This is a genomic window from Pseudomonas sp. HP_01 (assembly GCF_055284355.1).
The window spans coordinates 173,015-230,685 of record NZ_JBTOPV010000034.1 but is presented as its reverse complement, the minus strand read 5'-3'; the positions used below and the strand labels follow the sequence as shown (position 1 = coordinate 230,685).

Sequence of the window (57,671 nt, the reverse complement as noted above, 5' to 3'; positions counted from 1 at the left end):
ATACCGGACTGGGCTGGACAGCTTTCTTGAGCATGCGCATGGTAATCCAGCACTAGCGGGAGCGGTAGGGACGGTGCGGGAAGCAATCGCATTCATACCTTCTGTGGCCAACAGCCCTGCAAAGCCCAAGGACAGCCTCGGGCAAATCACGGATCAGGAAGAAAAAGACGAACACAAACTAGTACGCTCGACAATCCATTACTGCTGCCAATTTCTGAAGCAGATGAATGAACAGCGTCTTGAGCTACTGAGCGACCCCGAGGTCATGAGGGAACTGCAGGCACGCCTAGACGCTTGCGGCAGCAATTATAAAGAACTGAAATACACCACAACCGACTATCAGTTGGGAATCGGCTACAAATTTATTGCAGCATCAATTCTGGAAAGCTGCAACATGCAGTTGAAGGAGCGCCTGCTGCACAATGACATAGATTTCAGTTACTCAGGCATTGAAAATGGCACCTCAATGTCCATAGAGGGAGCAAATTCGCGAATCAAGGAAGGCTTGAGGCCAACCGGCAACATAGACGTCCAACCGGAAGCTGGCAATGCCAGGCTTTACTTTCACAACATCGACTACCTTTTCCTAATCAAGCATACCCCCTCGGAGGAGACAGCGTTTGCATGGCTACTGGCTACTGACCGAGTTCAGGCTAGCGGCGCTGCACGTATGAGGCTTGAGGATCTCAGGATCACCGCCACAACTGCGTCAGCCATATATATCAAGGGGAGAAGCACAGAGCCTACACGCGAAGTCCCCCTGCATTATAAGAAAACTATGCAATACCAAGCATATGCCGACTTCAAAAGCTTGAAAGAAAGCTTCTATGAACGTTTTCCAGAAACGGGCGACGCTCTTTTCAAGCTGCCGAGTATCGCTAATTTCCAAGCCATTGATGGAACAGTCTACCGTCCACTATTGATGGCAGCCTACAAACATACCGCACAGTACCAGGCTCAACTCGAACACGCGCCCGACTCGGAGCTCTTTGCGGACATTTTGCGCCGTGTTGCCGCAAATAACAGGCAGGTGTTGCCGGCAAGCCATACCAAAGACCGGCCTGCCTTTGTCCACACAGGCGATGGCCCGTCCCCCAAACGCCAGACGATCTCCATTACCGCAATCGCCCAATCTCGGGCCATCCTCGATGCCGATGGCGATTCCCATGATAACGAGGCGTTCGAGAAGTACTCACAGGAAATCGTGGGTGCCGATGCAACGGCTCACTCACCTGGCGTCAAAGAAGTCATCTACAAGCATGCCAGCCAAACCAAATATCGTTTGGAAAAGCGCGCCGCGTTTGCGACCAGTGTAGGCCAGTTGATGGTGGAAGATGCCCGGAAAGTCCAAGCGGCGATTCGCGAGGAAGAGGTCATAGAAATCAGCGCACTGAAGGCGATGCTGGGCTGGTCAGAGGCCCAGACCGACATGTCTGAAATGGAGGAGTTTGATCAACTGCTCTTCTCTGCCCAGCAAGCCGGCTTCACTGTATCGCCATTTGGTGAGCTGGAAAAAGACGGTGTGAGTTACCTCATCAACAACCCGGTTTCTGCCGCTCTGCTGATGAGCTACAGGAAAGAGTGCGTCAAGCAGATTGAGCGGTTGTCAGCTGAGGATGAACTGAAAGCCTTCGCCATTGCTATGCAGGCTGCTCACATCGACCAGGCGCTGGAAAGATTTGACCGCAAGACAGTCTCCGAGGGGTTAGAGATTTTCAAGAAGGCAAACTTCCCCCCTCCTGTGATCCGCTAGCGCCATCCAAATCAAGACCCACAAAGAACAAAAACGAAAACAAAAACAAAGACAAAAAAAGTCAAAATATTAAGGCGATCAGGTAATTACAATGGCCAGACACTCATCAAACCCGTTAGTTATTGCCATGAAGGAGATGAATTCCAAAATTGCCAACCAACTGGGCGATGAAATCTTTCAATTCCAGGATCCCATCACAGGCTTGTTCTACTCGGCAAACTTTGCATGGAAATGCTCGGTCGCCAAGCGGCTGTACGCTCAAACTCTCTTTCTGGCTAGCGACGTTACGCGAGGGTATGCTGACGACAAAAACCGAATCGTGGTCACCAGCCTCTCTAGTGCGCGGCAGGAATTGGCCTACCTTCGGGACATTTGCGAGTACTGGGAAACTCAGTTCCCTGATCGACCTCTCAGATCCTTGTCCCGGCTCGAACTACAGCTGATGGTTCGTAGCTTCATGGTCAAAAAAGAGAACAACGAGGGCGGCGAGGCGATCCTAGGCGCCTCTACTCTGACGATGATTTGCAAGCTGTTGGAGCGTACTTATGTGTTTTCGCATTCCGGCAAGTTGGTTGACGGCGTAGTCCACCGTATGACCAAGCCATTCAAGAAAGCAGCGATGGCTCCGTTACTAGGCACTGATGTCGACTTCGAAACATGGAACAGAGGCGGCAGCTACGGTTCAATCCCCATGGCATGTGCTTCACTCATGCTTGCGGAAGCCATCACCATAATTGAATCAGACGAAGCCGCCGTTGCCGTCGCTTTTTTCGCACAGTGGCGGAAATTCAAAAACAACGCTCAGCATTGGTTTGGTAAGCGCGACAGATTGGCGCTTTTCAGGCGACTTGAGTCGCCTAGCTATACCCCCTCGCGATGGGAAAGAGACTGGGCTCCATCTGCAATGGCCGTCGGTACGGCTGTGGATGCTGTCACAAAATCTCGATTTGAGCGGTTGCCTTGGAATTCTCCGGGCGAGTTATCAGACTTCTGTAAAGAGCTAACGACAGCAGTGGTTGTCATCATTGCACTGCTCAGCGGGTTCCGGATTAGCGAAATTGAGAGCATGAATATCAATGATTACTATCAGGAGCCTGACGGTTCTTGGTGGTTCATATCTGAAAACCCTAAAACGGAAGCTGGATTCGCTCATCCAAGGTCTTTGCATGGGCTTGCTGCAGACGCCGCTAACCTGATGAAGAAACTTACGCCGATCAACGTTGATGAAGTCAATCTGCCGTTGATACACCGTAGCTGGAGGATTGAAGGTTTCACTATGGCGCGTGGCTGGTTCTCTAAAGACACCCTCGAAGGCTGGCTTGCCGACGTCGGCTACGACCGCAATACGATGAGGACATGGTTCAAGAAATTTTATAAAGAAAAAGTAGTTGAGAAGTACCCTGAGGCTGCTGAGCTGTTGGATGACGCTACCCCGCACCAAGCGCGCCACACATTCGCAGAGTTCGCCTTGCGACGATTTGACGGCAACGTCCTTGAGAAAATCCGAGAGCATTTCCGGCATGCCCAGGGGTCATCTCATACGCAGGCCTACACTCGAGACAAGCTTAGCGAGTCGGTGCGCATGAGCATGGAAAAGGATTATGCCAGGGAGGTCGTGGGTCGTATTGCGCTTGGCCAACTAGACGATCGCTTCTACGGCCCGGCTGCCAAGCGCATCGAAAAGGAGATGTCTTCGATTTCCGTGCTGACTGGCGACGAGTTCGATGAGCAAGTGACGGCCATTGCTGACAGCATCTTGCGCTTTACAGCGTTCGAGTGGGGCTATTGCGTGCTGCGTTTCGGCGAACAGCACATGGCCAAGTGTCACGATCCAAAGACCGGCACGCCTAATGTTGATCAACGTAGCAGCCCAGGTGTCTGTGTCGGTTGTCCACACGGTATGAACAATCCGCTACAAGGTGAAGAGCTGTTACGCATTGGTATCGCGCACCAGTTCATTGCGACTTCTCACCCCTTGAAGACGATCGGGAAGATGAGTGATGACGTCGCGACCCAAATCAAGCGTCGACTTGTGGGGCAGGACTGACTGACATGTTCGAACTCGATAATTTTTTGACTAGCCCCCAAGCACCCGAAGCACCTGAATGGGCGAATTCAGAGACCAAGCGTGCGCTCTACAGGCATGTCTGCGCTGAGTTTGAGCGCATCAAGAGTCGCATTGAGTCTGGGGAAAACCTCGCCATCAAAGAACGCAAGATCGTCGCGCGCACAATTGCGAGGGAAAGCGGCGTTCACGACAGCTTGCTCAACAAGCGCCGTCAGCCTGATATCCATGAGCTCATCACTCAGAACAATAAAGAGCTGGATAAGCTCTGGAATCACCTGGAGGCGACGAAGTACAAGACCAGTAAGAAGCCGAGTAAAGCGAAGATTGAGGACGAGCTGCGCGAGGCGAGAGCCGAGATCGAGCGCCTGACCAATCTCCGCTTGTCCGAAGCGTTGACTTCAGCGATAGAGCTTCAGATGACGGATAGCCAGAGAGCTCTGGTTGCAACAGTCGAGCATCTGAAGGCAGAGGTCGAAAGGCTTCAGGTGCGCAACGGAGAGCTGAGCAAACAGCTGCGCAACATGATGATGGCGGTAGACAACATCAAGAGCAAATAGCCAAGGAGAGATGACTGAAGCCACGGGCGGTTTCCAGCCTCTACCCTTATGGGCGTGCCCTTTGGGCCGGCTGTCGTAAACCAGGCCACTCGGCTGTCGCCGGCGTCCTGGCCCTGCGGGCGTCCATCCTCACGCCTGCGCGCTCCGCTTGCCTGGACTCCGCGGGACTTTCCAGAGGCCCTGCGCCATCGTAGCAGTGGTGCGACTGGGATTCAGCGCAAAGCCGTGGTACCGGGAGTCACCGTTCGCATGCAAAGGCGCCTCAGCGGCGCCTGCCCTCCTCTTTCCGCCAAGAAAACTGCTCCCATCACACACATCAAAATGAGTCAGCAACGTCATACCCTAACGCAGTCACCTCAAACACCTGACCCTCCACTCCGCGCGCCACCAAGAGCTTTAGCCCTACTAACTGAGTGACAGCCTGTTCCCAAACCGCGATTTCTCTTCTCTCGTTCGAGACGACCATATTTTTCCCATTGGTTTGGATGTCGGTGCCGTTAATGTGCCGTACGACGAGAACGGCTCCATGACTATCTCTTACGGCTTCAGCAAGCAGAGCTCTGGCCTCGTTAGAGAGCTGTTGACTCGGCAATGCCTGAGCCTTTTGCACGGGCGCGGACGATACTCCAATCAGCTCATTCATATGCATGGCAAGATGACGATTGAAGTCCTCTGCGAACTGATCGGGATTGTCAAAGCTGTGGTACTGACCTCTCTCCCGGCAGGACTTCTTGAATGAGGTAAGTCGCTCATACTCGTCTCGGTCAACGGAATCCAGCGCGACAGGCTCGCCAGAAAAATATAAAAGCGTCGGTCTCCCGGCCTCGATATGCCGTTCGATTTCTTCGACTGTACCGCTGTCATATTCCGCAGTCGGAGTGCCCAGTCTCGTCCAGAACACCCCCACGAGGAGATCCGCATCAGAGAGGAGCTTCTCATTTATCAGCTCTTGAGCGGGCTTGCCCATGTTCGGAGCTGAGCTGGTTTCCCACCCCACCGGCAACAGCACGGAAGAGCTGTGCTTAGCGTGGATCTCGTTCCATGCATGAACAGTCTGGCGAATCTGAGCGCGGGCCCAAGCAACATCGCTGGGTGATGCGATAAAGATGTTATACAGCGTCACTGCCTGACTCATATTCATTCCCTGTTGATAGTAAAGTTCTCGGGTGCAACCGGCGGAGTCACTGCGTTTGTACTGAGAGCGCTGCGTGCGGGTAATACAGCGTTCTGGTGCGACAGTCCCACGCGGCATTTACAGATTCAGACCAAGACCAAAGCACCTCTCGACCGAGGCGGTCGCGATACTCCCCCACCAGATAGTAGCCCCAGCACCTACAAATTCGAAGATAAAGTCTGAGCTTGCCGCGACTGCTGCTCCACAGGCACCATAAACATAAATAACAATAAAAAGGCATTACTATGAACAAGCCCTACGTGAAAATCGATTCAAGCAAAACGGGAGCGGTACAGTCCGTGTCCGCTAGGATTCATTTCGACAAAGAAGACAGCCAATCCCAATCCCTTTTTCAAACCTTCGGCAAGGCTTACCTGATGCTGGACGCGCTAACCGCATTTAGGCCAGACCGTCCGGATATCGCACAGACCTATTTTCTCAACGCGCTAATCCAAAACGGCTGGGATTTAGACATCGTGCAGTCGATGCTAGTGCATGTCGATTGGACAGACCGCATGTGTAGCGCTTGGTACTGGCTCGATGAAACGGAGCGCACGCACGCAGCGACTCTGGATTACGATGTTTACCAAAATTTCTGGCCGAGTTTTGAGTTCTGCGCCCCTGGCTTCGACGCTAAAGCCCGATACTGGGTATGTTTGCTGTCAAAATTGGAGACAGCTCCGGATGGCGTCCCTGAGGGTATGAGCGTCCACTGATGCAGAGCACGTGCAGCCGACTCAATTCACTTATTGCACTATATAGCGCGACTTCAGGGGGCGCTGGCTTGAAGCCGACTACACGGCTGTCGTTGGCATCGTGAGCTCTGTAGTAGATCGAGCTCACGCCATCGGCAGTTTCGACCTGCGTGATCAGTTCTTCTGCTTACTGCTCTGTGCATCGCCCCGCCTGACTGCTATCACAGCGCAGCTAACGCGTAGCTGCGGTAAGCGCCTCACTATGTCAAAACGGCGAATCGCTACTGGAAAGATCTTTGCCCCATCAAGCCCATCCAGCCCCTATGCAAGCGAAAGGCAAGTCGCCAATCGACACCCCACAGGACGTGCCCTTCGGGTGGATCGTCATAAACCAGGCCGCTGGGCTGCGGCCGGCGTGGGCTCCTATGCTCACGTCTTCGGCCATCCCTTAATTCTCGCTACGCCCCTGATCCGTCCCCCCTGACTTTTGTGTTCATCCAGCGGGCGCAGGCGCGTGCAAAAAAGCACAAATTGCTCGGCTAGGTCGTCGCATTTCCCGAACCGGAGCCTTTTCGATCAATGTTCTAGACCCGCGAGCGCCGCTGCGCTAGATCGACCAAAAAGGGGGCATAGCCCCCTTTTCAGTGTGTCGATTGACTCAATTATTGAACTTATAGGCTTACCGCAAGTTTGGTTACTGCCATACGTCCATGGGGAACTTCAACTTGGAAGTCGACAAGATTAAGGGCATATCAAATCATACACCACTGGAAAATGATCGAAAGTCTTCTGCAGAAACGGCAAGCCATTGGCATCAGTTAAGCTAGACGTCAAACCGGCTAGAGAGTCGACAGGCGTCGCAAGTACCGTTTTATTCGCGTTTAGGAGAGCATAGTCTAACAGCCCCCCCGATTTCGCGTACATACTAACCCCTACTGGAGCGCCATCCTGTGAATACGGGGTGACGCTCCACTGAGAATATGTCAGCTTACCCACGATCGGAGGCACGATGGTCAGATTCTTAGGCGCTTTCGGGCTTGAATTATTAAAGTCCCCGATAACTACATCATTGTTATGAACGCTAACCCATTGAGCAACTAAATCCACGGCAGTCTTCCCGCCAAAGGTACTAGCGTTCGCGTGGAGAAACCATACTCCCACCTGCCGGGTCGTGGCCCGATCGGTGTACATCACACGTATAAGATTACGCTTTGACCTATCAGTATCCCATTCTTTAGCCGGGATCACATCGTCGGTCACTGCTACCTTCACCCCTGCCTTGCAAAATACGACAGTATTCAGATGCGTACCAGGGTTCGGCACAACACCGCAAGCTATATAACCTTGCGCACCGGCGCCAGCGCCAAGCAAATATTTATCCGCCCATGCTTGGGCGGCGGCTGGATTGCCTATGTTACTTGAGACCTCATCAAGACATAAAATGTCTGGATTTAAATACTTGACACGAGCAACTGCGAACTTGATTTTCTCATCAGCGAATTTTTCGCCGCCTGCTGGTATAGTTGAATTCCAATACATTACTTTCATATTGATTTCCAGTAATAAGGCCAAGATACTTAAGGTAAGTTCTCAAAGCTACTAGCGGCAAAACGATGCTCACTTTTAGCAGCACGTGGAAAAGGCTTTCCGGTAATGCGAGCTTTAACTTCCCTGACCGGCACCACCACCAGCTACGTCGCCACCGGTAGAGTCATCAACCGATATTGCGAGGTATTTATTAGGATAGTACTTCGCCATCCAGCCTTGGGCCAATTGCGAGGCGGTAATACGTTTAAGATAGTACGTTATTGGCGCTCCAATATTCCCAGCCAAGCATTTCTGGATGTAATCGTCTAAAGCGTCCATCATCGAGTTTGTGTCGATGAGCTTATTTGCACCATCATCAATATTAGACAACGCTGAAAGTGCGCTCTCCATTTGATTCGACTTCATGGCCATAAACTCTTTACCAGTACGCGCCTGATCTGCCGCAGACGATACTGACTCCTGGTCGGATTGAGTGACACCCTGCAGCTTCAATAGCGCAGCCATTGATGAGGAACCATCAAAGTCGGCAAACTGCTTGACGCCCATTTTGACTTGATTGGATTTAATCGACGGGATAGACCCTATCGTTGTAAGTGTGCAATGGGAGGTAACATTTTGCGTTGAGAGCAGCGCCTTGGCGTCATCACTGAACGATCTGTTTACACCGAAGCCACCCGAGACGCTCTCGAACCAGCCTGCCACTTTGAACTGCGTTTGCAGGGAGGAAGCAACGCTCTCCATGTTCTCACTACTACGGGTATCGGTGGTGTTGAGTATGTGCACCATCCCGATGAAGCAAGACCCCATAGTGGCTCCTGACAGCAGCGTAAGAGCCTTTTCGTCCTTAGAGTTTGCCTGCTTCGAGACCTGCTCCATAGACGCAATGGAGTCTGTTTTGATCATGCTATCGGGGAAATAGGCGTTGAAAGCGCGAATGCCTTTGTCGACATCAAGGATGAACGGGGCAAGGAGAACTGCATCTTTATGAGTACATGTGACGCTTATGACCAACGTGCCGGAGATGCTGTGGTTCTGCACCTGGCTGTTGACCTGGCTGGCAGCTGATCCGGCGGCCTGCGAAGAAAATTCATCACCAAAGATGCCGACTTGGCCGCTGATGAAAGAAGCGATCTTTGCGGCGTGGGTTCCAGAAGCTTGGGTATTTTGGTCGAGAGTGAAAAACTGCACGTTCATACGCAAGCTGTCTGCCGACAGGGGCATCTGCTTTATCTGCGTCCGATTGTAGTCAACTGGACTTTCGACCGAGTCGGCGATACCAGACATTTTCGCTTTGAGGGGCTGGGCCAGCTTTATCGCCGCGACCTTTGCCTTAGCGAAGTCCAATGCTGCTGCCGAAACCTCTTTTCCTAGACCAGCAGACTCTCCGTCAACATCAGAAGTATCAATACCCATCCCGGCAAGTTCCTGGGACGTCATGTCGAGTGAGCGCTTTGCAGCAATGAGTGAATTGAGAGTGTCTTCAGCAGCGTCTGCAGGTGCCTGCGCAGCAGAAATCTGCTCCAAGATGTCAAGGCGATCAAGGCTAACCAAGTTGCCCAATGCGAGTGCTGGATCGTAGGGTATGGTTGAAGGCATATTACTTTGCTCCTGCGGGTGGGGGTTTCCAATTTATTGAGGTTGCAATTGCAAGCAGCCGGCTGAGCAGCCTGCTGAATCCGCCCAAGGGCGGTATGCTTTTAACTGTCTACGGGACACACCAAACGTTGCGTGTAAAGCTTCTGGACTCCATTCACGGCCTAGTGCCAAGCGGATGGCCGCCCGGCGCAACGCAAGAAATAAGCCCCAAATACTGGGTATGTCGATCTGACCATTGACGTCGGCCAGGCTTCGCCACTTGCCGTAGATCCCCTCAGGAACAAGAAGCCCGGTCTGGACGAAGAAGCGCTGAGCGCGGGTAGGCAGATAAAGCCGACGCCCTCCGTGAGCTGTCACCAAATCAAGCACCAGGGTGAAATCCCTGACGTCGGCTATTTGCATCAATGATCCCGGCAAACAGGAGGTCACTAGGTCGCGGTTTTGCCGGCAGAAGTCGAGGCACATCTGACGAGAGTTGCCCGCCAGCAAAGCAGCTCCGCCGAGCAGGTAGAGAAAACAATCCGTCGCAGGTGAAACGTCGTCATACCATTGTCCAGCCGCATCACGATCCATAGCACTGCTCCCCGGAAATTCCGTGTGATCCGTTGGGTTGAAGCTATCGAAAAGCAGCTGGGTAAAATAGGGGAACAAACCCCCCTGACACACTTGACCGATGAAAATCGTACGGAGGGGTGTGATCAACCGTGGATCAATGCCCCCCTACTTTTATCTTGGACACTCAGCCACCCTTTAGACCCGCACGCTGATTTCAACGGTCGCAGAGCTTTTGCGCACCTCCAGAATGCGAGTCGCTGTAAAAAGCATTCGCGACCTTCAACACCCATCAAACTAGCGCAAGAGGTTAAGAAACTTATGGCGACGGTAATTAGCAGCAACCCATCAGACGCAGAGCTTCAGCTCCAGCTCCAGCTCCAGCAGATACCAATGGTTATCGATTTAAGTCATGGCGATGGGGTGGAGAGTTTCGAACAGGCAAAGAGTGCGGGACTAATCGGAGTCATTCATAAGGCAACCACAGGAGCAACCGGTAGAGATGATCAGTATGCACCGCGCCGAACTCAAGCACATGACGCAGGATTACTTTGGGGCGCTTACCATTGGGGGACGAGTGCGCCCGCTGAGGAACAGGTCGAAAACTTTATATCTTGGGCAGCCCCAGACGCAAATACGCTTGTTGCTCTAGATTTAGAAGCGACCCTTGGTAATCAGATGACGCTTGACCTTGCTAAGCAATTTTGCCAGATGCTCTTCGAGCGTTTAGGTCGACGACCGGTTATCTATAGTGGCAGCACCCTTAAAGATGACTTGGGCGTATCCGCAGACCCATTTCTAGCGCAGCATCGACTTTGGCTAGCCCAATACGGTGCTCCACCCAAAGTTCAAAAAAGCTGGGAAGACTTTTGGCTGTGGCAATATACGGATGGCGAAAGTGGGCCGGCAATGTGTCGTACAATACCAGGAATTCTGGGAGACACCCAGCACCGCATTGACTGCAATTACTTTCCGGGGGATGCTTCGACTCTAACGTCACAATGGGCTTCTTAAATAGGAGTACCCACCGGAAAACATTGAAATAACTAAGCATCGGGGACACCAATATTAATGCTCTGTTCTGAAAATTACCCAAATGCAGCGATGCTGTCCCTTTTCTTGCTAACTCAGGTATTGAGGAGGGTGAGGCGTCTGTTAAGTCCTGAGATTCAAAATCGGCTGGATAGTTGGCCCAGGTCGCAGCATCGATAAGATGGTAAAATGCGGTTTATCAGCGCTGCGGCGACTAACCGCTCTTCTCTACGACGCCTACTCCGGGTAGCTACTGCGCGCTCCGGTTGCGGATAGATGCAGTCCGACGTCAGCTATCGTGGCTTCGCCTTGAAGAAGCCCACCTTGCAGTGTCGGAAAGGCTGATCGAGCCTATTCGACACTGTTTGTTCAGCTCACGACGGCCTGGAAGGCGTACGACTAGCCGCGAATCCGATGTTCTGTGAAGGAATAGTCTTCTTGGCAATCCCCTGAAGGATCTGATTCGACACTTGTGTAATGGACGGTGTCGGCATCGAGGAACTTGTAGCTGTAGACGTCTGGCGAGGACACGCCAACTGTCTTCATCGCATTCTTCCCGTTAGCGGCTCTCCATGTCCCGTGCTCCACTTGGATACGCTGGGACTGCTGAGCGTCTCGGTAGAACGTGACGGTGAATTTCCCGTCTTGCTGGAAGCTGGTACTCCATGACAAGAACTGACACTTACCGTTTGCTTCTCGCAGGCCCTTCCAAGAGCCCACCAAAGCAGGATCATTTGCAGGCTTGTTAGCTGCGCAGCCGCCAAGCACTGCTGCGAGGGCGATGATGCCAACAGTGATACTCCGTTTCACTTTATCTTCCTTCTTCAAAATAACTGGTAACGCGGCACCGAAATGCCCACCAAATTGGTATCGACAGTCGGGTGGAAATCTTTTGCTAGGTCGGTTCATTTTTTGTGGAATCGGAGTTCTCTCCCACCTTTTCGCAGCTTTGGCAGTGATGAATGAGGCTACCTCTGGAGTTGATAATGAGCGTCTTTTGACTGGCATGCCGCCCCTTGAATCTCGCTTTTCCTCACACTCGATTCACGTGGAGCGAGGAAACGGCCGCTCGCCGAACGGCGCCGTATACACGCTGGAAGACCATCGGGTTTTCTCCAGATTCACCTTGGTGGCACTCGCTTCAGGGCGGATAATAGTGAGTAGTTTCGATGACGAAGGACGCTGCAGGCATGAGGCAAAAGGTTCTGAGACTTTCGCAAAATCACCTTGGCCGTGACTTTGTCGTAAGTGACATCCACTTCAAAACCATCGACTTGTACAAAGGCCTGCGCAAACTAGGCTTTGACAGCAAAACCGACCGAGTCATCGGAGTGGGAGACCTCATCGATCGCGGCCCGGGCGCGCTCGATGGGCTTAAGCTTCTGGGCGAGCCTTGGTTTTTCACAGCAATGGATAACCATGAACAGATGCTGATTCAGGCTTACCGTGAAAACCCGGACGCTCGTTATGTTTCTCATGGGGCTGGTTGGTGGGCAACCGTAACCGAACTGACGAAAGCACGCTAAGGCTAAGGGTTGCTTACCGCAGTGGTACCCTTGCTAAGCTTCGACCCGCTCTGCGGTGGGCGGCCCGGTAATGGAGGACTTATGGTAAGCAAGGAAAGAGCATTTTCAATCCGAGACCTTATTGTCGCGCTCATGCGTGATCAAGGTATCCACTCAGGTTTTTGGGGGTTAACCGTTCATTTCGATGCTTCGGGCACATCCATCGCAAAGCCGGGCCAGCCTGAGCTAAATTTTCCAGGCTTGGCAGTGGGCGTAACTGGGGTGACTTTGATACCCGCTACAGCTAATGCGCCAGGCAGCCTCGACGCATCGGTACATAACCCGGCGCCCAAGAAGCGAAAGTCGCCGAGGCCAAGGGCGTCGAACGACGGCCTTTGACGGGCTTATCTGATCATCAAATGGCCAGTGACTTACAAACAGTCGGGGCAGGCCTGCCTACATCTTTAAAAAACCCAATCAGTAGCCCTCAGCTGAAGACGCGTGCATCGGTTATCACGTGGTGATACCCCACATCCAGTCTTAGACGTGAATGCTCTACTTCACCGTCAATGAACGCCATGAACGCTACCAGGACTGACCACGACGAGGTAAGGGAGTGCCGGACTTGATAAGCGACACCTCAGATCTGATTTGAGCAATGAACTCCGAAATTGCACGGCTGTTATCTAAAGTCTCAGCTGGCACGCCTCCCATTACCACGACAGAGCCGCATATGGGGTCAAACACCTCTATTGTGAGCTCCCTCTGGCCATTGCTGCTGCACCTGCAATGCAGGGGCAAGAATGCAGTCTCAACAATGTGCCGTAATTCGAGCGGCGAGATCGCCATGTTCAAGCTCCGCTTGTCGCGACTAGTCGGCATTCTGAATCCCATATTTTGCCAGCGGAACGCCTACGAGCCACGCTCATCCGGTGCTCCTACGGCGCCTACTTTCAAAGGCAGCAGCTGCGTCCATGCGGCGTGAGCAGACGATCCGCATGGCAGGTGCCTCCTAACGTTTGAAATGACAAAACGCAGGATCGCTGCTCGTAAAGCTGCTAATTGTCACCTAGGGTGGCATTCCCCCATCGACTACGACCACTGTATATGCAAACAGCATTTGAGTCATCTTATGGACGTCTTACCGGAAGCCGAATGGCCCGATGAATTCACTCGGGAGGAGATGCTTGAGCAGCAGTCGCACCTGCTGATCGAGGAATGCCATCTGCTTCAGAAGGAGCTGAGCCGGTACCGAAAAAATATGGCTAGGCTGATCCAGATGCATGCCGAAGCCAACTGCGAGCGGGACAACCTGCGTATGCAACTGAGAAGAGCCCAGATTCAGCTGTCCGATTGCCGCCGTGAGAACTCTGCGTTAGGCAACCGGGTTGCCGGACTCGAAAGCTGCCGAGATCGGCTAGAAGCTATTCACATAGCCCAGCGCATCTCGCTCGATTACAGCGGAACGACTTTCGACGAGCACCATGGTACTGAGCGCCTATCATCCGCGATCCCTCCGGGCGGCAAGGCATAGGCACTACTCCAAAGATCTGTCGGCATGACATAACGATCTTCTAGCCATGCAGCTGCGAAGCAAGCCACGAGCAGGAGTTGCAACTATATTCCGGTTTTGCTGCATTCCTACATAATCGACAATCCATTACCACCTCACGGACGTCACATGAGTTCAGAATTAACGGAAGAAGAGATGCGCCACGCGCTTTTCGGGGATGCAGATACCTCTACGCCGGCAGCTGCGCATGTTCCGATAGAATCAATTGCAGCCCCTGCAGTGGTGACCCCCGCCACTTCACCGGTGAAAAAGCGGATAGCCAAAGCCTTTACCCCTAGGCTCAGAGTGGTTTTGCGAGTGGGGAATGAGTTTGAAGGTGAGACGTTCGAGATGACCTATGAGGCCGATACCATGAGCACTCTGCTGGCAGAGCAGGAAGCGACGAAAGCGGCCAGGAAGAAATTTCGATATGTGGAAGTAGTCTCGGTCAAGCCGATATGATCGCGCTTATCTGAGATTCGCCACACAGATCCAGGCTGTTCTTATTCGGCCTTACGCTGGTGCATGAGGTTTCATGAAGGCTGTTTCACAGCTTGATTTCAATACGCTGAACCACGACGTCTGCCGCCTTGCCTGCTTTCTTGCCTCCGCTGCCCGCGCGCTTACACCCGACGGCAGTCGAGAAATGGCTGGCACAGCCTTTCAAGCTAAAGGTGCGACCATCACATCGGTCTGGCCATTCTCATTCAAAACAGCACGCACGAAACCTTCAGCCTTCTTACGCTCAACAAAATCACGGATAAAGGCAGCACCCGCTTGGCGAGATTGAGGAACGGCCATGGCTTGGCGTATGGATGTAAATGCGCCATCAAGAACACGATAAGAGTGATCGTCGGCTGCGACCTTTTCCAGCGGTTGTCTTACACCTGCAGCTGCATCAAGAGACCGCTCGATGTACAGCTCCACGGCACCGGCAGAAGTTGCCGCACGTTCAAGCTGCGCATTCTTCAACGTGCGGGAAAGAAACAGGTCATAGGCAGCCCCTTTGCCCACCGCGATTTTGAGCCCCACCTTATCAAGATCCTCTACGTCCTGATAAGTCGAAGTAGCAGCCACCAAATAGGTACCCTCGATGATGACGTAGGGTTCGCTGAAGGTGATTTGTTCTTCGCGGACTGGCTCAATGGCCAGAAACGCCACATGCCAAGCGCTCTCTTCAAGCGCTGCAAACACTTTCCCAGCGGCATCAAAGGTGACCATTTCCAAATGCACGCCAAGCTCTCTAGCCAAAGCCTTGGCCAATTCCACTGAGATCCCTTGAGGAGAGCCATCCCCCCCCTGTTGCGCCAGGACAGGATTGCCGAAATTAATCGCGGCGCGCAGGACACCTTCCGGAGCCAAATCTTGAAGCACGGTACGGTTGAGAAAAGTCATTGTTTGCTCCGGGTTTAAGTTCAGTCGTCCTTACGCTTTTACGAGCCCTCAGCACCCTAGCAACTGCAAAGCACGGAAGGGTTATCAGCGAGCGAATTAGCTTCGTACACAGGTTGGCTGTGGAAGACGGCTGTTGCGCTATCTAGAATATCCGTAATGGCAGCACCGATACGGGTGCTGCCGGTTATGTTCGGCTCAGTGAGCCTCGCGTGTCACTGGATTGCCGATTTGCGGTTCATCTTTGTTGCTCACACGCATCAGGATGGTCATAAGAAAACCGGCGACCAGCAACGCACTCAAGAACAACAGGCCGGTGGCTGCACTTTGGCTATTGCCTTTGACCATGCCAATCAACGATGGCCCAGCGAAGCCGCCCAAGTTGCCGATGGAGTTGATAACGGCAATGGAGACCGCAGCAGTGGTACGGTCGAGGAAAAGCGTCGGCAGTGCCCAGAACGGAGATTTGAAGCTGTAAAGTCCAGACAGCGCGACACAGATCATCACCGTCGCCATGTAGGGGTTTTCCAGCAAGCCTGCACCTACCATGCCGAGCGCCGCGATGAGCAGCGGTATAGCAGAGTGCAGCTTGCGCTCGTTGCGTTTATCGGAGCTACGCGACCAAGCTATCATTGCTGCAGTTGCAACGATGTAAGGCAGCATGGCAATCAGGCCAATCTGGGTGTGTGTCAGGGACGCCGAAAAGCTTTTGATGATCTGCGGCATCCAGTAACCAATACCCAGGCTTCCGCATTGGTACACGAAGTAGATGAAGCTCAGATACAACACCTTGGGGTTGGTCATCGTCTTAAACACACTGAGGCGCTTCACGTTCTTGCGACCTTGACGATCACGCTCCAGCTCTTCGATCAGCCAGGCTTTTTCATCAGCCTTGAGCCATTTGGCCTGTTCAGGCTTGTCGGTGAGAAAGAAGTAGCAGGCAACCCCCAGAAAGACGGCAGGAATGCCTTCCAGAAAAAGCATCCAGCGCCAGCCGCTCCAATTGAGCCAGCTGATGTTATCCATGATCCAGGTGCTCATCGGAGCGCCGATTATATAGCTCACCGGGATCGCAGCAGTGAACAGTGCAACCGTGGTGGCTAACTCTTTAGAGCGAAACCAGAAAGTCAGATACACGATGATGCCTGGAAAAAAACCTGCTTCGGCAACGCCCAGAAAGAAGCGAAGGACGTATAGCTGATTAGCCGTCTGCGCGAAGGCAGTCATTGCCGCAATGATGCCCCAGGTCACAAGGATCCGAGCAATCCAGACACGCGCACCGAACTTGTTCAGCATCACATTACTGGGCACTTCAAACAGGAAATAGCCGATGAAGAAGATGCCGGATACGAACCCGAAAGCTTCACTCGAAAGGGCTAGCTCCTTATTCATCTGCAAGGCGGCGTAGCCGATATTTGCACGGTCAAGATAGGACACGATGTAGAGCAGGAAAACGAACGGGATGATGCGCAGAGTAACCTTGCGAACGATGGCGGCTTCATCTGGCTTATTGTTATTCATGGCGGCCTCATCGGAACAGGCCAAGGCCTGTTCCATTCATTATTGAACGAGTCGACCGGTCAGGCCGAGAAAATCATGCAGACCGGGCTCCCGGTAGAAACCGTGAACCCGGTCTTACTCAACGCACCGGTCTTGGCGTCCGTTGCCATTGAAATAATGGTGTCGCTGTCTTCATTGAGCGCGAACAGAAAGCGCTCGTTGGGTGTGAGGGTGAAAAAGCGCGGAGTCTTGCCATCGGTGGGCATGAACTCCACCGGGGTCAGCATGCCGCTGCTCTGATCGATGGCGAACACCGCCACGCTGTCATACCCCCGGTTCGAGGCGTAGAGGAAGCGGCCACTGCGGTCGATCTCGATCTCCGAAGCACGGCTGTTGCCAGTGAACGTCGATGGTAATGACGGCAGTATCTGGATCGGCGAAAGCGCGCCGCTTTGACTATTGAAGCGATACGCGGTCACGCTTGAGTCAAGTTCGTTGACCACATATGCGAATGACGCTTTTGGATGGAAAGCCAGGTGACGCGGCCCGGAGCCCTCGCGACTGACTACGAACGGCTGTTCGGCGGGATACAGTTTGCCGTTGTCAAACTTGAAGCTGAACACTCTGTCCAGGCCCTTATCGGGTACCAGCACGAACTGGCCCGAAGGATCGAACGGGTTGAAGTGCGGCTTCGAGAAGGGTTGCTCAACACGATGTGGGCCCACCGGCCCTTCCAGTTTGAGCAGTTGGGTGATGCTACCGAGAGATCCGTCTTCGCCAACGTTTAAAACTGCGAGCGATCCACCAATATGATTCGACACCACCAGGAAGCGCTGCGTAGGGTCGAGTGCCAAGTGAACCGGGTTTTTGCCAGCACAGCTTTGACGATTTATGAATGTCAGCTTGCCTGTCCCCTTGTCAACGCTGAACGCACTCACTTCAGTCAGATCACCATGTACCGTGTAAAGCCTGTCTCCAGCCTTGTTGAGAGCAAGGAATGAGGGATTGACCAGATCCTTAACGACCTGCACCAGCGCCAATGTACCGGCATCCTGGTCGACCTTGTAGACAGTGATCCCCTCACCGCGTGCATTACGCTCACGAGTAGTGCGCGACCCGACATAGGCGTACATGGGGGTAGTTCTCCCTGATGCAGTATTGTTATTCAGAAGGTTAGCCGCCTGAGCGAGACCGGCGGGCAACAGAGCTCCGAGAGCCGAAATACCCGCTACAGCGCCCATTTGTTTGAGTACAGTGCGGCGGGTTGCGCCATTTAAATCAGGCAAGCGGGTACTTGCGTCTTTATCATCGCCGTGCATGGATGCGTCCTTTTTATTGTTAATCGCATTTGTCCGGCCCCTTGGCGAAGCCGGGATCAGATCAGTGCTTGGTTCGCGCCACTACCTTGCGTATGACGAACGGGAGAACGCCGCCGTGCATCAGGTAACGAATCTCTTGCAACGAGTCCAAACGGACACCGAGCTCGACCTGCTGCTGGTCACCATTGCCGCGATGGATAACCAGAGTCACTCGGTTGTCGCCTACAACCAGGTCATCCAAACCTATGAAGTCAAAGCGCTCGTCGCCCTGAAGATGAAGCTCGGTTACCGACTGCCCGTTTTTAAATTGCAGCGGAATGACCCCCATGCCAATCAGGTTGCTACGGTGGATACGCTCGATGCTCTGCGCCACCACCGCCTTGACGCCAAGTAACGCCTGAGCTTTCGCCGCCCAGTCGCGACTGGAGCCTGCGCCATAATTGATTCCCGCGAAAACAACCATCGGTGTCTGCTGGGCAGCATAACTTTTGGCTGCTTCGTATAGAGGCAGGCAAGCACTGTGATCGGCGTTCCAGGCCCAGACTCCCAGCCCTGGCTGGTTCTCACCTAGCTGCAGATTTTTCACCGACTTGTTGGTGAAGGCTCCGCGCAGCATGACTTCATGGTTACTGCGCCGGGTGGAGTATTGGTTCAGGTCAGCCGGATCTTCACCGCGTTCTAGCAACCACTGGCCTGCCAGACTGTCTGGTGGAATCGAATAAGCTGGAGAAATGTGGTCAGTGGTGACGTTGTCCCCCAGCACCATCAACGTACGAGCGCCACTGATTGCCAAGCTTGTTTTAGGCTCGCGAGCGATGTCAGCCAGGTATTGAGGCCGGCGCAAGTACGTCGAGTCGGGGCTCCAGGGAAATTGCACGCTCCCCTCAGCCGACAAGGCTTGCCAGTGATGGGTACCATCCCAAACCTTAGCTAGACGCTGCTGGAAGAACTCAGGTTTCACTGCTTTGGCTGCTTGCTCTGCAATCTGTGTATCCGACGGCATCAGATCGCGGAGGAACACGAAATTCCCATCTCGATCAGTCGCCAACGCATCGGATTGGAGGTCGATATCAATGGTGCCCGCAATTGCATAGGCCACGCACAAAGCCGGTGAAGCCAGATAACCTGCTGGAATCTTCGGATTTACCCGCCCTTCGAAATTGCGGTTACCCGATAGCACTACAACGCCCTTCAAGCCTTGGTCTGCGAACGTGTCTACGTGCTCTTCGAGCGAGCCCGAGTTACCGATACAGGTCATGCAGCCAAAACCCGCCAGATCGAATCCCAGCGCTGAAAAGTCTTCTAGCAGATTCGCCTCTTTCAGGTAGTCAGCGACTACTCGTGAGCCCGGCGACAAGGAAGTCTTGACCCAAGGCTTGCGCTGTACACCGAGCTCACGAGCCTTTCGGGCCAGCAATCCGGCCTGAATCATTTGGGCAGGGTTCGCAGTGTTCGTGCAGCTGGTGATGGCAGACATCACCACGGCGCCATGGGTAATCGACTGGCCAAAAGACGGCTCGAAAAAGCTCTGTTGTACAGGCGCTGTAATCAACTTTCCGCCACCCATTACTTCCTGGTGAAATGAGGCAGCAGCATTCGAAAGTTTTTGACGCTGATGGGGCTGGTGTGGGCCTGCGACACTCGGCTCGATGTCAGCGAGATCCAAATTGATCAACTCATCGAATTCGGGTTCGACCAGCTCATCGCGGCGCCAAAGCGGCTGAGCATTCATGTAGCTGATCACCTTGCGGCACAGCTCCGGCGAGCGCCCACTGAGTTTTAGGTAGGAAAGCGTTTCGTTGTCGAATGGAAAGAACACCACGGTCGCGCCGTATTCAGGTGCCATGTTTGCAACAGTGCCGCGTGCAGCCCAACTCAGAGCGGATACACCGGGGCCGGTGAACTCAACAAACTTGCCGACGACCGAGCGCTTACGCAGAATCTCAGCCACGTGGAGCGACAGGTCGGTGGCGGTAACCCCAGGAAGCATCGCATTGGTGACTCGAATACCGACGACCTTCGGAAAACTGATCGGGACTGGTTCGCCAACCATGGCAGCCTGACCCTCCAAGCCACCAACACCCCAACCCAGCACACCAATGGCGTTGATCATTGGGGTGTGGCTGTCCGTCGCCACCATGTCGTCTGGGTGCAACAGGCGCTGACCGTCTTCAGTGGTGCTCTCCCACACCACCTGCGCGAGGGCTTCCATGTTCATCTGGTGAATGATGCCGGTACCTGGGGGAATGACACCGAAGTTGGTCAAGCTTTTTTGAGCCCACTTGATGAAGCGATACCTTTCACTATTGCGTCGAAAATCGATGTCAAGATTTCGCTCAACCGCATCCTCTTCTGCGTAATGCTCCACGATTACCGAGTGATCGATTGTTAGTACAGCAGGGATGAGAGGGTTCATCGTTTTGGGATCGCCGCCCAGCTCAGCCACAACGTCTCGCATGCCCGCAAAATCAGCCAACGCCGGCAGACAGGTAGTGTCATGGAACATCAAGCGATTGGGCTGAAATGGCACCTCACAGTCGGGGCCTTGGCCAGTGGCGCGCGCCAGAACGGATGGCAATGCTTCAGGAGAGCAACGGGCTACGTTCTCCAGCAGGATTCGGATCGAATAAGGTAGTTTCGATAGCTGTGCTGAGGAAAGCATCTTGGCCAGGTCGACATAAGCGAATTGCTCGTCGTCGATCACCAGATGATTGATGAGATCGTAGGCAGTCTCGGTCATTCTCGTATCGCTCGGGCTTTTATTATGGTCGCGGGACTCGGTCGCTGGCCGATCCATACCGCTGATGAGCCGATACTAGGACTACTGAGCACCACTGGAAATTGATGAATCGCCATAGCTGCGTTCTCCAAAGGAGAACGCTTGGTTAGTCGTCTGCGAGCTTCAAATTGTCGATCAGCGTTTTAAGGGTAGACGACGCGGTGTCGTATCTTTTGACTACCAACTGGAGCGACCTTCGAGCCCACGGCTCTTCCAGCGTCACGGCTTTCAGCTTATGACTGCGCAGATATTGGTTGATCACGCTACGCGGCAAGATGGCGACGCCTAGCCCGGCAGAGACCATCCTGCACATGCAGTCAAAGCTGCTTATCCTGATTCGAAGTTTGAGCACCATACCCAGTTTCTCAGCCTCGGCGGTTAGCAAGGTATGCATCGAACTTTCAAGGTGTGGGCCCACGAACTCATGCTTAAGTACCTCCTCGAACCGCATGGACTTGCGGCCCGCTAGCGCATGACCAGTGGGTACTACCAACGTTAATTCATCATTGCGATAGGGTATTGCCTCTAGCCCTTCTGCAGGTGTCTGACTGGCGATAATGCCAAGATCTGCACGACCGTCGGCTACGGCCCGAATGACGGCAGAGCCGACACGCTCTTCGATGTCGAACTTGATTTGGGGATACAGCGAAACGAAATCGGCAATGTCCTGAGGAAGGAACTGCGAAAGCGCCGAGGTGATGGCGTGTATGCGCAAATGCCCTTTGACACCGCTCGCGTAGTCGCCAAGCTCGTGGTCAAGTTGCGCGAGCGTCTGTCTAACCTGGCGTGCATAAAAAAGCAGTGATTGGCCTGCCGGGGTTAGCTCCACGCCTCGCGCGTTACGCACCAGAAGCGGTGCTCCGATCTGACCTTCAAGCTCTGATACCCGCTTGCTGATAGCAGAGACCGCTAAGTGCTTCATACGGCCCACTCGCGTTAGGTTTCGCTCCTCAGCAACAGTGATGAAAATATCCAAACTGGTCAGATCATAACGCACGGGAATATCCTTGAGATTCATCGAAGCGTATAGGTGAGTCGTTCAGTGGCCGGCGACCTAGGACGCGATATGTTAGTACAGGTGGTGTAAAAGTGAGCTTTGATAGGATCGCGGATCAGCAATGCAATATTGGCCCAAAAGGTATTGGCTCGTGACCAAAACTGAACAAACCAATGCATCGACCGCTGATCTCATCCGCAGCATGCGCCAAGTCTCGGAGACCCTACGGAGCTCCTCTACATCGCTGCTGAGCGCTGCAGTACGACTCGCTTCGGCTGGTGAGGATAGGGAAGCTAGGCATCTTATCGATTTGGCCAAAGGCATCCAGGAGGCTGAAGACGAGATGCGTAAGCATGTGAACGATGCGCGCACCGGCAGGATCATAAAACTGAGCCCACACTAGAGTTGGGATAGCAAGACCGTCGCCCCAGCGCGGGTGTTCTTACCCTCAAATCGCGTAGCGTCCACTCTTTCGAGGGCCTTCGCCTGAGCGGATGCGTCAGCACGTAGAGACGTTAGTTTGGTGCCAACTCAGTCAGCAACGGAAGCTCTGGATGAACACTGATCAACAGATGGTCGCATGGTGTGCCTCTTGGGCTTTGGTTGATGGGGTGGTGATGTGCGCTAGCTGCGCGCGTACTCAACTAGGCTCACAGAGTGACAAGCAGTTTACTCATAGGGAGGCTCGCAGAGCCGATGGGGTCTCAAGCTCGACGCCGTGGCGTTGAGCTGCATGACATCCTCGACGCAGCCCGAGGTTGAAAAGGTAGCGGCTGTCGCGGGCCTACGCCTTCCTCACCGAACATTGCAGAAGCCTATGCTAGTGAATTATAGAGCACGCCCCGCCTCGTAGACTCCACTGTTCCGACCCGTGCACGGCTTTGATCGCACACTGTAATCTTTGGCTTCTAGAACCCTATAGTTGGGAGTTTCGCTTCTCCCCGGAGCACGCCACCGATGCAGCGGGTTCGGCAGTTCGGCAGTTCGACGTAAGCGTCCGGCGAACTTACCTTCCAAACCCCAGCAGGGCCTTATACGTGTCGGTGTGGTACCGGGCTATCTGCTCACGCAGTTCCAGCGCGCCTTTTGGTTGGGCGCTACACATCTGCTTCGGCTTCAGTCCAGCCATGGCCCGCTGTAGATGTAATGCCCACTCAGCGGGCACGATCAGATGCGGATTGGCCAAGCGTGCAACGAAAGGGACGCCGACCTGCGCCCGATGCTCTGCGCCTAGTGGCAGTGGCACTGGTGGCGTTGCAGTTTTAGGTGATGGGCTTGGGCGGACGGCGCGGGAGTCTGTTACAGCTTTTAGGTAACTGTCAGGAATGACGGCGCTGATTCGGCTGCCAGAGCCGACCTAGCGGACGATGTATCCTTCAAGCTGCAAGCGCTCGAAGGCGTTCTCCAGCGTACCCCGGGCAATACCCAGCGCTGACCAAGCGTTCGGGTCGACGGCAATCGATCACCAGCCTGTAAGAGTCCGCCTAGAATCGCATCCCGTATTGCCAGATAAGGCCTCTCCTGTTTCGTGCCCGTTGCCTCATCCGCTGGCAGAGGAAGCTCCATGGCCAGCTTCACCCTGCCCTTGCTCATATTGGTTCATACCGCTTTCAGTTATATGGCGCTAATGATCAGACCATTTGCGGCCTAGTCTACCTGCATCTCCTCACTGAATTGCACGCTAGGTTTTCCATGTCACTCCCTGATTATTTACTGTTTGCAATTATCGCTGTGTAGTCCAAATGGGCTCACCGGGGCCTTCGACTATTTTTCTGATAAACAACGCGCTCATGCACGGGCCGGCCCGCGCTGTGCTGATGCTGACTGGAGATCTGGTGGCTATCGCAGTTCTGGCGACTTGCTCCCTGCTGGGGGTCGACGCCATATTGATGGCCAACCCTGGCGTATTCATGGCAATAAAGCTCGCTGGCGCGGCTTACCTGCCGTGGCTGGGTATTGAGCAGCTTCGTTTGAGCCGCAACAGTCAGCGCAATAGAACCCAGCCGTCGGTTCCTGAACGCATCTCGGCTCTCTGGGATAAGTCATTCGTGGTCGGCATCAGCAATCCGAAGGCGATTCTCTTCTTCTCATCATTGTTGCCACAGTTTGTGGGTAAACCGCAGGACGCCAATATCGGCACGCTATTGAGCTTGATCGGGCTATTTGTTGTAATCAAATTCGTAGTATCCGGAAGTTATGCGTTAACCGCAAAAAAGATGGCAGACCGATTGGCCAAACCCGGCGCGGCGGTGTGGGGCAAGCGGATCACCGGTTGTGTATTGATGGTTTTTGGAATGGCGATGGGCGTCAATGCGTTCGAGTAAGCGGCTGGTATTCAGGGTTTTATGATTCCCAGCATTGGGTAACAAGCGGGGCCTCGACATCGCTTCTAAGGCTCTGTCAGCGTATCAAGCGCACACCTCCACCCTGAAAAAAGAGCCCCTAATGATCCGGCTAGCCGAGACAAAAGATGAGCCTGCTATCAGAGAATGCGCTGAAGAAGCCTACGCTCGCTATATTCCTGAGATCGGCTGCAAGCCCGCGCCGATGACCGCCGACTATGCAGCCCAGATCGCGGCCGGCATCGTGTACGTGGCTACGGGTGAAGACGCAGCCCTGCAGGGCTTCGTGGTGTTCTACGCAAAGGACGGTTATGTCCTTCTGGAAAATGTCGCCGTCCTGCCAACTGCCGCTGGACGAGGAGTTGGTAAATTACTGATCAGCTTTTGTGAAAACGCTGGCAGGCAGCTCGGTATGAGTGCGGTGCGTCTTTACACCAATGAGAAGATGACCGACAACCTCTCGATTTATCCAAGGCTCGGCTATGTTCAAGTCGCGCTGCGCACCGAGCACGGCTTCAAGCGCGTGTACTTTGAAAAAGATCTGGCTTGATGGAGCGTGACGGCGGGTTACGTTTATTCAAGGGCAGCCTGGGTAGCACTGACCATCGCTCATATGGGTCTATTCGCGAGGTAGCGGTCAGGGCATCACGTGGACAGCCCGCTTCCGAAGAATCAGCAGCATTGGTCTGACCGGCCGAACGATTAGGTTCAACACATTCACTAACTGGCAGCAGGAAGCCTAAATCATTATCTATCGCCATCCCATGCTCGGGCCTTGTTGTTCATGCTCAACGGCTTCCGAGGATTGGCTGCACTCAAGTTTGAACCTGAATGCAGCAGTCTTGTTAAGCGCGATCAAAGTGTTACTCACGGCTATCTACCTGCGTGGTGCCAAGATTTCTAGGGCCGAATAACCGGATTTAGAAGATGGTATTAGTCAGCCTGTGATCTCTCGCATCCCCTCGCCTGCTCAGGCCAATGAAGCGGACTTTCGGCGCGTGGAGTTTCTTCAGTACTTAGCGTTCGGCACCACCCGACGCAGCACCGCCACCTCCACGTTGGGCGTGCTCGTTCGGCAGAATGGAGCAGCAGGCACCACGCTGACGGCCAACAACGGTTGTTTAGCAGCAAGGCTGTTAATAGATTCGAAGAGCATATCGTCAGGGCTTCCAACTTATTTGGCAGCTTTAAAGCTTACGAGCATGCCGCGTTTGAATGCTGACACAACGGTGTCAGCAGGCCACATGTACATTAACGCACTAAATTACCAAGCCAAATCAAAGATGCTTACAGCCCTTTCACAGCTAGGCTGGATCGCCGTTTCGATCGCAAGTGTCGCCCATTTAATACTGGGCGGCATTTGGTACACCGTTCTTTTTCGTCGTCGCTACGCTAGCGTAATGGGGTTGGACGAATGACCTTCCAAGGCGCCAGCCTGCTTGATCGCTGGCCCCTTCCTGTGTAGCTTTGTAAGCATTGTCACCACAGCAATCTTGCTGCAGTGCCTCGGTATCGACAGTCAAAGTGACGCCTTCTTTCTGGGCGCACTCGTTGGGATCGGTTATCTAGGCACAACGACTACCAACATTGCGATCAATCCGTTTTTCATTATGCTTATGCTTATGCAATTCTCACCGTGCCGATGTTGATTATTGGAAGCATAATTTCCAGTTCAATCCTTGTAGCCATGCGGTGAAACTTATTCGGCGAGCCGATCGTCTGTTCGAGATTATTCAAATTCTTCGCCAGTCGAACGTGCCACTCACGGCAGACTCAATCGCTACAGAATTGGAAATCGGAAAGCGGACGATCTACCGGGACATCGCTGCGCATGGCTAGACGCGTGCCGATTCGCGGCGAGGCCGGGATCGGCTATGTCCTCGAGCGCGGCTTCGATCTACCGCCGCTGATGCTCAATGTTGACGTGGTGGAGGCGGTTAAACTCGGGGCTCAATGGGTCTTTGCTAATGGCGACAGAGATTTGTCCCGTGCTGCTCTCTCCGTCTCAGCAAAGGTAGCAGCCGTAATGCCGCACGATTTGAAGTGTTTAGTCGATGATCCTGCTGTCGTCACATTGCCCCGGCACGAGGCATGCCGCAGCAATATGGATTTTCGAAAGCTTAGACGCTGGTGCCGCGAAAAGCCGCAAGATCGCTATCCGTTACCAGGATAAAAGCGGTGTTGAGACGCGCCGTACACTTCGGCCGTTCATGATGGGCTATATCACGGGATGCCAGGTCGTGATCGCATGGTGTGAGGTGCGTGAGGAATTTCGTGTATTTCGTGAAGATCGTATCAAGCTTGTCGAGTTTTTGAGGAGCAATTCCCGGTCAGCGCGGCCCTCTGCCAGCGAACGCGCACTCTGCTCGTTGGGATGCAGAACGCACGCTTGGTATTCTTCGAGCAGCTTCGGGCCGCGCTCTACTTACCTCTATTGAAGAACAGCCTCAGGTGCTGCGATGTGTACATGCCTCAACACATCGCCAAAGTGAAGCCTGAACACCTCCACCTGCCCGGGTACGCGCACGGCATCCGCCAGCCCATTTTGGACGTTTGGGCGAGCTGCCATGACTGGCTGTGCCACGGCTTCGGTCAGCAGAGAGAAATCAGTTGTTCGATCTAAAGTGTCACCAAGCTCTTGGAGGGTATGACGGTCAGCTGGCTTTTAACCGGCAGCGTATCGGGCGCGGAGCAAGGCGCCACTGCTGATGGGTATGAAATTAAGATGGGTCTGCAGTGCCGCAGAGATCGATGTCTTCCCACCGGCTATCGGCCCAATTAACAGAAGTAATCGCCTCACATGATGACGATCCTCCTCTTGTACTCTCAATATTCATGTTTAGCGTAGCGGAACCGGACAGTTCTACAGCTTTTTTATTATGATGCGCAAATGACGCCGAACTAACGTATGTTTGAATAGGCTGCCTTCATGAAGAGGCGGGATTCGACCAGAAAGGCCAACCAGACCTTCATTAATATGCACAGCCAATTCTTAGTACGTTTTCTTGCCGTAGCTTGCTAGGCCATCATCATTCCTATCAGCGAAACCGACCAACAGCATCCGACCCTAGCCCCTCGTTGAATGAGCTGGCTCCCAGCAGGGTCGTTATGAATAGTCTTCTCGGAATAGCGCGCGAACTGCTTTACGCTGATGACTCCAACGTCTGACCAAGGCGACTGCACCAGATTGCTAACTGTCCCGGCCATGCGGCTCTGACAGCTTTATCGGAGCCCCTCATGTACCCAAGCGACCCTTTGTGGACAAACACATGCAATCCAATTCCCCGACTACAGACCTAGTGAGAAGCATGACTGAGGTTGCCGAGACGCTGCACGACTCTTTCACATCTCTATTGAGCGCTGCAGTGAGGCTAGCTGAGGTTGGCCAGGATGAGGAAGCGAGACGCCTGGTGGAATTGGCGAAGAAAATTCAGGATGCTGAAGAAAAAATGCGTACTCACACGAAGGACGCGCGAGTCGGGAAGATCGTAAAGCTCAACGTCCATTGAAGCCCAGTCACCAGCGCGCGAGTGTTAGCCCAGTTAAGATGCTTCTCCCCACTAAGGGCTGTATACCTCGTTCGAGGGCACCTGTTCCTGTTCGAGCGTCGACAGCGCAGGCAGCTTAGGTAAGCATGGAGCTAATCACTGGCAAAAGGAGCGCCGGATATGGATAGCAATCAACGCATTATTGCATGGTCATCCGCTTGGCCATTGGTCGGTGGGCTGGTGGTGCGCACTGGGTGCATGCGAGGGCAATCTGTCTTGCTCTGTGAGGACGTATTCCCACACGAGCCAAGTTGCGAAGCTAAGGGCGAAGTGGCGGAGATGCCGTGGGCGGATCTCCATCAAATTCTAGATAGAGAGCGCGGTTGACCGGCGACTCGCGAGTTGCAGCTTGCTCGGCTCTCCCGGTCATGCGCGCCAATGCGCACTAGCATCACTGACCAAAATTTGGAGTCTCGCAGTGGTTGGCGACGTGTGGCGGCTGAGCCTGCAAAACATTTAAGCCATGTCCATGCTGTCTTCTTCGCGGGGAATGCCCCAGTTGCTTGACCTCCGTGGCCAGATACCCCTTGTGCATATAGTCAGCCAGCACGAAAAAATTAGCCATATGAACACAAGCGTAAGCGTCCGACCAACTCACCTTCCTGGCGCCGATGCCAAAGGTGATGGTGTCCACCCAATTTGGGTGGACACCATTTCTAGCCTTTTAAGCGGGTCTTCCAATGCAGCCACGACGCCGCCGCTATTCTAAATCCTAGAAGACCTAGTAGGCCAAGAGCGCGCCAAGCTCGGAGCTTGGGTAAGCAACTCCTAATTCACACTACGAATCGGTTAACCAACTGATTCAGATCAACAGCCAATTTTGACATTTCACCGCACGCACTAGCTGTCTGGCTGGCACCTGCAGCACTCTGGGTCGCCAGCTCGCGAATGCTGACCAGATTTCGGTCAACCTCACGGGCGACATGTGATTGCTCTTCAGAGGCCGTCGCGATCATGAGGTTGCGTTCATTTATTTGAGAAATGGCCGTTGATATCTGATCAAGTGAGGTACTGGCCTCTTGAGCGACGCCAAGCGACTCGTTCGCTAGCTCTCTGCTCATGCTCATGGCTTGAACAGCCAGATCAGAATCGTTCTGAATGGCCGCAATCATCTGCTCAATTTCCTGCGTAGACGCCTGGGTGCGATGAGCCAATGCCCTTACTTCGTCAGCAACCACTGCAAATCCCCGACCTTGCTCGCCAGCTCGTGCGGCCTCGATTGCGGCGTTCAATGCCAGCAGATTAGTCTGCTCGGCAATCGCTCGAATCACCTCGACAACTTTACTGATGCTCTGAGCACGATCTGATAAACCTTGAATTTGTTCACTAGTGTTTTCAACGTTTCCGTTTAGCTTTTGAATAGACTTCAATGTATGAGCGACTCGTTCCAAACCTACCTGGGCATAGCCTTGGGTACGCTTTGACTCTTCGGACGCTGACTCCGCATTACGAGCTACCTCATCAACTGCCGCGCTCATTTCGGTGACCGCTGTGGCTGCTTGATTGACCTCGTCATTTTGTGCGACAAGCCCCCTACTTGACTCTTCAGTGACCGCTGTCATCTCTTCCGATGCAGAGGCTAGTTGGGTGGACGAATCGGAGATCTGCATGATCGTAGTGCGCAGGTTTTTTTGCATCTGCGCGAGCGCTTTCAACAGTCGCCCTGCTTCATCAGTTCCGCTGACCAACACTTCTTTGGAGAGGTCACTGGCGGCTATACGCTCAGCAACAGTCAGTGCATCATTGATCGGAGAAGTAATGCTTTTCGTCAGCAATGATGCCAATCCAACCGTCAAGATGACCACGCCCATTATAAGGCCGACAACAAGCCAAAAGCCGCCGTTGTAGAGATCGGTCGCGCTTTGCCCAGCCTGTGCAGCACCTTCGTCGTTAAAGTTCGTCAATTCCTTAATCTGCTGCTCCATGGTATTCGTCAAGGGGCGGATGTTGGTCTTTCCAAGCTCAACCGCAGCAGCAATGTCACCCTTCCTCAGCAACGGTTCGAGAATATCCAGCTCTTTAGAGTAGGCATCGGCACTGTTTTTTACGGGTGTGTAGAACGAACGTTCTTTATCACTGGCTATCAAAGGCTCATAACCCGCCACCGCATCGGTGAACGCTTTACGGTAACCAGGAAAGTTTTCAAGGTTCTTTTGAAGAGACTGAGGGTCAGCAAACGCTCGCTGTGATTCGAGCCGAAGGCGGAGTGTCGCTTTATCCATCAATACAGTTTGTCGGATGCTAGCCATCCAGTTGAGTTCGATGTCTTTTTCGGAATCCCTAAGCTTTCCCATTTGCAGGACTGAGAATACGCCTAGTACAAAAACTAACCCAATAATCAACGCGAAAAACAGGGCGGCGCGAGGCGCTACGTTGAGATTTCTAAGGCGCATACGAAATTCCTATTTTCCAATGGTTATTGATAGATTAAACAGACTATCGGCAACAACGTTGTAAACTTTAAGGATGTAATCGAAAGTAGCATCGGCCTTGGCGCTGCCAACCATGCTTCATGGTGGCGCAGGGTGCCTATCGACCCAGGAAATCGAGCAGATGATCGCTGACATTCAGAACGATTCTGATCTGGCCGTGAAGGCGATGAATACGAGCAGAGACCTAGCGACCGAATCACTTGGCGTCGCCCAGGAGGCCAGTACCTCGCTGGATCAAATAGCCAGCGCCATTGTTCAGATCAACGAGCGTAATCTCATGATCGCCACGGCCTCTGAGGAGCAGTCGCATGTTGCGCGCGAGGTTGACCGCAATCTCGTCAGTATTCGCGAGTTGGAAACTCAGAGCGCCGCGGGTGCCAGCCAGACAGCAAGTGCATGCGGTGAAATGCCAAAACTGGCCGTGAACCTGAATCAGTTGGTTAACAGATTTGTTGTGTGACAAAAGCTTTAAGAGTACTGAGGGTAAGCCAGCACTGAAAAGCAACGTGCCAAAAATGCTCAAATTTTCGCATCGCCAGGCAATTCTGAAAAACCGGGATTGCCTGAAGCGTAATGAATGGTTGTTTCAAACATTAGCTGTCTAGCGAAACTGAATTTACAAAGTACACACGACTAATCTCAATATTTAGCCTGACTGAGTGTGTTCAGAAAAGGTGTAATGGCCGACGCTTACTGCTTAGCAATGCGAGGCTTTTTTGCATTACCACATCCTAAAAAAGGTATGGACACCGTGTTTCCCAGCGTCAATAGGAGCCCGCAATCGACCCTGAGCCGGCAAAATTATCAGAGACGAACTGATCCTCAGCCAGCATGCTCGCTACTCGACTAGCCAATAAATCCAAGGTGTATGGCTTGGTCAAAAGCTGCATGCTCGGGCCTAGGAAGTCCGCCCTAGCCAAGGCGCCTTCTGCGTAACCTGTCAAAAAAAGCACGGGCAGACGCGGTTTCAGTTGCTGCATAACCTCAGCCAACTGACGACCATTCATGCCAGGCAGACCTACGTCTGTGAGAAGAAGATCTATATCTGCCAGATCATTGAATACTCTCAATGCCTCCTCACCGTCCCGTGCCACATATACTCGATAACCAAGCTCTTCAAGAACGTCCTGGTTAATTAATCGCACAGAATCATCGTCTTCGACCAAGAGGATGCACTGGCCCTGGCCCATGGCGGCAATTTCGCAATCCCTGGATTTCTCAAGCTCGGACTTCATGTTTTCTGGCAGAGAGATTGAGACGGTTGTACCAACGCCCAGTGCACTGTCGATGGAAAGGCTGCCTTTGCTCTGATTAGCAAACCCATACACCATGGATAATCCCAAGCCCGTCCCTTGTCCGATGGGCTTTGTGGTGAAGAATGGCTCCATCACCTTTTCCAGGAGCGAAGGTGCAATACCACAGCCAGTGTCTCTGACCTGTATCGTCACCATAGCATTAGTACTCAGCTCAAGTATTGGCTCAACCTGCGTCACGATGGATATCGTTCCGCCATTGGGCATGGCGTCTCTGGCATTAATGACCAGATTAAGAATCGCATTCTCTAATTGGTTCGTATCGACCAATACCCAAGGCTCGTCGGCACATAGGTCTAGCTTGAGTATAATCTGCTCTGTCACGGTTCTTCGAAGCAGGTCTTCAAGTGATCCTATCAAATGATTGACAGAAACCGCATTGGCATCCAGTGATTGGCGTCGGGAGAAGGCCAGCAATCGGTGTGTCAACGACGCCGCTCGCTGCGCTGAACTCAGCGCGGCATCCATGAATCGCTCAACGCCATCGACTCTTCCTTTGGCCATGCGCACTTTAATCAAGTCCAGCGCACTGATCACGCCGGTGAGCATGTTATTAAAGTCGTGTGCAATGCCACCCGTGAGCTGACCCACCGCCTCCATTTTCAAGGACTGTCGCAGTTGATCCTCGGCGCGGGCTCTTTCTGCACTTTCTGATTGCAGCAGATCAACAGCCTGACTCAGCTCTTTAGTACGCAACTTTACCTGAGTTTCCAGCTCTTCATTAAACCGCCGAAGACTTAGCTCAGCCTGCTTCTCTTCGTTAATATCCACAATGACCGATGCGGCACCGATGATCTGATGGGTTTCATCATACAGCGGCACAGCACTCACCCTCATCCAAGACTCTTGCATGCCGTCGAGCCTGCGGTAGAAGTCTACTCCCGTCGCAGGGTCGCCTCTCAATGCTCTAGCACCCGGGAACATCTGAGGCTCAAGCATTTTCCCCTGGTCATCCAGCGCGACCCACCGAGCCGCTCCGTCTGGTTGCTTGGAGGGGATGAGACCTCCAGGTACGTACTGGCGATATAGAGGGTTGCTGATGACTGAAGCCCCGTCCGTGTCCATGAAACAAACTCCAACGGGAATATTTTCGAGCAGGATGCTCAGGCGACTGCGCTCTTTTGCAAGTTGATCCAAACTTTCGCGCATTTCAAATTGGCGCTCACGAGAGCGCCACGCGGCACCTACAGCGCTCAAGAGTGATGTTGAGCTAAGAGGCCTTTCCAAAACGATCACGTGACCTGCCGATTTAGGTAGGCGGCGCCTTGCTAGCTCTGTGTCTCTTCCCGAGCGTCCGTTGCTAGATGCAAGCAATATGATGGGTATTTCAGACCAGCCCGGCTGGTTACTCAGGGCGCCTGCGAGGCTCTCCACATCTCCAGACAGACACTCCTCTGTGAGTATCACTAGCCCAGTATCCTCACCCAGTGCTAACGACAGAGAGACCAGGTCGTGATGAATACGGACTGGGTATTTATCGCCAAATAACTTGCTCAGACTCAACGCGTCTCCTTTAAAAGGAGCCACAGCCAACAATCTTCTGTCATCGGCGAGCCGCTTACTCAACACGCTTTCGACCTTCCATGAGCGGAACATCGGCGCCAAAATACTCGGGTGTTCCAGTCAGAACCCCTCGGAAATTGGACAACGGTTCGCCAACGCGTACCCCTCTTGAATCAATACGAAGCTCTCGAATGGCATCCTCATGTGCGCCACCTCGATGTTTGAGCACAGATATCGCTTTGCGCAGTCGGCCCTGAGCTTCGAAGAAGCGAATCAAGATAACGGTGTCCGCCACATAGGAAACATTGAGATTAGTGGACATAGAGCCGACCAACCCATGCTGAGGATTGATCAGGAAGGTCACTACCCCGAGCTGGCTAAGATAGGAAAGCAGCTCATGAATCTGCAAAATCAGTTGTTGTTCCTGTGGCATTGCTGCCATGTAGCCATTGAGGCTATCAACGACAATCATGGAGCTGCCACGCTGCTCGACCTCGGCTCGGACACGCCAAGCAAACTCACCGGGGGAGATCTCTGCTGGGTTTATTTGTTGAATAACCAACTGACCGCTTGAAACGTAGCGGCTCAGATCCATGCCCATGCCGTCTGCACGAGAGATCAGCGTGCCGATCCGCTCGTCAAACTCGTAGATGGTGCATTTCTCACCCCGTCGGCATGCAGCGCTCAGGTACGCCAGCGAAATTGTGGTCTTCCCTGAGCCGGCAGGGCCGGTGACGAGCGTACTCGTACCCCTCAACGGCCCTCCGGCTAGTAGATCATCTAACTCACTGACTCCGCTTGCGACAGCCTCCGCTTTAAATCCTACATGATGCGTGGAGGCTATCAGGCGTGGGTAAACCTCAAGACCACCTTTACGAATCGTGAAATCATGAAAGCCCGCGATGAAATCTACACCACGTAGCTTCTGCACTTGGAGGCGTCTTCGCGCGGCTCCGAAATCCAGCGTCAGTCGCTCTAGAGTGATCACACCGTGACAGAGGCTGTGCAAGTGGTTGTCTAGCTCGCCGTTGGATGCCGTCAGGTCATCCACTAACAGGACTGTGATATCTCGACCCGCAAAATATTGCTTGAGCGCTAACACCTGCCTGCGATAACGCAGAGGGTCTTGGGCCAGAAGGCGCATTTCGGAAAGGCTATCGAAAACCAAACGCTTGGGTTGGAGCTTATCAACGCGCTGCTGGATAAGCTTGATGGTGTCTCCAAGCTCTGCTTCCCAAGGGTGAAGGATTGATTGCTCGTAGTCCTCACCCAAGACCTCTTCAGTAGAAGAGAACTCAAACAAATCAATGCCGTCCAGCGACCAGCCGTGCGAGTGCGCAACACTGTCAAGCTCTTCACTGGTTTCAGAAAGGGTGATGTATAGCACTTGCTCGCCAGCGGCAACCCCGTCCAGCAGAAACTGTAACCCTAGCGTTGTCTTTCCCGAACCCGGCGTACCCTCAAGCAAATAAAGACGATTGCTTGGTAGCCCACCTTTCAGGACAGAGTCAAACCCGACATTTCCAGTCGAGACGATAGGGCGTGGTTGAGCCATTTGAACCTCTAGAGTAACTGCCGAGTAAGGAGGGCTACAGTGCGTCTGGCCGAGTATGAGGCCTGCCATTCGCTACCGCCATATGATGCCGGCCAGCAACCAAAAAAGTCAGATGTGAGGGGACATACGAAGACCTTGACTATGCAAGGTGACTTCGCCATACGCTTACCCATGACGCAGGGCTACGCTGGCCATGGACAAGCCAGGTTGCAGGCATTCCTGGACGACTTGGGCTTTGAAAGGTTTGGGATAAGAAGTTCTTTGGCGCATGGCAATCCTGAAGATAAGGGCGATGGTGTCCACGTATTGTTAAGTGGAGAGCATCGCCCCTATCGCGTGGATCGGGTAGGTGACTTCGCCGGACGCTTACACACAAGCTAGGTTTGCAGACGATTAAGCGCACTAAAATGCGCTTCCTCCGCCAGTCTGGCAAATATCAACTTTCCCAGCCCGAATTCTTGATTTTAAATAATGAAGAACCAAGAGTTCGGGTAGTCTAACGAGCATCCTTTGCCACTCAAGGGGCTGTGTTTTTTACAATCCAGTCGGCGAGCCATTCACCAATCTCGACACTATTTTTGTCGAGCATCAACATATGGGTCGCGCCCGGCATTCCAATGTCGCTGAGCATAATGGACTCGGCTTTCGCCCCAGCGCGATTAGCGGCAGCGACGAACTCGGCACACTGTTTTGGTCGTGGTGCCCACAAGGGGGACTTCTCCGTATTGTCCCCCCATAAAATCAATATTGGCATGCCCACATAGGGAGTCATATCTGAGGTCGGAGAAGGACAGGCGCCCGGTTCGATAGCGACTATGCCTTTGACATTTTTGGAGTTTGCGGCGGCTACCTGGAATGGGTAGATGCCTGATTGTGAATGGCTGATAAAAATGGCGCCGTTGAGCTGCGTTGCGAGTAGCGAAAGCGCGGGCACGGTTGGATTTGGCACCGGCAGCGCGTTGTACCAATCAGGTACGAGCTGCTTCCAAAATTCTCCTTGGGCCTCCAGCGGAAAATTCATTTTTGCGAATGTCTTTGGATATTCAGGCCCAAACCGGAAAAGCTGCCATGCGCTTTCATGCGCGGCATTGAAAACCTGAGGCAGGGCCTCAGCGCTGGCACGTCCAGCTTTAACTTTGACAACATCTGAGACCGTAGAGGCAGACCTGCCACGAGATACCTGATCGATGACATAGGTGGAGAAACCACGCCTTACAAACAGCTCGTCCCAACCCATGCGACCGTCGGGCGTTGCTTCCCAGGATTTACCTGTTAGACAGCATCCGTGCACCAAGACGAGCGGAGTTTTCTTAGCCGCTACGGGAGTTTGGTATCGCACATACATTTGATTGACGGAAACAGTTCCTCCGCCTTCAGGCGCATAACGGGGAAGTAGAGAAAGATTTTTATCCTTAATCTCCTGGCCACCCACGAAGAAACTACCCTGTTTAGCTATGACCAAGGGATCAGACGCACCATCAGATTGATGGTGGACGGCTGAGCAGGCTGAAACAGCGGCGGCTAGGAATATACCGGTGATCTTAAAGGATGGGTGCATGATGGTCTCTTATTGTTGGTTGGAGTAGTAACTGCGTCTTGCTCCCGAGAAACGTCTCCAACAGCCTGTGCCAGGCCGTCGAAATCTGAGGCTCTAGCGCTGGCTAGCTTCTCTTGCCGCGTAGGGTTTATGTAGTCTTTATTATGGCAAGCATCCCTTTGTACCAAAGCAACGAGCTCACCTCATCCCTGGCCGCGCGTTCAGTATCGGATTTGGAGGCCGGCTAGGGTCTCCCTGCGAGTGTTGACGCGCCATGCCGGCCCACTGATATGGGTCTTACTGAAGTTTGAATTCAGAAGAGTATGCTTTGTGCTCGATTACACAGTTATAACCGCATTTAGGATTAACACAACAATCAATCCAACCACTGCCACAATGGATTGGACAACGGAGATCGTCTTCGTGGCTTCCCCCATGGTCATGCCAAAGGACTCCTTTACCATCCAAAAGCCTGCATGATTTGCATAATTGAAAAACAGCGAACCGCAGCCAATGGACAAGGCTAACAGAGGCAGGTTAAGGCTGGGATCAGCTCCAGCGAGAGGCGCAAGCAAGCCAGCTGCTCCTACAATGCCCACCGTTGCGGAGCCAGTAGAGACCGACAGTAACATCGCTATCAGCCAGCCCAAGACCAGCGGAGGGAAGGCAGACTGCTGAGTCAAATGCACAATGGCATCGCCTACCTTAGCGCTGGTAAGCATTTCCTGAAACGCTCCGCCTCCCGCAATTATCATGATTATTGAAGCAATTGGTTTGAGGCTTTTACCCAGAGAATCGCGCAACTCTTCAGCGTCTCCACCGCGTACGAGCACTAGGCTCGCGCCGGCGAAAAGTACGCCTAAGAGCATAGATATTAGAGGGGTGCCCACGAAGCTAGCCAGTTGCAGGACAGCATTGCCTTTGGGCAGCACCATCTCGGCGACTGCATTGATAAGCATCAGGATCGCAGGTAGCAAGGCTGCCAGCACGCCTAGCCAGACGCCTGGGCGAGCTTGATGGTCAGACTTCTCAGCCAAGGTGAACTGATCTAGTAAAGTCTGATCGGGCCTCGTGCTCATCCGCCGAGAAATGAAAGCGCCGTAAAGCGGGCCGCCTAGAATCATTGCTGGAATAGCCGCAAGAAAGCCATAGAGCATGGTAGGCCCGACTGAGGTTTTGAGCGCGGCGATGGCCGTCAGTGGGCCTGGGTGGGGCGGTACCATGCCATGCATAGCGGCAAGCGCCGAAATTACGGGTACACCGACGTAGACATAAGAAGATCCTTTGAAGCGAGCTTGGCTTTCCAGCTTTCGCGCGACGCTGAATATCAGCGGCAGCATAATCACCAAACCCACCTCAAAAAACATGGGTATGCCAATTACAAATGCAACCATCATCATTGCCCAAGGTATCATTCGATCCGAGGTACGTTTAAGGATGACCCCGGCTATCTGCTCGGTGACGCCAGCATCGGCTAGGATTTTGCCCAACATCGCACCTAGCGCAATTACGATCCCTACTGCCCCGAGCGTCTTTCCGGCACCGGTGATCAAGTGAGCGGCGATACTTTCCGGCTGCATTTGGGTAGCAAAGCCAACGCCGATGGAAACTATCAGCAGAGCCAGAAGCGGGTGCATCTTGAGGCGCGACACAATGAGTGCCACCAGCACCAGGACGCTGACAAGCGCCGTCATGAGAAGCTCTATATCTAAGGTAGTCATGCAAATATCTCATTAAGGCGGCCGCTGAGCTTGCACTCAGCATTTGGGAAAGTGGGTCGAGTAGTAACATTTGCCGGAGAAACCTGAACACTGAAAAAAGCGTCTGAGCTGCTCCGCGCTAAATTCAAATCAACAACCGCGAAACCGACATGGCTCGCTGCTATGTCAGTGTTGTCAAATAGATCAGATATTAGATCAACATGGACACCAGCCCCTCTAGGTTTCAGGCCATGGATCTTTAACATGCGAATGACAGTTGCGGGGTGAACGTCTGCACTGCCGGTACATCGGTCGATTATCCACTGGAGCGGCGACTTGTTTTTTCGCCCAGAGGGAGCGGTTTGGCGAAACCAACCGAACATAGTTCTTATCCTTATAGTTAAACGTATTGCAGCAAAATTCAGGTGCAGCTGGCCATATTTGAAGTCTCAGCGGATGTTTACGCTGTAGCGAAAAAACTCGGCATGCCCATGGGAGCGACGCCACTCTAATGGAGAATCGGCGTAATCACGCGCCAGTCGCTCGATCACTATCACAGGGCTGTTGACAGGAATTTGCAATAACTGCGCATGCCCCTCATCTACGGATTCTGCAGTAAGCGACTCCTCTGCATATGCGACGATCTGCCCACAGACCTTTTCATAAATTGGGTAAAGCAGCGGCCCCTCATTAGCGAGATCAATGTTCAGGAGCGCCCCAAAGCGTTCAGACGGTAGCCAGACTTCTTCGGCAAGAACCGGCCGACCGTTGAGTAAACGAACGCGAATGATTCGAATGACCGGCGCGTCGGCGGATAACGCCAAAGATTGGGCGACCTTCAATGGTGCGAATAAGGGTTCGATAGAGAGAATGCAGCTTTCCGGTACCTGACGCTCGCCGGCAGCGCTCTGGAAACGAAAGAATCGAAACAGTGAAGATTGGAAATGAGGTCGACGGACAAACGTTCCGCGTCCTTGTTGACGCTCCAGCAACCCTTCGTTGACCAGCGCATCGACTGCTTTGCGCACTGTACCTGTCGACAATTGATATTCAGTCGCCAGCGCCGCCTCTGTGGGAATGGCTTCTCCGGGGCGCCAGTGATTCTTGGCAATCTGTTGAGACAACAGATCATGAAGCCGCTGATAGAGGGGCAGACGAGTGTCGCTGGACAGAGCATTCATCGACCGATTCGCCTTTTTATATGGTCATATGTATGAATCACTGTGAAGTATTTGCCCATCCGACAAAATTTGTCAAGACCCTTGCTCTTTTAAGCCAAGTCATCGAACAACCAGTGGCCTAGGGTGTTTTCGCGCGTGCTTGCGACCGGAACCTGTCCCCCCAGTTTTCCGTTTCGTAGCGAGCCAGCGAAGAGCCAGTTCTTGCGTCCAAGAGCCCAAGGGAGTATTCGGTTCACACACCAATTGTTATCTATGGGTACGACCCCGTCATCTAAGTAGCGCGGCAGCGCTGCCCAGCGTTTCAGGCTTTAATTAATTGCTTTGCTGATGGCTGATCCTTCAGGCACAAGACTGCACTGGGCAAGCAAAATCGCCCCGTTGACCAATTCGATGCGCTAGGAATCGCCCGAACCGACGTTCACTGCTGCGAGGACATCGGATGGAAGATCGATGATGACATCTCCGCTGTCATCACTTCGATCTTGGCATTTCACGATTATTCGTACTGATTTACTGATGAGGGAAAGATCTCTCTGCATTGGCGTAAGAGCTTCGGCCCTACGCCCGCGTAGCTCCTACTGACAGCTATCGACCCACTGCGGCCAGTCATTCAGTGCCAACAATACATGGGTAAAGGCCTGTGAATGAGTAGAATTTTCTAGGTAGGGTCGCAGCGGTGAAACATCATTAAGCGAATCGAGCCAATGTTGGCTACCGCACCCGAATTCGCCGGCATTCTAGAATGACTCTTCCAGCTTTCTAAGCGAGAGATAGTTTCGCGGCGAAGTCCCAAGTACACGTTTAAACATAGTAGTGAAAGCAGCGGGATTGTCGTATCCCAATTCAAGTGCCACGGACGTGACCCTCTCTCCTGCGATGAGCCGGGGTAATGCAACGATCAAACACGCTTGCTGCCGCCAGGCGGCCAGACTCATGCCCGTTTCTCTACGAAAAAGTCGCGTGAAGGTGTGCCGACTTACCCCGAGCGCATCACTCCATTGATCAATAGTGTCATGTGGACTTGGATTCGCAAGAAAGTCACGGCAGCGTTTTGCAAGCAGGTCGTGCGCCGGAATAGGCAGCGAGAGAGGCAGTACTGACAGCTGCTTCATTTCATAGTGAATGAGTGTCATGAGCGCGCCAGCACGGCCGTCGAGATCATACGATGCTGACAGCTCCACTGCCTCAGACATCAGGCTGCGCATAAACCGAGTAATGCCAACCACTTCACAACGTGTCGGCATACTGGCCGACGCCTCCGGTTCCAGGTAAAGGCTGTACGTCGTGACCTCTCCGAGCATACGAACCTCATGAACAACGCCAGGAGGAATCCATATTCCGCGCTGCGGAGGCATCACCCAAGTGCCTTGTACAGTACGCACCATCACTGCCCCGGACGCACCGTAAAGCAACTGACCACGTTCATGATGATGGGCCGCGAGCGCATCTCCATCTGCGTACTGGTTCTCTAGTGCCAACACTGGGCGCACTACACCATCCAACGCCTCTTTCACGGCTTTCTCACATTTGGCCCACTCTGGTAAAAAATAGCTCCAATTGAAGTGGAACGCGAGTGATTCTTAGCTGAAGCTTGGATAGGTCAATTACTCAACCCTTTTCTACAAAGGATTCTCACGTGACGCACACCGCCGCTTCTCCTCCGGGCCCTACGATTTACTCAATTCTGGGAGCTATAAGCTTTTGCCATCTGCTGAACGACTTGATGCAAGCACTGCTTCCGGCAATCTATCCAATACTTAAGGGAGGGTTCGATCTAAGTTTCGCGCAGATCGGATCTTTGACTCTCACGTATCAGGTTACTGCCTCACTGCTTCAGCCCCTGATTGGACGATATACTGATCGTCATCCAACACCTTACTTACTGCCTGTCGGCATGGCCTTCACCATGACAGGCATGTTCGTTCTTGCGTTGGCGCCCACTTACATTGGCCTTTTGCTAGGCGCGGCGATGCTAGGCGCTGGGTCTTCGATCTTCCATCCCGAAGCATCACGTATTGCACACGTCGCGGCAGGCGGGGCTCATGGCTTAGCCCAATCGATTTTTCAAGTGGGTGGAAGTATCGGATCCTCGTTAGGCCCGTTGCTGGCAGCATTTTTCATACTGCCGCGAGGGCATGAAAGCTTAAGCTGTGTAGCCCTTTTGGCATTGGCCGGCATCGCTGTGCTGACTATGATAGCCAGTTGGTCTGAAAAGCATGTACCGGTGCGCCGAGATCGGGCGTCCTTTACCGATATACCTGATTTCTCGGCAAAACAGATAAAGCTCGCACTCGCTGTACTGATCGCACTCATTTTTTCTAAATTTTTTTACCTTGCCAGCATTACGAGCTATTACACCTTCTATCTGGTTAGCCACTTCCATGTCGCTGTTGAGTCAGCGCAGGTCTACCTCTTCATGTTTTTAGCGGCGTCTGCAGCGGGTGGGTTTATCGGTGGGCCTATTGGAGACCGTGTGGGACGCAAGAAAGTCATCTGGGGTTCAATACTGGGCGTTTTACCATTTACCCTTGCCCTACCCTATATGGGACTTGATGCGACGATCGGCCTTAGCTTGCTTATCGGCTTCATCTTGTCTTCTGCGTTTTCAGCCATAGTTGTATATGCCCATGAACTATTACCAGGCCGCGTTGGCATGGTCTCGGGACTTTTCTTTGGCCTGGCTTTTGGCATGGGCGGCGTTGGCTCAGCAACCCTAGGGTTACTTGCGGATTGGACAAGTATCGAATTTGTGTACAAGATTTGTTCATTTCTCCCGTTGATCGGTCTTCTCACTATCTTCCTGCCTATAAGACCTAGGCCAAACTAAAAACTTCCTGTGGATAATCGTCTACAACATGGATAAGTCGATGTATCTACGAAAGTACACGGTGAGTGCTCATCCTATTTCCGGAAACCAATACGAATACAGGATTTATTACATAGGTGATGTCAATGCGCTAAATACTCTAGCCACCACTGGTATTTGTAGAATGCATTAGAGGGGGCTGCCAGCGATCTATGGCCCCAGCAATGGTAGAGCGCCGCTTGAGTGTCAGCTTCTAGCCGATAGATGCCCTACACGAACGGCAGCTTTGGGTCGGCAGTTGCCGTTTGTAGATGACAGCCTCCGCCCAGATCCGCGCAACCTATTTTGCGGGCAGCCGTATCGAAATGAGGGCGGCGGTTTACCCACGCGAGCAGTCTAGGATGTCGTGCAGCTCAACCCACGGACGCTCGGATTTTGCTCTACTGGCTTCGCATTTGCTGGCATGAGAAAAAGGTCTCTCAGAATCATTCAGTGCTTGGCTTTCCAGGCAGTCACTGCAAATCGCTCGTCCCGCAACAATCATCCACTGAGTATTCCATTTTTCAATCCTCCACTCATTGTCCATATCCGGATCTTTTCCATGTGGGCTCTGGAGAACTGACGATACAGTCTGTACAGCTGCATTGATACGCTCGAAAACATACCTTGTTTTGAAGGTAATAACCATGTCCTGGCCACCCATAGCATGCGTTCACCACCTGCTATCGACCCACTGCAGCCGATCGTTAACGAAGGGCCACTGGCAGCGATCACTCTTATTCCGCTCATGCGGAATTGACCCAAATGGTGGTGCACCGCTGACATGCCCGTTCAAGGGCCAACAGCTCGAGTGGACGAAAACTGTGCGGCGAGTTCAAGCGCGCTACAACGCCGACCGGAATGGGGGTGTTTAGTGAAGGCGGCAGAGAACTACGAAATCGATATAAATCTGCTTACAAACTCTCGATGGACGCAGTGGTGGCCGATTGCTAGCCTTCGCAAATTATGAATGCGAGTGCTCCAATCTTGGTTCCAGTCAACGTCAAGCTCCCTTATCTGCGTCTGGCGTACCTATTATGCGGCATCGCCCTCACATTACTTGGCATTGGCGGCCTGATCTTGCACTCATGGTTCGTTGGTGGAGCGTTGGGGACGATCGGTTTGACCGCCTTGGGAAACGCTGCGTATCCCGAACGGGAGACATTCAACCGAATATGGAATGATGGCGCCTGGGTAGACTTGGTAAATCTCGTGGTGCAAGTATTGGAGTTTTTGACCTCCTAAGCCGGCAGCAAGGTGGCATTATTTCAACCGCAAGCTTTTTACTTAAATGGAATGCTGACCTTCGAGGCGCGAGACACCCAATCAGCACAAGCATCATTGCATCCTGCGCAGGCAGTTTCAATCCCGCAGGCTGGGCAGTTCAGTTAGGGGTTTTGCTCGGGTAACCCAAGCGACGGCACAAAGCGCCAACCCTGCGATATTCAGGCTGACAGGGTTAAAAGCCTCAACTAGGAGTGCGGGCTGCACCAGTGCGATATCCACAAGCAACCCCACTAAAACGATAGCGGCGATCGCCAATGGCCCATTTCCGGGGTGCGAATAGCAGTAGCGCGGCTAATGCCAGTTCCGCTACACCTGCGCCACGAGATAGCCAGGGCGCGCCCTCCAGGCCATGGGCCCGCAGCAACAGTTGCTCCCCAGGACTAAGCGCAATCAGCTTCGGCACAAGGCCATGGTAAGCAAACATGAATGCGAGACCGCCACGCCCCAGCCAATGTGCTTGGCGCATGGGGGTCATGGCTGCCCCTTGAGAAAGCGACGCTCATGATCTTGAGTCGGCATCAGGCAGACATCGTATTGGCCGAACAACCGATACCGGTTGAGCGCGATACGGTCATAAACCCAGTCCCGCAGCCAGCGTGGAAATACCTTCAGCACTTGAAGGTGGGGCCAAGGGGCCGGCAGCCGACTGATGACCTCAAGAAACGCATCCGACCTCACCCAGTATTGACGATCGCGGATAACCGCCATCGTATCGAACGTATCGACGGGTAACCCTGCCCAAGCTAGCAGCGCCTGACCTTCCTTGGACTGAACCGTGGCAAGCCGGACACGGTGGCCGCGATCATACCGGATCAAAAACTTCGCCCAGCCATTGCAAAGCTTACAGACCCCGTCGAACAAGACGACGGTTTCATCAGGCGCCAGATAGGGTGCGGGGGTGGGACGAGTCAACGACGCAGGCATAGGCAGGACTCTCGGGCGATTCAGTGGGGCATTCTAGGCGGCAGCGAATACCCCACTGAACTGTTGATCCATACAGTATCTGGAGCTACTCTAGCCGGAGAACATACGTACTCCTGACGGCAATCTTATGACCCACCCCACTCCGTGCATCGCCAACACCGCTCTAGACCGCGGTATGCCTACCGAACTCGAAAGCTACCAGCACCAGTGTCTGATGCTGTTGGACGAGCTGCAGGAAGCCTGGTCTGACATCCGAAGGTTGAAAGCTGATGCACATACCTTGATAGCCATGAACGACGGGCTCAAGGCCGAGCTAAAGGCTTTGAAGCTCGCGTCAAAAGCGCAACCGATGGTGAGTGATGTTGCGTTGGTCGGCACATTATCTCGACAGCAAGCGCGATGATTGGCGTCCGGTGAGAAAATGCAGATACTGCCACTAAGCCAGTCCATCATGATGGAAGCACTTTATGGCAAGGAAGCAGAAAAACAGCCCAGACATGGCGACGGTTGCGACCTTGATACTCATGTTGTTCGTGGTCATCGTAGCTGTCCCACGTCGGATGCGGCTCGTGGTAGCGCTTTTGGCGGGGATCGCCGGCTTCATATGGCTAGTCAAAAAGTCTTTTAGATCTTCATCAAACGACCCTCCTCGCCCGACGAAGACGATCCTCGCCGACTCAAAAGGTCAAACTAAAACCTTGTCGAATTACGAACCAAAATCAGAAATCGGTCTTGAAGTGGGCAACGCCGAAGGTGCTTGCTCGGATTTCCATGTGGTCAGGGTGAGCACACCTGAGACGCAGTTCTCGATCCCCAAGCCCAAGGAGATCGTTACCAATGCACGATGGATCGGAAAGGATGAAACCTTCTCTGTCAGAGGCCAGATTATCCACGGTGGCATGGTTTATTTCGCTGAAAAAGCAGACCGCACCTTAAACCTTGAGCCCTCGCTGATTGACGCCCAGCTGCCTGTACAGGCTGTGCACGTGGATCTAACCGAAAGGATCACCGGCTACTGGCCCAGTTACAGCGGCATCTCTCCTGCTGCAAGACGTGGCTACCTGCAGTGGCTGTCCGAAGGGCGGAGTACGCTCAATGTGGATATCGGCTACGTCTTCATTTTCTTCTATGGTCTTGAGCGTCGGGCGGTCGTTGACTCGATCACAGATGATCTAGCCCGCGCTGAGCTGCCGGCCATCGTGCAAGAGGTCAAGCGGTTAGGAGCGCTTTATGGTGAGAACGCATCGTTTCGAAACTACGCGTCCAACCTTCTGAACCACATCCAGCTCATCAGTGTGGAACCTCAGACGTACTTGAACGCACCGCCTCGAGTCGAATCGGGTGGCCTAGAAATGCCGATGTCGCTGCGTCTGGCATTGGGGCAGATGGCTTTGGACAAGCATCCGTTGAGTGCCGTTTGGGCTTTGGCATGGGTACAGTCAGACCCAAACATCAGCCGACGCACCTCAGTGAGTAGATGTGTGGATCAGTTTGAACAGCTGTTCGTCGCGCAGTATTCCACCCATCACCCAAATGGTCTTGTGCTCAACCAGAACAAGACCATGCTCAAAACGAGCTATCGCTCCGCCTCTTCCCGCTTGACTGTGCCCGACATGGCGCTGGGCAAGATACCGGATGTTTCCGTTACGTCCGCAACGCGCAACAGGCTTCAGGCCATAGTTGAAGAGTGCACGGTAATCCTAGCCCCATACAGTAGGTACCTCGGTCGCAATCCTGAAGGGGCCTCAGATCTTGAAGGTATTTTGCAGCTTCCCGTTGCCCTTTGGCCGGCAGCAGCAAAGAATGTGATCGCTGACCTGCAACGGCAGGTCGGCGAGGAGCATCTGGTCATGACCTTCGAGGATCTTGCAGGACGCTTTGGATCTGCAGGCGCTCTTCCGCGCGGAAAAATCGTCGCCTTGGCGAGAGCATTCGAGTCCTTGAATATTGGCTTCGAGCCGGACGTACTGTCCGGCAGCCGAACTCCCAAGAATCTGGACACGATCGTATTGTTCGCGGCAGGTGACGAAGACGCGAGTGCACGGACAACCTCGGCCTACCAGGCCGCAGTGGTTACGCTGGATTTAGCAAGTGCGGTCGCGGCTGCAGATGGGGTCACGTCGACTGGGGAAATGGCTCAGCTCGGGCAGCATATCGAATCTTGGAATCATCTTGGCACAGCGCATCGCAAACGGCTGAAAGCCCACTTGCAGATCCAATTTCTGCAGCCACCTACCCTGGCGAGCCTGAAGAAGAAGCTGAGCCATCTGGGCCCCGACGCCAAGCGCGCAATGGCCAGGTTTCTCGCTCATCTCGCTCAAGCTGAAGGAAACGTTTCGCCGCAGGAAGTCCGGCTGCTGGAACGCGTCTATAAAACTCTGGAGCTGGATCCCCAGTTGCTTTACGGGGACTTACACGGCGCAGCCATCACCCCTCCTCAAAATATCTCCACGGCGCCCAGATTTGGTGCCTTGCCTAGTTCCGACCAGACCGGTGAGATGCCAGGCAATTCTGCCGCCACCCAAAGCTTCAATCTGGACATGGATAAAATTGCGCAGCTCCAGCGCGAAACGGCAGTGGTGTCAGCGTTGCTGGCCGAAGTATTCAGCGATGAATTTCCAGAACCGCCTGCCATCGTGGACAGCATCAAGGATCAGCCCACTGACCATGCAGCGACCGTACATGGGCTCGACACAGAGCACTCCGCGTTTCTGCGAATGATCGTGTCACGCCGCGAATGGAGCCGCCAGGAGCTGGAAGATGTGGCCACAGATATGGAGCTCATGCTGGATGGCGCTCTGGAGCAAATCAACGACATGGCGTTTGAGCGATTCGACATGCCAGTCTCTGAGGGGGATGACCCCATCGAGATCAACCCGGATATCCTGGAAGAATTAGCCCTATGAGCACGATACGCCCAAAGGATCGCGATGCGGTCATCCAGTCATTGCGAGCCGGTGTAGTCCCTCGTGCGGGCCAGCATCTTATTCAGGTGGGTCGAGCGGGTGAGCTCGACGCCCTTCTCAAAGACATAGATCGACTCGCTGACGGCGGCTCCGCCTTCAGGATTGTTGTAGGCGAATATGGGGCCGGGAAAACCTTTTTCCTTAACCTTGTCCGGGGCATTGCGATGGAGCGAAAGCTGGTCACAATGCACGCCGATTTAAACCCAGACCGCCGGCTGCATGCGTCAGGCGGACAAGCACGCTCCCTCTATGCAGAGCTTGCTAAAAACATGTCCACCCGGACGAAACCGGACGGTGGTGCGCTGCAGGGTATCGTTGAAAAATTCATTTCCCAGACTAAATCGGAAGCGAAAACTCGGGGCGTCGAGAGCGAAGTCGTTATTAGAGAATTCCTCGCCGATCTCACTGAGATGGTGAACGGCTACGACTTCGCTGACGTCATTGCCAAGTATTGCCAAGGGTTTGAACAAGGCAACGAACAGCTCAAGGCGGATGCCATCCGGTGGCTTCGAGGCGAGTTCACTACCAGGACTGATGCACGTGCGGCGCTCGGTGTCCGAACCATCATTGCTGACGCATCGGTCTACGATCAGTTGAAGTTGCTTTCGCGGTTCGTACGCCTGGCGGGGTTTGGCGGCCTCATGATTTGCCTGGACGAGCTCGTAAATCTATACAAGCTCGCGAACACCCAGGCACGCAACGCCAACTACGAGCAGATCTTGCGGATTCTGAATGACTCCCTACAAGGCTCGACCGACGGCCTTGGCTTCGTCCTTGGCGGTACGCCTGAGTTTCTGATGGATACCCGGCGCGGACTTTACAGCTACCCCGCCTTGCAATCCCGGCTTGCCGAAAACACGTTCGCCATATCTGGACTGATCGACCTGTCGGGGCCGGTCATCCGCCTAAGCAGCCTGACTCCAGAAGACTTCTACGTACTGCTTCAAAAGCTGCGCAACGTTTATGCCTACGGTGACCCGGACAAATTCCTGATGCCTGACGAGGCGATCCCTGCATTCATGGCGCACTGTAACCAACGGTTGGGTGAGGCCTACTTCCGCACTCCACGCACAACCATCACAGCCTTCATCAACCTGCTCGCAGTGCTGGAGCAGAACCCTGGAGCGGACTGGCGTGCCTTGGTGGGGGCCGCTCAGATTGCCCAGGATGATGGCGGCAAGCAGGATTTAAGCATCGAGGCAGACGATGAGCTCACAACCTTCAAACTCTGAATCCTCTTCTTTCGAGCGCCTGCACCCCGACGTTCAACAGTGGGTCTGGGCCCAGGGATGGACGGCGTTAAGGGACGCACAGGAATGGGCAATTTCCGCGCTGGTCGATGCTGATCGGGATGTGATTATCGCCGCCTCAACAGCTGCCGGGAAAACTGAGGCCGCATTCCTGCCCATCCTCACTAACCTGCTGGCGCACCAAGACCCAGCTGGGGCCGTCCTCTATATCAGCCCACTAAAGGCACTCATCAACGATCAATGGGACAGGCTGAGTCGACTCTGTGAGCAGTTGGATCTTCCCGTCGTCGCATGGCACGGGGATGTGTCTGCCAGCAAAAAACACAAGTTTCTCAAGTCCCCCAAGGGCGTCTTGCTGATCACCCCAGAGTCGCTTGAGGCGCTGTTCGTCAACAGAGGCTCCAGCCTGATGGCCCTGTTCCAGAACCTGCGCTATATCGTGGTCGACGAGCTGCATGCCTTCATTGGCAGCGAGCGTGGCAAGCAGCTCCAGTCATTGATGCAGCGAGTCGAGCTTGTAGCCGGAAAAACCCTGCCGAGAGTCGGCTTGTCCGCCACGCTGGGAGACATGTCGCTGGCGAGTGAGTTTCTCAGACCCGGGCATCCAGAGCGGGTGCAGGTGATTGAATCGAAATCATCTGGCCAGAATCTTCAGGTGCAAGTGCGCGGCTATATGATGCCGCCGATGCAAAAGTTGCGTGCTGTCGAAGTACCGAATGCCGACCCTGATCAGAACCGTGAGGAAGAGGAGGAAGAAGACGAGTCCGGCTCTAGACATGCCATCGCCGCACACATGTACAAGGTGCTGCGCGGCAGTAACAATTTGGTTTTCCCGAACAGTCGGCAGGAGGTGGAGTGGTACGCAGATCGCCTACGTCGCCTCTGCGAAATCAGCGGTATGCCCAATGAATTCCTGCCTCATCACGGCAGCCTTTCGAAAGATCTTCGAGAAGACACGGAGCGTGCGCTCAAAGCAGGTACACCGCCAGCAACCGCCGTGTGCACCACTACCCTGGAACTTGGCATAGACATCGGCAACATCAAGACAGTTGTCCAGATAGGTTCGCCTCCATCGGTTGCAAGCCTGCGCCAACGCCTAGGCAGGTCAGGCCGCCGCAACGACGAACCCGCCACTCTCCGGGCCTACTGTCAGGAACGGGAGCTGACTGACCAATCTTTATTGTCAGACCTGCTACGCCAGAACCTCGTCCAAACCATCGCGATGATCAGGCTACTAATTGGCAACTGGTTCGAGCCGCCCAGGGCTGAGGGCTTGCACGCCTCGACTCTGGTGCAACAGATTCTGTCAGTGATCGCACAGCAAGGAGGCGCCAGCGCTGCCCACCTGTGGGGTGGGCTTGTTGGAAGCGGGACATTCAAAAGCATTTCCAAGACTGATTTCTTCTCCCTACTGAAAGGTCTCGGCGAGAAGAAATTGATTGTGCAGGACAGCTCAGGTCTGTTGCTTCCAGGAGAGATCGGCGAACGACTCATCAACCATTACGAGTTCTACAGTGCTTTCACCAGCGACGAAGAATTCAGGCTGGTAAGAGAGGGCAAACCGCTTGGCTCAATACCTGTTAGTAGGCCTCTGATGAAAGGCCAGCGAATCATCTTTGGTGGTCGGCGTTGGCGGGTACTGGATGTCGATATCGAAAAAAAGGTGATCGTCGTCACTGCAGCCCGAGGCGGTCAGCCACCCCAATTCGACGGGCTAGGTGCAATGGTACACGATCATGTCCGCGAGGAAATGCGCGCTGTACTCACCGAAACGACGCCCTGCCCCTTCATCGATAGCAAAGCACAGGAATTGCTCAGCGAAGCCCGGAAGTCATTCGGCTCACTCGGCCTTGCAGACAAATTCACCTATGGGTCTGACTCGAAAACTCATCTAGTGACTTGGCGTGGTGACCAAACCAACGACGCTCTGGTACTCATGTTCAACCATGTAGGAATGGCTTGCGAGAGCTCAGGCCTTGCGTTGTCGGTCGGCGGCTCACAAAAAAATGTCGCTGACGCACTTGCCAAAATCGCCGAGCTAGACCCGGACGATATCGAGGCGTTGCTGGAAGGAGTGGAAAATCTCGTTAGGGAAAAATGGGATTGGGCTCTGCCCCGCTCACTGCTCATGAAATCGTACGCGTCATCTCAGCTGAATTTCAAAGGGGCTGTTGAGTTTGCAAAATGCTTTAGCATGCGCCGGCTGCACGGTGACACCACTTTTTCGAGCACTACCGTCCACTAGGTTAGCCATCGGCAGCAAAGCAAGAGTTTGCTATGGCAGTTATAAGCAGCCATTTGCCGACCGAATTTCACCTATGGAAAACCTGAGGTCACCACTTGCCGCCAATGGCAATGGCCGACCTTTGCGGGAGACAGTCGGTTTGCTTGCAGACTTGCGGCTTCCTCGCCCTGCCAGGATGTACATCTTGCCTTGGGTCTCAAAAAAGCGATCTTCGAATGTGAAACCTGGAAGAACTCCTTGGGTTGGCAATTATCCAGATCGCGAGTCGATACAGGCAGGGTTGTGTAAAATCCCGCACTGATAGCCAGACCGAACCCAAAGCCTGTTCTGGCGGGACTTGCTGCCTGAAAAGAAAATGGAGATGGATCGGGAACACTATTATGCGGCAGAGCTGCAAAAGCCCGGGCCTATCACTCACGTTCGGCTGAAAATTTTTCCCGAGGGCAGTGTGAGCCGCCTTCGGCCATTGTGCAGGTCATCCGTGGCCAAGCGCACCAGGTAGGCCCCCAATCAAATTCCCAAATCGCTGGCGAGGCGATTGTCGACAACCGCAGCTGACGCCACTGAATGCGCAATGGCATGACGCTGCAAAACTCGGTAAAGATGTTCTCTTAGCGGGGCCCGTAGCGAGACATAATCATCCGTAGCTATTCCGGTTGGGTTCTCGCTAACACCGAACGCGATGCTAAGCGCCTCTACGCCTCCTTCGTCGACATCTCCAGCATGAAGCCGATAAAGCGGGAAGTATCCTGGAGGCCGCCTATAGGTGCGAATAGCCTGAGAAAGCAGCACGACAAATCCATCCTTCGTCAGGCTTCGTTGCACCCCTCTCCAAATCTCCAACTCCAAACGATAATCCAATTTCCATCTCCTCAAATTTTAGGCGCACTGACCCGATTCAGTGCTTTGCTAGGCGATGGAAATTTTTTGTTTTTTGAGATTGTTGTTTGAAGTCAAGGAGCAAGCGTCGGCTTCGCCGCCGAACGCCGATCCCCCTGCCCTGCACTGCTATGCCGCCGCGGCAGGTGTTCAATCCAGCACAGGAGGAGCAAGATCACAAGCAAGGCAAAAGCCTGAAAAGCACAAGCCAAACCGCCGGCATCCTGCTGTATGGAGGTGTCAGGACTACCACTGCTTTTCTTTTGCTCTCAAATATAAGAACTCCGTCTCGTTTAAAAATTTTCAAGTGGGGGGGGTGGAAAAAAATATGAACTTGCCGACGAACGGTAGTCTCACATTCTCACGCTTGGGCCTTGCAGAAAGAACCTTAAATCTATATGTTGTGCCTAAGCCAAGTATTTACCACTACATGGTGTGCCAATACCTCCGCCAGCGGTCGTGGATATCTAAGCAAGCTATGTGGAGGATTGACGTATGCCTGACCAACGAGCTAGCTGTAAGAATGCAGTTATCCAAAGCCGTCTTATGCCTGTTGGAAGATCCAGCTGAAGCAACGAATCTTCTGCTTCATCCACCCTCAATTTTCCACATCAAGGAATATCCCCATGCCACTGAAACCAGGCCCCAAGCCCATCGCCGAATCGACCGGCAAAGTCGATCAACGGCGCCGCGACAACAAAGAAACGCCGCGTAATAACCCCGACCTAAAGCCAAGCAAACCGCCAAAAAAATAGCTTTTCGCTGGCAATTGCTGCCCTTGGGGCAGCTATTGCCATTGGCAATTTAGCCAATGAATAAAGGGCTTTAGAATTCATACCATCGACGTTGGTAGCCACAGAGTTCCGAGGCTGCCCAACCCTCACTGCCTACAGCTTTCGACTACGCAGGGAGGACAACCAGACTGGCCAGAAGCTTCATTGGTTAAACCTAGCGGGTGGTCTGTTCCGATATGTCTTAGGACAGTTTATGGACGTAATGGCTGAGCTACCCTCATGCACTGGCACTGGGAGTTAGGATGGTTAGTCACCAACTTGCGCATGTTTGTCGTGTGACACCCATTACTTCAGATACATCAGTGCCCCCTACTACATCAAGTGTCGCTTCAATCAACATGGCGTCAGGCGGCACAGCGGACATCTGCCCATGCGCGCTCAACGGCTTCTCTGGCTTAGCGGCCCATCTTAAAAACTTCAGCGCAAGATGGCCAGGTTGGCCAACGCCTCCCACTGCATCGTCAGACCTTGGGGGAATGGGACATCCACTGTGGGAAAACCCCCGGAAAGAATTAAGCGCTCAGTCTTCTACGACTCGATGAGCCGAAATCTGAGCAGCCTACCAACACCTGCGCACGGTGCCATTATCAAGATATCTCCGCCCCCCCCCCCGAGCTAGAGCCTATGGGCACCAGCAGTGGTGTATTACCCAGATTATCTGCTAAATCGATATTATATCGACCAAGGCCTTGATTTACCGCGGAACGCCATTGTATATGACGGCCGAGGGCGACGAGAAACCCGTTTAGACCCCGGGAGGCTTAGGCCCGGAAAGTCGAACTGCGAATCGTGATGCACCCTCAGTCCTGCCTGAAGCTTGTTCACTTGTATCCAGATGGAGATGGAACGTTGGCTCGCCCTGCAATCCCTGCTGAAATTCGACGCGCCGTGCTGGTGGAAAGTGGCCACCGCTGCGCCATACCTCGGTGCAACCAGACAGAACTGGATGTGCATCACATCGTGCCGTGGGAAGAGTGCAAAGCACATGAGTACTCCAACCTGATTGCGCTGTGCCCCACCTGTCATCGCAGGGCCCACAAAGACGAGATCGATCGAAAGTCGCTTCGGCTCTACAAGGAAAATCTGGCCAAAGAATTCGGTCAGCACGACAACGGCATGTTTCAGGCGGATGTAGTCGAAGTCCGTCGACGACTCGTTGAGGAAAATCACGGCGTGCCGGGCTTTTCATTCCAATTCGATTTTCCCGATTTCCCTTCTGCCGTGGAGAGGATTGTTTCCCGAAACATCGAGGCGTGGGGATATGAGCTGCTGGCGGGACTACAGGAGACTCAAGCTCAAAATGATCTAGATCCTGAGATCGCCAACTACCCATTTTCGCATCTCAAAAATCAGCTCACCGGGCATTATCACGTTGTCCGCAGGGATGAGCGTGTCATCAGTATTCTTTACACGATTGACTTTTATCACTCTGGTGCTGCGCATGGCGGACGAAGCAGCACGGCCACCAACTATCTGGTCAGGCCCTTCCGGCCGATAACCCTGGATTACTTGCTTGGTGATATCGAGCACCTGCCTGCTCTCGCGGATTACATCAGGGAAAGGCTGTCGGACACAGGTGAGTATGAAGACGATTGGCTGTCCATGGGCACGCAGCCCATCGTGGAAAATTTCTCGCTGTTCAACATTGAGCGGTATGGGCTAACTTTCACCTTCCCCGAATACAGCATCGCCTGCTTTGCTGCTGGCGAGCAGAAGCTGTGGGTAGGCTTCGACAGCCTGGCGGCGTTCTTTGACCCCCAGGCGCTTGCAAGCATCCAGGCAATCGAAAGGTACTGACTGACCGACGCGCTTTGGATACAAAAAAGCCGCCGATGGCGGCCTTTTCTCCCGCTCTACCATCACCGCGTCACCCAAGACTCAATCTCATCGTTGCGATATTCGCCTTTCCACATTTTCAGCGTTTTATAGTTGCCGGCTTTTGGCTCGACCACCTCGCCGTTATGCGGGTTCTTATACACCTTAATCGACCGAGCTTTGCGGGTAACCTTGCGACTGCCGACGTAGCTTTGCGATTGCTCGCATGGGGATCGAATGTTCACGATATCGCGCAGGTTGAGGTTTTATTCGCCCAGCAAGTTGCGCAGCTTGGTTTCGAATTCGATGTCCTTCTGAAGCCCCGAGTTATTCTTCATGGAACTCCAACTCCCCGAGCTGGTTTGCCAACTGCTGCTCCAACTTCCAAAACTCTGCCAAACGAGAGATGTAAAACTCCTTGCGTTAAGGGTGACGCTTACCGAGTCATCCTAGTTAATAGATCAGGCTCAGTCATCCGCGCGCAATGGCGTGAGGCCTTGAAAGCGGGACAAGCCGGACTCTGAAGCCTGAGTACTTATTGTTCGCTAGGTTACTACCTTGTTATTTCGATATGATGGCCACACCCCGAGTGAGCGCCGCCCTCCCTGCCGCGCCGATACAGTAAAAGGATGTTCTGGTCATGGCCGTTGACAGTCAATTCAGACTTTTTACCTCCAGGTTTTTTTCGAGCCCCCTCGGTTCAATCGTCCTAACCCTGTTCTCAGTGCTGAGTGCGGGCTACATCTCGGTCTGCAGCTCCCCGATCTATGCCCAATGTCAGGAGCTGTTGGGCATGAGGCCCGAGAATACCGACCCGCCGAAGACCTACTGGCACTTAATTATTGCGCTGATCCTGACTGTGGGGGCACTGTTAATGGTCTGGCTTCGTGAGCGAGGATTGGCGGACTTGGCGTTGCGCAAAGAGGCCGAGCTCACGGTGCTTGCGGCGCAGAAAGAGGCCCTGCTCAAGCAAGAGAACACCGCGATGGAGGGCCGATTGACCAGCCTCCCCCCTCGTCAGTTCATGAACGATTACGTCGAAACACTTCGCGAAATTGGCAAGCTCAGAAGGCTGACCAAGAACGAGATGGCCTCGCTGAGTGACGAGGTCATTATCAAACGCATGCAAACCATGATGTCCGGCGTGCTCAGCTTGGCCAGAACATGGGACGACATATCAGCCTCTTATAGGTTCGTGACGTACCACGCCAACATCATGCGCGTGCTTTACAGCGATGAAATCGCCATTTCTCCCATTGTCGACCTGGGACTTGAAGACCCTGCCACTGCGGATCCAGCCGGGGCCCAGGTGGCTCAGGCCGAAGCAGTGGGAACCATCGACGACAAGCAGAGCCTGGAGGACTGGATTCTTCAATACGAGTTTTTCCTTCACAACCAATCGTACGAAGTGGCTGTGCAGCGCTGTACAGGCATCCTGTTCATCCAAGACAAGGGGTTTTCAGTCGAATCACTGCACCCCGACCAGCCAGACTCGAGCGTTGAGCAGATCTGCCTGCCCTTCACGTACAAACAGGATTTTCTGCACACCTATCATCAGCCGAACCTGCCTGGGGCCCCACAAGCTGCCGCAACCGGCCAGCCCATCTACTTGGCGGACGTACAGGCGGCGGTCAAGCGATGGTTTGAGGCTGAAAAGAAGAAGGACAAAGAAATCAGTCCGCGTTACGAAGAGCAAATCACCCGCTACTATCAGAACTTGGAACACGCAAAATCGCTAATCAGCCTACCGATTTACTATAAGGAAAAACTGATGGGTGTGCTGAACGTCAGCAGAAGTCTTGAAGAAATGCTGACAACCAAGGATCGTGCCGAACTGTTCGTGCAGCTTATGAACCCTGTTTGCTACCACCTTGGTAAGATGCTAGCATCATTAGAAGATCGCTATGTCGATCAGGATGGCGTTACGCCCGAATAGGAGATTGATGATGAGAACTGAGCTACGAGCGAAACTGGTTCGCAAGCCGACACGCTCCAACTCCACCGAGCGCCGTGAACTCACCGGCGAAGAGGTTCGTGAATCTCTGGCCGCACGTGCTCGCAAGATGCTCAACGGCGAGGTTGTTGCCTCAAGCAGTTGGAGCCTGCAAAGCCTCTAAACCCTCCGTGACTGCGATCACTCGAAAAGCCGCCTCCGGGCGGCTTTTTTTGTGCTGGATGCTTTTGCGCGACCAAGCCGATCACACTGACCGGTCATTGGCCCCCCATCAAGGCTCATCCGCCGCCATGAGCAAGACGCTGCTAAACAGCGTGGACAAATCCGGCGGAAAAATCTCTTCCCGGCAAGCTGCAAGTTCCGCTGATGACCACCACCTCGCCTCACACACGGCATCGCGCTCTCGCTCACTCCACTCGGCGCAGGAGCAATGTTCGGCATCCGAGCGCACCACATAGAATTTTTCGGTCGCAAGCACATACTCGCCATCAGCCATCTGCCATTGAAACTCCCTGCGCGCGACGCAGCGCCCCACGGATGGGACGGCAATGCCAGTCTCCTCAAAAAGCTCACGAACCGCCGCCGCCTCAAACGACTCGTTTTCCTTGAGCTTTCCGCCGGGTGTCGCCCAGTAGCTCCTGCCCGCCAAGGCACCTGCATGGTAGTGAACCTTGAACAGCAGCAGTCGAATATCCGAACTGATCACTAACACACGAGCGGCTAAACGCTTTCGCGGCATGTCTTCCCCGCCCCATAGATGTGCTTTAACCAATGACGTCTAGTACCTCACTGCCCTGCATCCTGCGAACGTCCACCACATACTTTGCGATGTCGGGAACGGCATAATCGACAACTAGCTCGACAACAGGCTTTACAGGTTTTCCAGTGCGCGTCACCGGATAGTCCGCAATTCTGCAGAAGACGTCCGTGCTGCGACGGTGCGGCATGGGCCAGGTATTGCCCGAGTTCATGTGACAAAGCCAGATGGCCTCGGCATAGGCGGGGATGAAGCTCGACGAATCGAGCGTTAGGACGTCATGTTCAAGTTTTCGATAGTCGCGAGCGCCGAGCAAAACGTGAAGGCGCGCCTCCTCCGCCCAGAAAAAGACCTTGCGGTTGATCAGCTCATACCACTGACGCGGGGTCGTGCCATTTGTGAGCGCTTTAATCAGCCGGTCTTCTGGCATGGGCTTCTGATCGCGAAGCACGATGTTGGAGGGGTCACCTGCCTTTACATCCATCTTGTGACCGCGATGCTCACTCTCATACTGAGCGCGCGCACCATCCCCCACTGCGAGGTGATCCAAGACCGCCGTAGTGCTCATCAATCCAAGCGTGCGAATGCTATCCCAAGCCCCACGCTCGGCCATGTGATACACGCGAGGGTAAAGCTCGATCAGCTTATTCAGATCCATCTGTCATCTCCTGTCAGAACGTGCAGTCCAGTTCCGCCGGTCAATCAGCGAGCGTAAATCGCTTGCACCGGAGTCTTTGGAAAATCGGGTATTGATCAGCGAAACGGGGGCTTGGGAAACACGCTCCAGCTCCTCGACGAATTTGATCGTCTCCGGATCGAGCTGCT

Annotated in this window: 51 protein-coding genes and 3 pseudogenes (2 of these 54 running past the window's edge); 26 read left to right on the top strand and 28 right to left on the bottom strand. The window is 53.6% G+C overall.

Annotation, left to right across the window (positions count from 1 at the left end; genetic code table 11):
* The 3 genes from ACYAR8_RS18470 to ACYAR8_RS18460 form a co-directional block, all read left to right on the top strand.
* Positions 1-1,753, top strand: the 3' portion of a protein-coding gene (locus ACYAR8_RS18470) for a hypothetical protein (protein WP_463580675.1). It extends 620 nt beyond the left edge of the window; the window shows 1,753 of its 2,373 coding nt (coding positions 621-2,373); the start codon falls outside the window, past its left edge; it ends in the stop codon at positions 1,751-1,753.
* A 136-nt stretch (positions 1,754-1,889) separates the two neighbouring features.
* On the top strand, positions 1,890-3,800 hold the full coding sequence (locus ACYAR8_RS18465; protein WP_463580674.1) for a site-specific integrase: 1,911 nt from the start codon (positions 1,890-1,892) through the stop codon (positions 3,798-3,800).
* 5 nt (positions 3,801-3,805) lie between these two features.
* Positions 3,806-4,378: a hypothetical protein gene (locus ACYAR8_RS18460; RefSeq protein WP_463580673.1), complete on the top strand. Its 573-nt coding sequence runs from the start codon at positions 3,806-3,808 to the stop codon at positions 4,376-4,378.
* Between the two features lie 316 nt (positions 4,379-4,694).
* Here ACYAR8_RS18460 and ACYAR8_RS18455 read toward each other — a convergent pair whose 3' ends face one another.
* Positions 4,695-5,513 (bottom strand): hypothetical protein, encoded by an 819-nt coding sequence (locus tag ACYAR8_RS18455; protein ID WP_463580672.1) that lies wholly within the window; start codon positions 5,511-5,513, stop codon positions 4,695-4,697.
* 284 nt (positions 5,514-5,797) lie between these two features.
* On the opposite strand from ACYAR8_RS18455, the gene ACYAR8_RS18450 reads away from it, so the two are divergent.
* Positions 5,798-6,268 (top strand): hypothetical protein, encoded by a 471-nt coding sequence (locus tag ACYAR8_RS18450; RefSeq protein WP_463580671.1) that lies wholly within the window; start codon positions 5,798-5,800, stop codon positions 6,266-6,268.
* Between the two features lie 720 nt (positions 6,269-6,988).
* On the opposite strand, the gene ACYAR8_RS18445 is transcribed toward ACYAR8_RS18450, so the two are convergent.
* From ACYAR8_RS18445 to ACYAR8_RS18435, 3 genes are all read right to left on the bottom strand, one after another.
* Complete coding sequence (locus tag ACYAR8_RS18445; RefSeq protein WP_463580670.1) at positions 6,989-7,795, bottom strand: hypothetical protein; 807 nt, start codon at positions 7,793-7,795, stop codon at positions 6,989-6,991.
* Between the two features lie 114 nt (positions 7,796-7,909).
* Positions 7,910-9,391, bottom strand: coding sequence for a hypothetical protein (locus tag ACYAR8_RS18440; RefSeq protein WP_463580669.1), 1,482 nt, complete (start codon positions 9,389-9,391; stop codon positions 7,910-7,912).
* 33 nt (positions 9,392-9,424) lie between these two features.
* Positions 9,425-9,964 (bottom strand): hypothetical protein, encoded by a 540-nt coding sequence (locus ACYAR8_RS18435; protein ID WP_463580668.1) that lies wholly within the window; start codon positions 9,962-9,964, stop codon positions 9,425-9,427.
* A 24-nt stretch (positions 9,965-9,988) separates the two neighbouring features.
* On the opposite strand from ACYAR8_RS18435, the gene ACYAR8_RS18430 reads away from it, so the two are divergent.
* Entirely contained in the window at positions 9,989-10,957 is a 969-nt protein-coding gene (locus ACYAR8_RS18430; protein WP_463580667.1) for a glycoside hydrolase family 25 protein, read from the top strand.
* Positions 10,958-11,374: 417 nt separating this feature from the next.
* On the opposite strand, the gene ACYAR8_RS18425 is transcribed toward ACYAR8_RS18430, so the two are convergent.
* On the bottom strand, positions 11,375-11,983 hold the full coding sequence (locus tag ACYAR8_RS18425; RefSeq protein WP_463580666.1) for an early set domain-containing protein: 609 nt from the start codon (positions 11,981-11,983) through the stop codon (positions 11,375-11,377).
* A 161-nt stretch (positions 11,984-12,144) separates the two neighbouring features.
* Between ACYAR8_RS18425 and ACYAR8_RS18420 the strand changes: the two genes are divergently transcribed.
* A complete protein-coding gene (locus tag ACYAR8_RS18420) occupies positions 12,145-12,501 on the top strand; it encodes a metallophosphoesterase (RefSeq protein ID WP_463580665.1) in 357 nt (118 codons plus the stop codon).
* A 564-nt stretch (positions 12,502-13,065) separates the two neighbouring features.
* Here ACYAR8_RS18420 and ACYAR8_RS18415 read toward each other — a convergent pair.
* Positions 13,066-13,329 (bottom strand): DUF1652 domain-containing protein, encoded by a 264-nt coding sequence (locus tag ACYAR8_RS18415; protein WP_463580664.1) that lies wholly within the window; start codon positions 13,327-13,329, stop codon positions 13,066-13,068.
* A gap of 283 nt (positions 13,330-13,612) precedes the next feature.
* Here ACYAR8_RS18415 and ACYAR8_RS18410 point away from each other — a divergent pair, with 283 nt between their 5' ends.
* On the top strand, positions 13,613-14,014 hold the full coding sequence (locus ACYAR8_RS18410) for a hypothetical protein (protein ID WP_463580663.1): 402 nt from the start codon (positions 13,613-13,615) through the stop codon (positions 14,012-14,014).
* Between the two features lie 147 nt (positions 14,015-14,161).
* Entirely contained in the window at positions 14,162-14,494 is a 333-nt protein-coding gene (locus tag ACYAR8_RS18405; protein WP_463580662.1) for a hypothetical protein, read from the top strand.
* A gap of 201 nt (positions 14,495-14,695) precedes the next feature.
* On the opposite strand, the gene ACYAR8_RS18400 is transcribed toward ACYAR8_RS18405, so the two are convergent.
* From ACYAR8_RS18400 to ACYAR8_RS18380, 5 genes are all read right to left on the bottom strand, one after another.
* A complete protein-coding gene (locus ACYAR8_RS18400) occupies positions 14,696-15,427 on the bottom strand; it encodes a transporter substrate-binding domain-containing protein (protein ID WP_463580661.1) in 732 nt (243 codons plus the stop codon).
* Between the two features lie 195 nt (positions 15,428-15,622).
* Positions 15,623-16,945 carry an MFS transporter gene (locus ACYAR8_RS18395; RefSeq protein ID WP_463580660.1) on the bottom strand — a complete coding sequence of 441 codons (1,323 nt, stop codon included), beginning with the start codon at positions 16,943-16,945 and terminating at the stop codon, positions 15,623-15,625.
* 59 nt (positions 16,946-17,004) lie between these two features.
* Positions 17,005-18,057: a lactonase family protein gene (locus tag ACYAR8_RS18390; protein WP_463580700.1), complete on the bottom strand. Its 1,053-nt coding sequence runs from the start codon at positions 18,055-18,057 to the stop codon at positions 17,005-17,007.
* 247 nt (positions 18,058-18,304) lie between these two features.
* Positions 18,305-20,983: an aconitate hydratase AcnA gene (acnA, locus tag ACYAR8_RS18385; protein ID WP_463580659.1), complete on the bottom strand. Its 2,679-nt coding sequence runs from the start codon at positions 20,981-20,983 to the stop codon at positions 18,305-18,307.
* Positions 20,984-21,128: 145 nt separating this feature from the next.
* Positions 21,129-22,040 carry a LysR family transcriptional regulator gene (locus ACYAR8_RS18380; RefSeq protein ID WP_463580658.1) on the bottom strand — a complete coding sequence of 304 codons (912 nt, stop codon included), beginning with the start codon at positions 22,038-22,040 and terminating at the stop codon, positions 21,129-21,131.
* Positions 22,041-23,761: 1,721 nt separating this feature from the next.
* On the opposite strand from ACYAR8_RS18380, the gene ACYAR8_RS18375 reads away from it, so the two are divergent.
* The 7 genes from ACYAR8_RS18375 to ACYAR8_RS18345 all read left to right on the top strand — a co-directional run bounded on the left by ACYAR8_RS18375 (position 23,762) and on the right by ACYAR8_RS18345 (position 27,870).
* Positions 23,762-24,343, top strand: a complete 582-nt coding sequence (locus ACYAR8_RS18375; RefSeq protein ID WP_463580657.1) for a LysE family translocator — start codon at positions 23,762-23,764, stop codon at positions 24,341-24,343.
* Positions 24,344-24,464: 121 nt separating this feature from the next.
* Positions 24,465-24,911 (top strand): GNAT family N-acetyltransferase, encoded by a 447-nt coding sequence (locus ACYAR8_RS18370; protein ID WP_463580656.1) that lies wholly within the window; start codon positions 24,465-24,467, stop codon positions 24,909-24,911.
* 448 nt (positions 24,912-25,359) lie between these two features.
* Entirely contained in the window at positions 25,360-25,779 is a 420-nt protein-coding gene (locus ACYAR8_RS18365; RefSeq protein WP_463580655.1) for a hypothetical protein, read from the top strand.
* Between the two features lie 274 nt (positions 25,780-26,053).
* Positions 26,054-26,200, top strand: coding sequence for an HTH domain-containing protein (locus ACYAR8_RS18360; RefSeq protein WP_463580654.1), 147 nt, complete (start codon positions 26,054-26,056; stop codon positions 26,198-26,200).
* Entirely contained in the window at positions 26,193-26,534 is a 342-nt protein-coding gene (locus ACYAR8_RS18355; RefSeq protein ID WP_463580703.1) for a hypothetical protein, read from the top strand. The genes ACYAR8_RS18360 and ACYAR8_RS18355 overlap by 8 nt, the downstream gene beginning before the upstream one ends.
* Positions 26,416-26,799: a WYL domain-containing protein gene (locus ACYAR8_RS18350; RefSeq protein WP_463580653.1), complete on the top strand. Its 384-nt coding sequence runs from the start codon at positions 26,416-26,418 to the stop codon at positions 26,797-26,799. Before ACYAR8_RS18355 ends, ACYAR8_RS18350 begins: the two co-directional genes overlap by 119 nt.
* Before the next feature lie 870 nt (positions 26,800-27,669).
* Positions 27,670-27,870 (top strand): ribonuclease P Rpr2/Rpp21/SNM1 subunit family protein, encoded by a 201-nt coding sequence (locus ACYAR8_RS18345; RefSeq protein WP_463580652.1) that lies wholly within the window; start codon positions 27,670-27,672, stop codon positions 27,868-27,870.
* 812 nt (positions 27,871-28,682) lie between these two features.
* Here the strand turns inward: ACYAR8_RS18345 and ACYAR8_RS18340 are convergent.
* Positions 28,683-30,302, bottom strand: coding sequence for a methyl-accepting chemotaxis protein (locus tag ACYAR8_RS18340; RefSeq protein WP_463580651.1), 1,620 nt, complete (start codon positions 30,300-30,302; stop codon positions 28,683-28,685).
* Positions 30,303-30,438: 136 nt separating this feature from the next.
* Between ACYAR8_RS18340 and ACYAR8_RS18335 the strand changes: the two are divergent.
* Positions 30,439-30,801, top strand: a pseudogene (locus ACYAR8_RS18335) (methyl-accepting chemotaxis protein); the annotation flags it as partial.
* A 304-nt stretch (positions 30,802-31,105) separates the two neighbouring features.
* Here ACYAR8_RS18335 and ACYAR8_RS18330 read toward each other — a convergent pair.
* The 8 genes and pseudogenes from ACYAR8_RS18330 to ACYAR8_RS18295 form a co-directional block, all read right to left on the bottom strand.
* A complete protein-coding gene (locus ACYAR8_RS18330; RefSeq protein ID WP_463580650.1) occupies positions 31,106-33,157 on the bottom strand; it encodes an ATP-binding protein in 2,052 nt (683 codons plus the stop codon).
* A 55-nt stretch (positions 33,158-33,212) separates the two neighbouring features.
* A complete protein-coding gene (locus ACYAR8_RS18325) occupies positions 33,213-34,712 on the bottom strand; it encodes an ATPase domain-containing protein (RefSeq protein WP_463580649.1) in 1,500 nt (499 codons plus the stop codon).
* Between the two features lie 165 nt (positions 34,713-34,877).
* Positions 34,878-34,982 carry a transposase gene (locus ACYAR8_RS18320; RefSeq protein WP_463580648.1) on the bottom strand — a complete coding sequence of 35 codons (105 nt, stop codon included), beginning with the start codon at positions 34,980-34,982 and terminating at the stop codon, positions 34,878-34,880.
* 247 nt (positions 34,983-35,229) lie between these two features.
* Positions 35,230-36,270 (bottom strand): hypothetical protein, encoded by a 1,041-nt coding sequence (locus tag ACYAR8_RS18315; RefSeq protein WP_463580647.1) that lies wholly within the window; start codon positions 36,268-36,270, stop codon positions 35,230-35,232.
* A 317-nt stretch (positions 36,271-36,587) separates the two neighbouring features.
* Positions 36,588-37,970 (bottom strand): GntP family permease, encoded by a 1,383-nt coding sequence (locus tag ACYAR8_RS18310; protein WP_463580646.1) that lies wholly within the window; start codon positions 37,968-37,970, stop codon positions 36,588-36,590.
* 428 nt (positions 37,971-38,398) lie between these two features.
* Positions 38,399-39,130, bottom strand: a complete 732-nt coding sequence (locus ACYAR8_RS18305; protein WP_463580645.1) for a GntR family transcriptional regulator — start codon at positions 39,128-39,130, stop codon at positions 38,399-38,401.
* Between the two features lie 164 nt (positions 39,131-39,294).
* Positions 39,295-39,492, bottom strand: a pseudogene (locus ACYAR8_RS18300) (IS66 family transposase); the annotation flags it as partial.
* Between the two features lie 375 nt (positions 39,493-39,867).
* Positions 39,868-40,644 carry an AraC family transcriptional regulator gene (locus tag ACYAR8_RS18295; protein ID WP_463580644.1) on the bottom strand — a complete coding sequence of 259 codons (777 nt, stop codon included), beginning with the start codon at positions 40,642-40,644 and terminating at the stop codon, positions 39,868-39,870.
* Positions 40,645-40,766: 122 nt separating this feature from the next.
* Between ACYAR8_RS18295 and ACYAR8_RS18290 the strand changes: the two genes are divergently transcribed.
* Positions 40,767-41,957, top strand: a complete 1,191-nt coding sequence (locus tag ACYAR8_RS18290) for an MFS transporter (protein WP_463580643.1) — start codon at positions 40,767-40,769, stop codon at positions 41,955-41,957.
* A 1,380-nt stretch (positions 41,958-43,337) separates the two neighbouring features.
* Here the strand turns inward: ACYAR8_RS18290 and ACYAR8_RS18285 are convergent.
* From ACYAR8_RS18285 to ACYAR8_RS18275, 3 genes are read right to left on the bottom strand one after another with little or no spacing between them, the layout of a single operon-like run.
* Complete coding sequence (locus ACYAR8_RS18285) at positions 43,338-43,466, bottom strand: hypothetical protein (RefSeq protein WP_463580699.1); 129 nt, start codon at positions 43,464-43,466, stop codon at positions 43,338-43,340.
* Positions 43,444-43,686 carry a DoxX-like family protein gene (locus ACYAR8_RS18280; RefSeq protein ID WP_463580698.1) on the bottom strand — a complete coding sequence of 81 codons (243 nt, stop codon included), beginning with the start codon at positions 43,684-43,686 and terminating at the stop codon, positions 43,444-43,446. Before ACYAR8_RS18280 ends, ACYAR8_RS18285 begins: the two co-directional genes overlap by 23 nt.
* 47 nt (positions 43,687-43,733) lie before the next feature.
* Positions 43,734-44,186, bottom strand: coding sequence for a thiol-disulfide oxidoreductase DCC family protein (locus ACYAR8_RS18275; RefSeq protein ID WP_463580642.1), 453 nt, complete (start codon positions 44,184-44,186; stop codon positions 43,734-43,736).
* 175 nt (positions 44,187-44,361) lie between these two features.
* Between ACYAR8_RS18275 and ACYAR8_RS18270 the strand changes: the two genes are divergently transcribed.
* The 5 genes from ACYAR8_RS18270 to ACYAR8_RS18250 all read left to right on the top strand — a co-directional run bounded on the left by ACYAR8_RS18270 (position 44,362) and on the right by ACYAR8_RS18250 (position 51,149).
* Positions 44,362-44,589, top strand: coding sequence for a hypothetical protein (locus tag ACYAR8_RS18270; RefSeq protein ID WP_463580641.1), 228 nt, complete (start codon positions 44,362-44,364; stop codon positions 44,587-44,589).
* A 64-nt stretch (positions 44,590-44,653) separates the two neighbouring features.
* Entirely contained in the window at positions 44,654-47,092 is a 2,439-nt protein-coding gene (locus ACYAR8_RS18265; protein ID WP_463580640.1) for a tellurite resistance TerB family protein, read from the top strand.
* Positions 47,089-48,384: an ATP-binding protein gene (locus ACYAR8_RS18260; RefSeq protein WP_463580639.1), complete on the top strand. Its 1,296-nt coding sequence runs from the start codon at positions 47,089-47,091 to the stop codon at positions 48,382-48,384. The genes ACYAR8_RS18265 and ACYAR8_RS18260 overlap by 4 nt, the downstream gene beginning before the upstream one ends.
* The gene (locus ACYAR8_RS18255; protein WP_463580638.1) at positions 48,359-50,647 is read left to right on the top strand and encodes a DEAD/DEAH box helicase; all 2,289 of its coding nucleotides are present in this window, start codon (positions 48,359-48,361) and stop codon (positions 50,645-50,647) included. The genes ACYAR8_RS18260 and ACYAR8_RS18255 overlap by 26 nt, the downstream gene beginning before the upstream one ends.
* Positions 50,648-50,969: 322 nt before the next feature.
* The gene (locus ACYAR8_RS18250; RefSeq protein ID WP_463580697.1) at positions 50,970-51,149 is read left to right on the top strand and encodes a hypothetical protein; all 180 of its coding nucleotides are present in this window, start codon (positions 50,970-50,972) and stop codon (positions 51,147-51,149) included.
* Positions 51,150-51,157: 8 nt separating this feature from the next.
* On the opposite strand, the gene ACYAR8_RS18245 is transcribed toward ACYAR8_RS18250, so the two are convergent.
* Entirely contained in the window at positions 51,158-51,508 is a 351-nt protein-coding gene (locus ACYAR8_RS18245) for a hypothetical protein (RefSeq protein ID WP_463580637.1), read from the bottom strand.
* 644 nt (positions 51,509-52,152) lie between these two features.
* Between ACYAR8_RS18245 and ACYAR8_RS18240 the strand changes: the two genes are divergently transcribed.
* Both ACYAR8_RS18240 and ACYAR8_RS18235 read left to right on the top strand, forming a co-directional pair.
* The gene (locus ACYAR8_RS18240) at positions 52,153-52,281 is read left to right on the top strand and encodes a hypothetical protein (RefSeq protein ID WP_463580636.1); all 129 of its coding nucleotides are present in this window, start codon (positions 52,153-52,155) and stop codon (positions 52,279-52,281) included.
* Between the two features lie 888 nt (positions 52,282-53,169).
* Entirely contained in the window at positions 53,170-54,117 is a 948-nt protein-coding gene (locus tag ACYAR8_RS18235) for an HNH endonuclease (RefSeq protein WP_463580635.1), read from the top strand.
* A 62-nt stretch (positions 54,118-54,179) separates the two neighbouring features.
* Here the strand turns inward: ACYAR8_RS18235 and ACYAR8_RS18230 are convergent.
* Positions 54,180-54,543: pseudogene (locus ACYAR8_RS18230) on the bottom strand (histone-like nucleoid-structuring protein, MvaT/MvaU family).
* 232 nt (positions 54,544-54,775) lie between these two features.
* On the opposite strand from ACYAR8_RS18230, the gene ACYAR8_RS18225 reads away from it, so the two are divergent.
* Entirely contained in the window at positions 54,776-56,071 is a 1,296-nt protein-coding gene (locus tag ACYAR8_RS18225; RefSeq protein WP_463580634.1) for a hypothetical protein, read from the top strand.
* 10 nt (positions 56,072-56,081) lie between these two features.
* The gene (locus tag ACYAR8_RS18220) at positions 56,082-56,252 is read left to right on the top strand and encodes a hypothetical protein (protein ID WP_463580633.1); all 171 of its coding nucleotides are present in this window, start codon (positions 56,082-56,084) and stop codon (positions 56,250-56,252) included.
* 108 nt (positions 56,253-56,360) lie between these two features.
* Here the strand turns inward: ACYAR8_RS18220 and ACYAR8_RS18215 are convergent, their stop codons facing one another.
* The 3 genes in view from ACYAR8_RS18215 to ACYAR8_RS18205 are tightly spaced (at most 25 nt apart) and all read right to left on the bottom strand, a layout consistent with a single transcriptional unit that may run on beyond the window.
* Positions 56,361-56,828, bottom strand: coding sequence for an NUDIX hydrolase (locus ACYAR8_RS18215; RefSeq protein WP_463580632.1), 468 nt, complete (start codon positions 56,826-56,828; stop codon positions 56,361-56,363).
* Between the two features lie 25 nt (positions 56,829-56,853).
* A complete protein-coding gene (locus ACYAR8_RS18210) occupies positions 56,854-57,504 on the bottom strand; it encodes a DUF7002 family protein (RefSeq protein ID WP_463580631.1) in 651 nt (216 codons plus the stop codon).
* Between the two features lie 3 nt (positions 57,505-57,507).
* Positions 57,508-57,671, bottom strand: the 3' portion of a protein-coding gene (locus ACYAR8_RS18205) for an adenylosuccinate synthetase (protein ID WP_463580630.1). 1,510 nt of this gene lie beyond the right edge of the window; 164 of the gene's 1,674 nt are visible here — the last part of the coding sequence; the start codon falls outside the window, past its right edge; it ends in the stop codon at positions 57,508-57,510.

Coding starts and splice junctions, on each gene's coding strand:
- ACYAR8_RS18305 (WP_463580645.1), bottom strand. CDS start 39,130: ATGAATGCTCTGTCCAGCGACACTCGTCTGCCCCTCTATCAGCGGCTT.
- ACYAR8_RS18370 (WP_463580656.1), top strand. CDS start 24,465: ATGATCCGGCTAGCCGAGACAAAAGATGAGCCTGCTATCAGAGAATGC.
- ACYAR8_RS18395 (WP_463580660.1), bottom strand. CDS start 16,945: ATGAATAACAATAAGCCAGATGAAGCCGCCATCGTTCGCAAGGTTACT.
- ACYAR8_RS18405 (WP_463580662.1), top strand. CDS start 14,162: ATGAGTTCAGAATTAACGGAAGAAGAGATGCGCCACGCGCTTTTCGGG.
- ACYAR8_RS18275 (WP_463580642.1), bottom strand. CDS start 44,186: ATGCCTGCGTCGTTGACTCGTCCCACCCCCGCACCCTATCTGGCGCCT.
- ACYAR8_RS18375 (WP_463580657.1), top strand. CDS start 23,762: ATGGGCTCACCGGGGCCTTCGACTATTTTTCTGATAAACAACGCGCTC.
- ACYAR8_RS18455 (WP_463580672.1), bottom strand. CDS start 5,513: ATGAGTCAGGCAGTGACGCTGTATAACATCTTTATCGCATCACCCAGC.
- ACYAR8_RS18210 (WP_463580631.1), bottom strand. CDS start 57,504: ATGGATCTGAATAAGCTGATCGAGCTTTACCCTCGCGTGTATCACATG.
- ACYAR8_RS18215 (WP_463580632.1), bottom strand. CDS start 56,828: ATGCCGCGAAAGCGTTTAGCCGCTCGTGTGTTAGTGATCAGTTCGGAT.
- ACYAR8_RS18260 (WP_463580639.1), top strand. CDS start 47,089: ATGAGCACGATACGCCCAAAGGATCGCGATGCGGTCATCCAGTCATTG.
- ACYAR8_RS18345 (WP_463580652.1), top strand. CDS start 27,670: ATGACTGAGGTTGCCGAGACGCTGCACGACTCTTTCACATCTCTATTG.
- ACYAR8_RS18420 (WP_463580665.1), top strand. CDS start 12,145: ATGACGAAGGACGCTGCAGGCATGAGGCAAAAGGTTCTGAGACTTTCG.
- ACYAR8_RS18460 (WP_463580673.1), top strand. CDS start 3,806: ATGTTCGAACTCGATAATTTTTTGACTAGCCCCCAAGCACCCGAAGCA.
- ACYAR8_RS18380 (WP_463580658.1), bottom strand. CDS start 22,040: ATGAATCTCAAGGATATTCCCGTGCGTTATGATCTGACCAGTTTGGAT.
- ACYAR8_RS18465 (WP_463580674.1), top strand. CDS start 1,890: ATGAATTCCAAAATTGCCAACCAACTGGGCGATGAAATCTTTCAATTC.
- ACYAR8_RS18340 (WP_463580651.1), bottom strand. CDS start 30,302: ATGCGCCTTAGAAATCTCAACGTAGCGCCTCGCGCCGCCCTGTTTTTC.
- ACYAR8_RS18320 (WP_463580648.1), bottom strand. CDS start 34,982: ATGCGCCAAAGAACTTCTTATCCCAAACCTTTCAAAGCCCAAGTCGTC.
- ACYAR8_RS18225 (WP_463580634.1), top strand. CDS start 54,776: ATGGCCGTTGACAGTCAATTCAGACTTTTTACCTCCAGGTTTTTTTCG.
- ACYAR8_RS18425 (WP_463580666.1), bottom strand. CDS start 11,983: ATGCCAGTCAAAAGACGCTCATTATCAACTCCAGAGGTAGCCTCATTC.
- ACYAR8_RS18435 (WP_463580668.1), bottom strand. CDS start 9,964: ATGGATCGTGATGCGGCTGGACAATGGTATGACGACGTTTCACCTGCG.
- ACYAR8_RS18315 (WP_463580647.1), bottom strand. CDS start 36,270: ATGCACCCATCCTTTAAGATCACCGGTATATTCCTAGCCGCCGCTGTT.
- ACYAR8_RS18445 (WP_463580670.1), bottom strand. CDS start 7,795: ATGAAAGTAATGTATTGGAATTCAACTATACCAGCAGGCGGCGAAAAA.
- ACYAR8_RS18220 (WP_463580633.1), top strand. CDS start 56,082: ATGAGAACTGAGCTACGAGCGAAACTGGTTCGCAAGCCGACACGCTCC.
- ACYAR8_RS18400 (WP_463580661.1), bottom strand. CDS start 15,427: ATGACTTTTCTCAACCGTACCGTGCTTCAAGATTTGGCTCCGGAAGGT.
- ACYAR8_RS18310 (WP_463580646.1), bottom strand. CDS start 37,970: ATGACTACCTTAGATATAGAGCTTCTCATGACGGCGCTTGTCAGCGTC.
- ACYAR8_RS18270 (WP_463580641.1), top strand. CDS start 44,362: ATGCCTACCGAACTCGAAAGCTACCAGCACCAGTGTCTGATGCTGTTG.
- acnA (WP_463580659.1), bottom strand. CDS start 20,983: ATGACCGAGACTGCCTACGATCTCATCAATCATCTGGTGATCGACGAC.
- ACYAR8_RS18355 (WP_463580703.1), top strand. CDS start 26,193: ATGGCTAGACGCGTGCCGATTCGCGGCGAGGCCGGGATCGGCTATGTC.
- ACYAR8_RS18265 (WP_463580640.1), top strand. CDS start 44,654: ATGGCAAGGAAGCAGAAAAACAGCCCAGACATGGCGACGGTTGCGACC.
- ACYAR8_RS18410 (WP_463580663.1), top strand. CDS start 13,613: ATGGACGTCTTACCGGAAGCCGAATGGCCCGATGAATTCACTCGGGAG.
- ACYAR8_RS18440 (WP_463580669.1), bottom strand. CDS start 9,391: ATGCCTTCAACCATACCCTACGATCCAGCACTCGCATTGGGCAACTTG.
- ACYAR8_RS18415 (WP_463580664.1), bottom strand. CDS start 13,329: ATGGCGATCTCGCCGCTCGAATTACGGCACATTGTTGAGACTGCATTC.
- ACYAR8_RS18325 (WP_463580649.1), bottom strand. CDS start 34,712: ATGGCTCAACCACGCCCTATCGTCTCGACTGGAAATGTCGGGTTTGAC.
- ACYAR8_RS18350 (WP_463580653.1), top strand. CDS start 26,416: ATGATCCTGCTGTCGTCACATTGCCCCGGCACGAGGCATGCCGCAGCA.
- ACYAR8_RS18255 (WP_463580638.1), top strand. CDS start 48,359: ATGAGCTCACAACCTTCAAACTCTGAATCCTCTTCTTTCGAGCGCCTG.
- ACYAR8_RS18450 (WP_463580671.1), top strand. CDS start 5,798: ATGAACAAGCCCTACGTGAAAATCGATTCAAGCAAAACGGGAGCGGTA.
- ACYAR8_RS18390 (WP_463580700.1), bottom strand. CDS start 18,057: ATGTACGCCTATGTCGGGTCGCGCACTACTCGTGAGCGTAATGCACGC.
- ACYAR8_RS18240 (WP_463580636.1), top strand. CDS start 52,153: ATGCCACTGAAACCAGGCCCCAAGCCCATCGCCGAATCGACCGGCAAA.
- ACYAR8_RS18280 (WP_463580698.1), bottom strand. CDS start 43,686: ATGTTTGCTTACCATGGCCTTGTGCCGAAGCTGATTGCGCTTAGTCCT.